Origin of the sequence: Dyella sp. C11, assembly GCF_003121485.1 — a bacterium.
Taxonomy (GTDB): Bacteria; Pseudomonadota; Gammaproteobacteria; order Xanthomonadales; family Rhodanobacteraceae; genus Dyella.
Window position 1 is genome coordinate 1 of record NZ_QAVX01000012.1, and the last position, 57,671, is coordinate 57,671.

A 57,671-nucleotide genomic window follows, 5' to 3' on the forward strand; every position below is an offset into this window, starting at 1 on the left:
GTTAAGGGGTTGAGGGGTTGAGGGTTTCGTGGCGCCCGGATGCTTGCGAAAGACTTCCTACCCGTCATTCCCGCGAAGGCGGGAATCCAGTGACTTTCGCACGCCAAATCAAAGGCGCTGGATGACCGGCCCTTCGGCCGTTGAAAAGCGCCTCCCGCCTTCGCGGGAATGACGGCGAGGTAGATCGAAACGCCTTGGACTAGGAGCCCTCACTCGCCGCCCGCTCTTCCACGGCCCTCAGCGGCAAAATCAATCGCGCTGCCAGCAAACCCAGCACACCGCCCAGCAACGTCTGCCAGATGCGCGCACTCAGGAACATCACCGAGTGTTCGCCTGAAGCAGCCAGCGTTACCACCAACGTAAACGCGAACGCCGCGCAGGCGATGTCGTAGCGTTCGGGCAGGGCCATGGCATAGATCACCATCGCCACCGCGGCGAGGGTCCAGATCACCAGCGGTGCATGTTCGGCCAGCGGCAGGCAGGCCAGTCCCAGCGGCACGCCGATCAAGGTGCCGATGATGCGTTGGCGTACGCGCGCGGCCGTGCCGATGGCGCTGCCAGCTACCACGTAGACGCAGGCCGTCACCGCCCATACCGATTCGGGCATGTGGAACCAGGCATTGAGTGACACCACCACCAGCGAGGCGATGGCCGCCTGCATGCCCATGATGAAAGGCGCCGAGAGATTCCAGCGGCCGGGCAGGCCCACGGGCGACAGCGCGGCCAGTTCGGCAGGTTTTTCGGCAGGACCGGACAGGAGTCGCGGCACGATGCAGGCCACCGAGGCGATGCATCCCGCCACCAGAATGGCCGGCCAAGCAGAAGCGTCGATCTTCATGGTCAACGCAAACACCTGGCCGATGTAGAACTGCGAACCCACACCTGCGCCGGTGACGCCATAGCGCTTGAGATAACTGGCGAGAAACGCACCGATAAGCAGCACGAATTCCGGGGCGCCGCGACCTAGCACGAACAGCGATGGCGACAGCAGCGCCTGCACGAGCGCACCCACCGTGGCCGCCGCGCAGAGCAGTGCCAGATCGCGGCTGGATTCCGGACGCGTGTGGCGCGCTTCGGACACGCTGGCCCACAGCGCGAAGCTGGCCGCCAGCACGCCCACCGAGACGCTGGTGCCGAATCGCTGCGTCACGTCGTGTAACGCACCGAGTGCGGCGGCAATGCCATAGGCCGTGACCAGGCGCAGACCCTTGATGCGGCGGTGCGTGCCGGGATCAACGCGTTCAAGCCAGGCGACGAAGGAGCGCATGCGTGCGGGAGGGCAGGGAGACTATCCCGCCATTATGGGACGCAGGTGGGCGCGTGTTTTTCGGGAACGCAGGATGCCTAACGAAAAGCCCCGGTCTTGCGACCGGGGCTTTCGTCGAACACTGGCTCGGTTCGTTTACGCGCCGCGGCGCGGGTCCGAATCGAACGGCTGCATGTGGCCCTGACCACCACCGCCGCCCTGCGGCGAAGGATTGCCGCCGGTCGGTGTATCGGTGGCCGGCTGGCCATGTGCCTGGCGGATCGTGGTGGAAGCCTCGTCCAGCTTGTCGCCGAGCAGGCGACGCACCGTCACGTAGAACACCGGGATCAGCAGCAGACCCAGGAACGTGGCGAAGATCATGCCGCCGATCACGCCCGTACCGATGGAGTGACGGGAGTTCGCACCTGCGCCAGTGGAGATGAACAGCGGGAACACACCCAGGATGAACGCCATGGAGGTCATCAGGATGGGGCGCAGTCGCTGGCGGGAAGCGGTGATCACCGCATCGAACAGCGACTTGCCGTCCTGCTGCTGTTCCACCGCGAATTCCACGATCAGGATCGCGTTCTTCGCCGCCAGGCCGATCACCGTGATCAGGCCGATCTTGAAGTACATGTCGTTCGGCAGGCCGCGCAACATGCAGAACACCACCGTACCCAGCAGGCCCAGCGGCACCACCAGCAGCACGGCCACCGGAATCGACCAGCTTTCGTACAGGGCGGCAAGGCACAGGAACACGATCACGATGGACAGCACCAGCAACAGCGTGGCCGAGTTGCCGGCCAGGATTTCCTGGTACGACTGACCCGTCCAGTCCGCGCCGAAGCCCTTCGGCAGATCGCCATCCACGATGCCCTGCAGGGCACCCATGGCCTGGCCGGTGGAGAAGCCCGGTGCTTCGTTACCCACGATTTCCACCGCGGCGTAGCCGTTGTAGCGGGTGAGGGCAGGCGAGCCCATGTCCCACTTCGTCTGCACCACGCTGGAGATGGGGATCATGTTGTACGGGTTGACCGTATTGGCATACGACGAGGTGGACGAACTACCCGTGCTCGACGTGTTGGTTGCCAGGCTGCTCGGCGTGTAGATGTGCGACAGCGCTTCCGGACCCATGCGATAGGCCTGGTCCGCCTGCAGGTAGACGCGCTTCACGCGGCCGCCATAGACGAAGTCGTTGACGTACACCGGCGCCAGCGTGAGCTGGATGGCGGTGTAGACATCGCTTACCGACAGGCCCATCGACTGTGCCTGCACGCGGTCCACCACCATGTCCCACTGCGGGGCATCAGGCAGCGAGTTGGGACGCACGCCGAACAGCGCGTGGTTGTCCTTCGCCTTGCCAACCACCGTGGCCATCGCCTGCATCAGCTCGCCATGCGTCTGGCCCGCGCGGGCCTGCAGATACATGTCGATACCGCCGAACTGGCTGAGGCCGCGGATGGTGGGCAGGTTCACCACGAAGATCTGCGCATCGCGAATGCCGTGGAACACGCCATTCAACTTCAGGATCAGGTCGTCGGCGGTAATCGACCGCTCGTCCCAGTCCTTGAGCTTGATGAAGGCCATGCCCGTACTTTCACTTTGGCCGATGAAGCTGAAGCCGCTGATCTGGTACATGCCCACCACGTCTTCCTGGAATGGGCTCTTCTTCAGGTTTTCGCGCATCTCGGCCATCACTTCCTGCGTGCGGTGCAGGGTGGCACCGGGCGGCAGGTTCACGATGGCCAGGGCAAAGCCCTGGTCTTCACTGGGCACGAAGCTGGTGGGCAGCCTGGTGTACAGGAAGCCGGCGATCACCACGATGATCACGAACACGATCATCCAGCGCGGCGAGTGACGCGTCGCGCTGCCGATGTGGCCGCTGTAGGTGTGGGTGACCTTGTCGAACAGCTCGTTGAACTTGCGGTAGACGATGTTCTTCTTGTGCTCGTGCGTCGGCTGCAGCAGCGTGGCGCACAGGGCCGGTGTAAACGACAGCGCGAGGAACGCCGAGAAGCCCATCGACACGGCGATGGTCAGCGCGAACTGCTTGTAGATCACGCCCGAGGCACCGGGCTGCAAGGCGGACGGCACGAACACCGCCGCGAGCACCACGGTAATGGCCACCACGGCGCCGGTGATCTGGCCCATCGCCTTGCGCGTGGCCTCCTTCGGCGAGAGGTGTTCCTCCGTCATGATGCGTTCGACGTTTTCGATCACCACGATCGCGTCGTCCACCACGATACCGATGGCCAGCACCATGCCGAACAAGGTCAGCTGGTTGATGGTGAAGCCGAGTGCGACCAGGCCGATGAAGGTACCCAGCAGCGCCACCGGAATCACCAGGGTCGGGATGACCGTGGCGCGGAAGTTCTGCAGGAAGATCAGCATCACCAGGAAGACCAGGATGATGGCCTCCACCAGCGTGTGCACCACTTCCTTGATGGAGATCTTCACGAACGGCGTGGTGTCGTACGGCGCAAACCAGGTGACGCCTTCCGGGAAGTCCTTGGCCAGCTCGGCCATCTTGGCCTTCACGGCATCGGCCACGTCCAGCGCGTTGGCGCCGGGCAGCAGCTGCACACCAAGGCCGCCGACCTGCTGGCCGTTCCACGTGGCGCCCAGGCCGTAGCTCTGCGGACCGAAGTCGATGCGGGCCACGTCATTGAGCTTGATCACCGTGCCGTCGCTGTTGGCGCGCAGGATGATGTTGCCGAACTCCTGCGGCGAGGAGAAACGACCTTCCGCCGACACCGTGGCGGTGAACGCCTGGTCCTTCGGCGACGGATCGGCACCCAGCGAACCGGCAGCGAACTGCACGTTCTGCGCGGCGACCGCGTTGTACACCGAGCTGGCCGAGAGGCCGTAACCCTGCAGCTTGTCCGGGTTGAGCCAGATGCGCACGCCGTATTCGGCACCGATCAGGCGCGTGGCACCGACACCGGGAATGCGGCCCACCTGATCGGCCACCTGCGACGCGATGACGTCGGCCAGGCGGTTGCCGTCGATGTCCGGATTGCTGGACACCAGCGACACGAACATCAGGAAGTCCGGGTTGCTCTTGGCCACCACCACGCCCTGCTGGGTCACGGCGGTAGGCAGGCGCGGCTGGGCCAGCTGCACCTTGTTCTGCACCTGCACCTGGGCGATGTCCGGATCGGTACCGGTTTCAAAGCTCAGCGTGATGGTGGACGTACCGTTGGAGTTGGACGAGGAGCTGAAGTACAGCAGGTGATCGATACCGGTGAGCTGCTGCTCGATCACCTGGGTGACGTTCTTTTCCATCGTGTCGGCGTTGGCGCCGGGATACGTGGCCGACACCACCACCTGGGGAGGTGCGATGTTCGGATACGACTCGATACCCATGTTCAACACGGAGATGGTGCCAACCAGCGTGATCAGGATGGCTACCACCCACGCGAAGATGGGGCGGTCAATAAAGAAACTCGGCATGTGCGTCGACTCCCTTACTGCTTACCGGCAGCAGCGTCGGCGTGACCGGCTGCCGGCTGTCCCTGTGCGCCGGGCTGCGCGTTCGGCTGCCACGGACCGGCCTTGGCCGGCTTGCCCGGCTGCACTGTCTGCACACCCGACACGATCACCTGATCGCCGGAAGCCAGGCCGTTGGTGACGATCCAGTTGCCGCCCGCCATGTCGGTGGTGACCACGTTCTTGCGCACCACGTTGCCGTCCTGGCCAACCACCAGCGCATAGGCGCCCACCACGTCGCGCTGGATGCCCTGCTGCGGGATCACGAAGACGTTGTGCTGTTCGCCCAGGTTGGCGGTGAGGGTGATGTAGGTGCCCGGCAGCAGGCGCTTGTCCGGGTTGGGCAGCAAGGCGCGAAGGTTCACCGCACCCGTGGTCGGATCGACCGTGGCGCCGGAGAAATCCAGCGTGCCGTCCTGGTCGTACTTGCTGCCATCGGGCAGGGTGACCTTGACGGTGGTCTTGGCCTGGTCCGACAGCGACACGTTGCCCTTGGACTGCGCAGCGCGCAGGCGGTCCAGGTCGGCCGAGCTGACGGTGAAGTTCACGTACAGCGGATCGAGCTGGTCGACCGTGGTCAGCAAGGTGGAGCTGGAGCCCGTATCGGCGGCGCCGGCGCCGACGATGGCACCTTCGGTAACCTGCTGCTGGCCGGCGCGGCCGTCGATGGGCGACACCACGCGCGTGTAGCTGAGGCTGATCTTCGCGTTCTCGACGGCGGCTTCAAGCTGCTTTACCGTGGCGGCGCTGCTGCGCTCGTTGGCTTCGGCGGCGTCGAGGTCCGACTGCGAGATGTAGTTCTGCGGACGCAGCTGGCGATAGCGCTCGGCCACCTTGTGATAGTTCACGTAGGTCGCCTGGCCGGCTGCCAGGTTGGCCTTGGCCGAGTCGAGCGCGGCCTGGTACACGGCCGGGTCGACTTCAAACAGCACCTGGCCCTGCTTCACGTCGGTACCTTCCTGGTACACGCGCTTGAGCAGCACGCCCGACACGCGGGCGCGCACGTCGGCACTGCGGTAAGCCGAGACACGGCCCACCAGATCCTTGGTCAGCGGCGTGTTCTGCGGCTGCGCTTTCACCACGCCAACTTCCGGCGGGGGCGGCTGCGCCGCACCTTGGTCCTTGCCTTTGCCACAGGCGGCCAGAGAGAGCAGGCCAAGGCACAGCAGGGATGTGCGCAATGACGTGGACTTCATGTGGGCTCCATTCTTTTTAATGTGGTCGGGGGATGTAGCGCGCCGCCGCCACTCCGGCGACGGCAAATTCAGGCTGCGTCGAGCACACAACAACCCCGCGGGTCCTTGTCCCGGTGAGGGGAGCGAAGGTGAGGCGGGGCCCGGGTAAGTCGAGGCTCGTTCAGGCAGACGGGCTTGGACTATACCGTACAGTTTACAATTTGTAGAGACACCCTTTTTGAGCAGGGCGGGCCGCCAAAGCCGCCACGACGCGTTTCGCGAGCGCGGCCAAGCGGGAAGTCCAGTACCCCATCACAAACCCTGGGGACTAATTTTGGCTGAATTCCGTGAAGGAAGGGTGTCGGCGTCGATGACGCCGCTCGTGGGCGCCGCGGATGGTGCCAGCGCCGCGGGGCAAAAGCGTGTGCCGATGGTTCGGTTGCATCCCAGGCGCACTTGCTGACAACAGCCCAGCGAGCTGCAGGACGTCGCCCGAACGCGCCATCGATCATGCGAAGTTGCTTCATTTGATCTGTTGCGCTGCAACGTTTCCAACATGTCGGCGGCATGACATACGCGCTGGTATTGCCGCCCGTGGCCCATGGCTGGAACACGCGCACCGTGCAGGCAACGCACGAACACTGCACGTGTTTCATGCCGTGAGTGCGCGTGCCGCCACTGCTCGGGCTGTCATGCAAACGTCGCGAAAGCGCACCTGCGGGATCTTTGCTGCACGGGCGTCATGGCCTGCTGCAAGCTGAAGTTCGCCTTTCGCAAAGGTGGATAAGGTTTCACGCGAGGCGTATTCTTTTAAGGCTTTTTTTGCCTCATACCGTCTCCCCAAAACAGTAGATGCCATGAACGCGATTCGTGCGGCCAGCAACAGCTCATTCCCCACTGTTGTCCTCGAAGAACTGAAGCAAAGCGGATTCCCTACCCAGCGCCTTGATGAGGCGCAATTTTTTATCAGCGCTTTCTTCGCGCGCATCGCCGATGGCGATCTTGAACTGCACACCTCCCGCGAATGGGCCGCGTTGATCGCGGACCTGCTCAATTTCATGCAGCAGCGCCAGCCGGGCCATGCCTCGGTACGCGTGGTGAACCCGGAAACGGGCCACGCCGGCCGCAGCTACATCGAAGTCGTCACCGACGACATGCCCTTCCTGGTCGATACCGTGACCATGGTCGCGGCCGAACACCTGCAGATCCACGCCGTGATCCATCCGGTGGTTGAGGTGTCGCGCGACGCCGCCGGCAAGTTGCTCAAGATCGGTGCGGCCGATGGCCAGCCCGAATCGGTGATGCATTTCGAAGTGGATCGCGTCGCCAACGACGAAGAGCTCGCCAAGCTCAAGACCAGGCTCGAAGGCGCGCTGGAAGACGTGCGCGTCGTCGTGGCCGACTGGAAGAAGATGCGCGACCAGGCGCTGGCCATCGCCGGCGACCTGCCGTCGCGCCAGCTGCCGATCGACAGCGCCTCGGTGACGGAAGCCACGGAATTCCTCCGCTGGCTGGCCGACGACAACTTCACCTTCCTCGGTTACCGCGAATACGAAGTGACCGAAGCCGATGGCGAAGAGGTACTGCGCGCGAACGAAGGTTCGGGCATGGGCATCCTGCACAAGAGCGAGCGCTCGCTGGCGCCGCGTTCGCTGCGCTCGCTGGTCGCCAGCGACCTGCCGCAGTCCGGTTCCACCGACGCCATCATCCTCACCAAGACGAACGCGCGCTCGCACGCGCATCGTCCGGGCTACATGGATTACGTGGGCGTGCTGAAGTTCGACGCCAACGGCAAGCCGGTGGCCGAGCAGCGTTTCCTGGGCCTGTTCTCCTCCAACGCCTACATGGCGCGTCCGCAGGACGTGCCGCTGGTGCGCCAGAAGTTCGAATACGTGATGGAGCGCTCGGGCCTCAAGCGCGATTCGCATTCGGGCAAGGCGCTGCGCCACATCCTGGAGACGCTGCCGCGCGACGAGCTGTTCCAGAGCAGCGACGAAGAGCTCTACAACACCGCGATGGGCACGCTGGAGCTGCGCCAGCGCGCTCGTACGCGCCTGTTTGTGCGCCGCGACCGCTACGGCCGTTTCGTCACCTGCATGGTTTACGTGCCGCGCGAACGCTTCAACACCTCGGTGCGCGAACGCATCGAGTCGCTGCTGAAGGACGCCATGCGCGGCGAAAGCCTCGATTCGTCCGTGCTGATGGGCGAAGCGGCGCTGGTGCGCCTGCACGTGGTGATCCGTCCGAAGATCGGCGACCAGGTGCAGTACGACGTTGCTGCGCTGGAGAAGGGCGTGGCCACCATCGTGCGCAACTGGCACGACGACGTCCGCGACGAACTGGTGAACGCCTTGGGCGATCACGATGGCGTGGTGCTGGCCAACCGTTACGCCAAGGCCATGCCCGCCGGCTACATGGAAGACGTCTCTGCCATTGCCGCGGCCCAGGACGTGCACCAGCTGTCACAGCTCAAGGGCGACGATGCGGTGCGCATGTCGTTCTATCACCCGGCTGCACGCCCGGAAGAACTGCGTTTCAAGGTGTACCGCAGCGGTGGTGACATCGCGCTGTCCGAAGTGCTGCCGCAGCTGGAGAACCTCGGCCTGCGCGTGCTCACCGAGCACCTGTACGACATCAACGTCGGTGGCACCACGCTGTACATCCAGGACTTCGAAGTGCAGACCGCCGGCAGCCTCGCTTTCAGCGTGGAACAGGTGGGTACGCTGTTCGAAGATGCCTTCGAGCAGATCTGGCGTGGCAATGCCGAGAACGACGGCTTCAACCGCCTGGTGCTCGGCGCCAAGCTGAGCTGGCGCCAGGTCGCCATGCTGCGCGGCTACTGCAAGTACCTGCTGCAGACAGGCGTCGCCTTCTCGCAGTCGTACATGGAAGATGCGTTCAACCGCTACCCGGCCATCGCCGGCCTGCTGGTGGAACTGTTCCTCGCCAAGTTCGATCCGCGTCGCGAAACGCTCTCGGCCGACGAACTGAAGCGCGCCGGCGATCTGCTGCGTGGCGAAATGCAAGTGCTGATCCCCGAGTCGCTGCGCCATGCGCATCCGGCGCTGGTGGATGGCCTGGTCGCTGCGCTGTCCAAGCCGCGCGACGAACAGATCAATGTGATCGAGGAAGCCATCGGCACGCTGCTGGAAACCGTGTCCAGCCTCGACGACGATCGCATCCTGCGCAGCTTCATCGCGCTGATCCGCGGCACGCTGCGCACCAGCTTCTTCCAGCAGTGGAACGACCAGTACCGCAGCTACATCAGCTTCAAGTTCGATTCGCACAACGTGCCCGATCTTCCGAAGCCGGTGCCGTACCGCGAAATCTTCGTGTGCGCGCCGCGCGTGGAAGGCATCCACCTGCGCTTCGGTTCGGTGGCGCGCGGTGGCCTGCGCTGGTCGGATCGTCGCGAGGACTTCCGCACCGAAGTGCTGGGCCTGGTGAAGGCGCAGATGGTGAAGAACACCGTGATCGTGCCGGTGGGCTCGAAGGGCGGTTTCTACGTGAAGCGTCCGCCCGTCAACGGCGATCGCGACGCGCAGCTGGCCGAGGGCATTGCGTGCTACCGCATGTTCATCAGCGGCCTGCTGGACATCACCGACAACCTGATCGAAGGCAAGGTGGTGCCGCCGCACGACGTGGTGCGCCATGACAACGACGATCCGTACCTGGTTGTTGCTGCCGACAAGGGCACGGCCACGTTCTCCGACATCGCCAACGCCATTTCGGTCGAGCACGGTTTCTGGCTGGGCGACGCGTTCGCGTCGGGCGGCTCGAACGGTTACGACCACAAGGGCATGGGCATCACCGCGAAGGGTGCATGGGAGTCGGTCAAGCGCCACTTCCGCGCGCTGGGCCGTGACAGCCAGTCGCAGGACTTCACCTGTGCCGGCATCGGCGACATGTCCGGCGACGTGTTCGGCAACGGCATGCTGTTGTCGCGTCACATCAAGCTGGTCGCGGCGTTCGACCATCGCCACATCTTCCTCGACCCGACGCCGGACATCGAACGCTCGTTCGTTGAACGCGAACGCATGTTCAAGCTGCCGCGTTCGAGCTGGGACGATTACAACAAGACGCTCATCTCCGCGGGTGGCGGCGTGTATCCGCGTACGCTGAAGTCGATTCCGATTTCGCCGGAAGTGCGCGTGGTGCTCGGCCTCAAGCCGGAAGTGACGCAGCTGACGCCGAACGAACTGCTCAGCGCGATCCTGAAGGCACCGGTCGACCTGCTGTGGAACGGCGGTATTGGCACGTACGTGAAGTCGACGGCTGAAACCCATGCCGACGTGGGCGACCGCGCCAACAACGCGCTGCGCGTCAACGGTGCGGAACTGCGTTGCAAGGTGATCGGCGAGGGCGGCAACCTGGGCTTCACCCAGAAGGGTCGCATCGAGGCTGCGCAGCACGGCGTGCTGCTCAACACCGACTTCATCGACAACTCGGCCGGCGTGGACACCTCCGATCACGAGGTGAACATCAAGATCCTGCTGGGCGATGCCGTGCAGCGCAACGAGCTCACGCTCGACCAGCGCAACACGCTGCTCGCCAGCATGACCGACGAAGTGGGCCAGCTGGTGCTGTGGGACAACTACCGCCAGAACCAGGCCATTACGCTGATGGAGCACCAGTCGGTGCATCGCATCGGTTCGATGGCGCACTTCATCCGCATGCTGGAATCGGAAGGCCTGCTCGACCGCCAGGTGGAAAACCTGCCGACCGAAGCCGAGCTGACCGAGCGCAAGACGCGCGGCATCGGCATGACGCGTCCGGAACTCTCCGTGCTGCTGTCGTACGACAAGATCAAGCTGTACCAGCAGCTGCTCGACTCGGATGTGCCGGAAGATCCGTACCTCTCCAAGGAGCTGGTGCGTTACTTCCCGGAACCGCTGCACGCCAAGTACGCCGAGCACATGCAGCGCCACCGCCTGAAGCGCGACATCATCGCCACGGCCGTCACCAACTCCACCATCAACCGCATGGGCGCCACCTTCATGATGCGCATGCAGGAAGACACGGGGCAGGGCCCGGCGTCCATTGCCAAGGCATATACGGCAGCGCGTGAAATCCTCGATGCGCGTGAGCTGTGGTCGCAGATCGAAGCGCTGGATGGCAAGGTGGCCGAGAACACGCAGATCGACGCGATCCTGCAGATCTGGTCGCTGCTGCGTCACACCACGCGCTGGCTGCTGAACCGTCCGGGCGGCACGCTGGACATCAACGCCAACGTGGAGCGTTACCAGGCCGGCGTCACCGAGCTGCGCGCTGCGTTACCGGTGGTGCTCACCGAGACGGGCAAGCAGGAATTCGCCACCAGCCAGGAGAAGTGGGAAGGCCTTGGCATGCCGGGCGAACTCGCCCTGCGCATGGCACGCATGCCGGAACTTCGCGCGATGCTCGACATCGTTGAAGTGGCCCAGCAGAGCGGCCAGCCCATCGCCAAGGTGGCCGGCGTGTTCTACGAGCTGGGTGAAGCGCTCGACCTGGAATGGCTGCGCAGCCAGATCGAGGCGCTGCCGGTGGAAGGTGCATGGCACGCACAGGCACGTGGTTCGCTGCTGGATGAGCTCAACCACCAGCATCGCGCACTTGCCCTGCAGGTACTCACCATGACCGGCAATGCCAAGGACGTCTCGCCGGTGCAGGCATGGCTGCAGCGTGACGACGCCACGCTGAAGTACACGCGCAACATGCTGGCGGAAATCCTGACGCAGAACGCGGACTACCCGATCGCATCGGTCGCCGTCCGTCGCCTGGCGCAGCTGGCACAGGTGCCGGTGACCCAGTAAGCGGCAGGGTCTGCTCGGTCACGCCGGGCAGACCTCGCGGCTTCCAGCTTTTCCATCGGCCCGTACCCCCCACCGTCATTCCCGCTTTCGCGGGAATGACGGTGGGGCAAATACGTCGTGCTTGTGGGTGACGCTGTCACCAGCGAAGGGCGCAGACCGGCGACGGTCTTGCGCCCTTCGTCCATCTAGGATCAACTGACGCCCTTACCATCGACTGTTGACCGGCCCTATGCGCTTCGCCTTCGTCGCCAGCGAAACCAACGTCGCCCAGCAGGCGCGTCGTAAGCTCATCGATCGCTATGGAGACACGCCGCCCGAAGAGGCGGACGTCATCGTGGCCCTGGGTGGCGACGGCTTCATGCTGCGCACGCTGCATGCTTATCGCGCGCTGCCTGCACCCGTCTATGGCATGAAGCTGGGGCGCGTGGGCTTCCTGATGAACAAGCATCGGCTCGATGAACTCGAGGAGCGCATTTCCCGTGCGCATGCCGCAGTGCTGTATCCCCTGGAAATGCGCACGATCTGCACGAACGGGGAAGTGACACATGCGCTGGCTTTCAACGAAGTCTCGCTGCTGCGCCAGAGCAACCAGGCGGCGCACCTGGAAGTGAAGCTCAACGACACGGTGAAACTGCAGAACCTGGTCTGCGACGGCATCCTGGTGTCCACGCCGGCCGGCTCCACCGCGTACAACCTGTCTGCACACGGGCCGATTCTTCCGCTGGATGCCAACGTGCTCGCGCTGACGCCGATCAGTCCGTTCCGCCCGCGTCGCTGGCGCGGCGCGATCCTGCCGCACCGCACGCTGGTCACGTTGCGCGTGCTCGATCCGGGCAAGCGTCCCGTGAGTGCCACGGCCGATTACCTGGAAGTGCGCGACATTCGCGAAGTGGAAATCCGCCAGTCCGCAGGGCAGGGCGTGCGCTTGTTGTTCGACCCGGAACACAACCTGGAACAGCGCATCCTGGACGAACAGTTCGCGCAGGATTGAGCGCAACAGGCGTCCCATCCGCGTCACGCGACCCATGCTAGATTGCACGCCATGAGCCGCCCCAAGACAGACGCCCACGATCCATCGGCCACCACGGACAACCGCCTTGTGGTGGCCATTTCCTCGCGTGCCCTGTTCGATCTGGGTGACAGCCACGACCTGTTCGAACGCGAAGGCCTTGATGCCTATCGTTCCTTCCAGATCGATCACGAGAACGAGATCCTCAAGCCGGGTGTGGCATTCCCGCTCGTGCAGAAGCTGCTGGGCCTGAACAAGCTCGCGGGCGATGTGCCGCCGGTGGAAGTGATCCTGCTGTCGCGCAATTCCGGCGACACGGGACTGCGCATCTTCAACGCCATCCAGCATTACGGGCTGGAGATCAGCCGTGCGGCGTTCACCAGCGGCGCGCCAACTTCCGACTACATCGCGCCGTTCAAGGCCGACCTGTTCCTCTCCGCCAATGCCGAAGACGTGGGGCGCGCACTCGCCGCCGGCGTGGCTGCTGCCACCATCCTGCCGTCCATCGCGCCACCGCGTGCCACCGAGCAGCTGCGCATTGCCTTCGATGGCGATGCGGTGATCTTCGGCGACGAAGGCGAGCGGGTGTCGCGCGAGGAAGGCCTTGAAGCCTTCCACCGCAGCGAGCACCAGCTGGCCAACGAGCCGCTGTCGGTAGGGCCGTTCCGCGGCTTTCTCAGCGCCGTGCATCGCCTGCAGGCCGCGTTTCCGGCCGAAGATTCACCCATTCGCACCGCACTGGTCACCGCGCGTTCCGCACCCGCGCACAAGCGCGTCATCCTCACCTTGCGCCGCTGGGGCGTGCGTATCGACGAGGCCTTGTTCCTGGGCGGGCGCGACAAGGGGCCGTTCCTGGATGCATTCGGCGCCGACATTTTCTTCGATGATTCACCGGCGAACGTGGAATCCGCGCGCAAGCATGTGGCCACCGGCCATGTGCCGCATGGCGTGTCCAATCGATAGGGCGCCTCACCACTACTGATCGATAGGGCACCCCACCTACTACGGTGGGAGCGCACCCTGTGCGCGACCGCAGCGTCGCGGGTTGCCTCTTTGGACGCTTGTCGTGATGACCCAGCCGCGACGGGGCTTATATGGGACGGTCGCGCACAGGGTGCGCTCCCACACGCAAGCGCCACACGCGGGCGCCGTGCGCCATCAGGGCACGCCATGGCCCTTACTGGCCGTCCAGATGGCGTACCAGTCTTCGGCATCCAGTTGCACATCCAATGCGGCCACGGCTTCGCGCAGACCGTCGATACGACCTGTGCCGGTAATGACATGCGGGCGTGACGGATGGCGCAATGCCCAGGCAAAGGCCAGGGTGGTGAGGCTGATGTTGTAGCGGCCAGCGATGGCTTCCATCTCTGCGCGCACGCGCACAGCCTGTTCGTCATCGCCGGTGAACAGGCGACCACCGCCGAGCGGCGACCAGATCATGGGGCGCAGGCCAAGCTGCTGGGCCTGGTCGAGCGTACCGTCGTCCAGTGCATCCATCTGCAGGGGCGACAGTTCGATCTGGTTGGTGATCAGCGGATGATGCTGGTGCAACAACGCGAACTGGCTGGTCGTGTGGTTGGATACGCCCCAGTGCGCCACCTTGCCTTCGCGTGTGAGCGTGGCGAAGGTGTCGGCGAGTGCGGCGGCATCCATCAGGTAATCCGGTCGATGGATCAGCACCAGATCGAGCTGCTCGGTATGCAGGTTGCGCAGCGATTGTTCCACCTGCGCGCGCACGTAGGCGGCGGAGGTGTCGTAGTAATTGATGCGGTAGGGCTTGTCGGCGGAACGCAGGCGGATGCCGCACTTGCTCACCAGCTGCATGCGCTGGCGCAGCGCAGGCGAGGCCTTCAAGGCTTCACCGAACTGCGCTTCGGCCTGGTAATCACCATAGATGTCGGCGTGATCGAAACTGGTGATGCCCAGCTCCAGCGCCTGCTCGATCCAGCGCACGCGCTCGTCCACGCTGAGCTTCCAGCTGACGATGCGCCACAGGCCGGCGACGATGGGGGAAAGAGTAAGGTTGGTCATGTCACTGAAAGCTCGGTAGATGGGTCGTCACAAGTGCGCCAGCAGCACGGCCGAGAGCGCGGCGATCACCCACATCGCCGGCTTGATGTCCTTGCTGCGCCCGGTGCAGGCCTTGATGATGACGAAGGAAAGAAAGCCGTAGGCCACGCCATCCGTGATGGAGTAGGTCAGCGGGATCAGGATCATGGCGAGGAAGGCGGGAATGGCCTCGTCGAATCGGTGCCATTCAATTTGCGTGACCGATTCCATCATGAACACCCCGACCAGCACGAGCGCAGGCGCGGTGGCGATGGCCGGCACCAGCGACAGCAGCGGCGAGAGAAACAGGAAAGGCAGGAAGCACAGGCCCGCCACCACGGCGACCAGCCCGGTGCGTCCACCCACCGAGATACCGGCGGCGGATTCGATATAGGCATTCGCCGGGCTGGTGCCCAGCGGGGCGGAGATCAGGGCAGCGAAGGCATCCACGCGCATCGACTGTTTGATCTGGCGCGGCTGGCCATGTTCGTCGTACAGCTTGCCGGCTTCGGCGATGGCCAGGAAGGTGGACAGCGCGTCGAAGAATGAAGTGAACAGCATGACGAAAATGAAGGGCCAATAGACCACCTTCAGCGAACCGAGCAGATCCAGTTGGCCCATCGCCGAGAAATCCGGCGCAGCGAAAAAACCGCCCCAATTGACCAGCGTCTTGGTGGCGATGGCTGCTGGCCAGTACGCCGTGCCATCGCCCCACAGCCGACCGATGGGAATGGCGATCAGCGTGGTGAACACGATGCCGAGCATCAGCGCACCGGTGATCCTGCGCGCCACAAATACCGTCGTTGCAGCCAGTCCGATCAGGAAGGTGATGACCACCGGATTGAGCGAGGCCGAACGCACGATGGTCACCGGATCGCCGATGACGAACTTGGCATTGACCAGGCCGATCAGGCTGATGAACAAGCCGATGCCGCAGGACACCGCATGCCGCAGGCTGGCTGGAATCGCCTCGACCACCAGCTTGCGTGCATTGAACGCAGCCAGCACCGCGAAGATCAGGCCGGACCAGAACACGCAGCCCAGCGCGGTCTGCCAGGGCAGTTTGCCGACGTGAACCATGACGAAGGCGAACAGCGCGTTCATGCCCATGCCCGGCGCGATCAATACCGGATTGCGCGCATACAGGCCCATCGCGCAGCTGCCCAGAAAACTCACGATCACGGTGGCCGTAAGCGCCCCCGCGAACGGTACGCCAGCCTGGGCGAGGATGCCGGGATTGACCACGATGATGTACATCGCGGTGAGAAACGTAGTGATGCCGGCGAGCACTTCGGTCTTGATCGAAGAGCCGGCAGCGCGCACGCCGAAGTAGCGCTCGAGTGCGGTGGCGTCGTGCTGGGGCGGGGCGGCGCTGGGCAGGTCGCTCGGGTCCGCGGCAAGGTGTGGGGGCTTATTCTCCCATGTTCACGGGGTGGGCTTGCTATGGGTACGTTCTGACCGTGGCGCCAACACGCGCCCCCATAGCCGTCATTCCGGCGCAGGCCGGAATCCAGTGGCCACGGTCCATGCTTTTCGCGGCGCAATCCATGATTGGCAAAGACCGTCGCGATACGGGTGCGTGCTCGCTACTGGATTCCGGCCTGCGCCGGAATGACGAGCAAAAGAGGCGCACGTTGACGTGTGTGAGTGGACCTTACTTCGCAGTTACCGCCACCGGCGCATGCCCCAGCTCATCCGCCGACCAGCCACCCCCCAGGTCGCCATACAACGACACCGCATCAAGCAGCCGCTGCTGCTGCACGCTCAGCGCGTCCTGCTCCGCGCTCAGTTGCGTGGTCTGTGCCGTGGCCGCGGTGGTGTAGTCGACCGTGCCCGCCTGGTATTCGTTGAAGGCGATCTCCGCGCCACGCGTGGAATCCTTCACGGCGGCGTCGAGCACCTGCGCCTGCTGCGCCAGGATGGTGATGCCGGAAAGATCGTCTTCCACGTTCTGCAGCGCGGTCAGCACGGTGCCGCGGTAGTTGGCCACGGCGGCTTCGTAGTTGGCACGGGCGGCGGCGACATCGCCGTGACGAGCACCGAAGTCGAGCACGGTCTCCGTGGCGTCGGCACCCAGCGACCACACATGGTTTGCCGCGTGCAGCAAACCGGCCAGTGGCGATTGCGAAAAGCCATCCGCGCCGGAAAGCGTAAGCGACGGGTAATAGGCGGCGATGGCCACGCCGACGGAAGCATTCTCCGCGGCCATCTGGCGCTCGGCCACGGCAATGTCCGGGCGACGCTGCAGCAACGTGGAAGGAACGCCCGTGGGTACGCTGGGCAAGGTCGGCAGCTTGGCGTTGTGCGGAACGTCGAGTTCTTCTGGGTTCTTGCCCACCAGCACGGCAATGGCGTGCACGTACTGCGCGCGCGACACGCCCAGTGCGATCAACTTCGATTGCGCGCTTTCCAGCTGCGTTCGTGCGGTGATGACGTCCGAAGGCGCGATCGTGCCAGCCTTGCCTTGGTTGTCGACCACGCGCAGATATTCCTTGTACTCATCGACCGTCTTCTGCAGCAGGTCGATATTCGCATCGGTCACACGCAGGTCGATCACCGCGGTGGCGAGCGCGGTTTGCTCGGTGAGCGTGGCATTGGCCAGCGTGGCCTGGCTGGCCTGCGCGTTGGCCTTGTTTTCCTCGATGGTGCGACGAACCTTGCCCCACAGATCCGGCGCCCAGCTCACATTGCCTTCCAGCGAACCAGACGTGCTGATCGGCCGCAGATGCTCGACGCCGCTGCCGGCATTGCCCGCCGCCGCGCGCTGCTTGCTGCCCGCGCCGGTGATGCCGAGGGTGGGAAACAGCGAAGCGCGCGCCACTTCGACTTCGGCCATGGCGGCCTGATAGTTCGCATAGCTCTGCGCCACTGTCTGGTTGGATACCGCCACCTGCGGCTCCAGTTCGTTGAGCAGCGGATCGTTGAACGACGTCCACCAGTCGCCCTTGGGCGCGTCGTCCGCGGGCGTGGCGGTGGTCCAGCCCGGCAGTTCCTTGTACTGCGTGGGCACCTTTGCGTCGGGACGATGGTAGTCGGGGCCGACCATGCAGCCACCCAGCGTCATCGCGAGGGTGATGGCAAGAACGTTGCGGATTAAGGGACTCGTGTTCATGCGCTTGCGTCCGATCGGTTCCACGGCAGGCTTTCCGACCACCGCGCAAGCCGTGCGCGCAGGCGGTCGAGGTAGAGATAGATCACTGGCGTGGTGTAGAGGGTGAAAACCTGGCTAAGAATCAGGCCGCCCATCACCGTGATGCCCAGGGGCTGACGCAACGATGCGCCCTGGCCGATGCCGATGGCCAGCGGCACCGCGCCGAGCACGGCCGCGGCCGTGGTCATCATGATCGGGCGCAGTCGCACCACGGCGGCATCGTGGATGGCCTTGGTCGGCTCCACGCCTTCATCGCGCTGCAAATGGATGGCCACGTCGATCATCATGATGGCGTTCTTCTTCACGATGCCGATAAGCAGGATGATGCCGATCATCGCGATCACCGAGAACGGCGTGCCGAAGATGAGCAGTGCCAGCGTGGCGCCGATGCCGGCGGAGGGCAGGGTGGAAAGAATGGTGATGGGATGCACGGTGTTCTCGTACAGGATGCCCAGCACGATATAGACGGCTGCCAGCGCGGCAAGAATCAGCAGCGGCATGGTGCCCATGGATTGCGCATAGACCTGCGCCGCGCCCGCCGAGCTGCCGTGGATGGAGGCCGGCATGCCAATTTCCTGTACCGCTTCATTGATGGCGGCCAGTGCATCGCTGAGCGAACCGCCCGGCGGCAGGTTGAACGAGACGGTGCCCGCCACCAGGCCGCCCTGATGGTTCACCTGCGTGGCCGTGTGGTTGCTGATGTACGACGCCAGGGCAGGGAACGGCACCATGGTCTCGGCCGACGTACTGTCCGCGCTGCCGCTGGAGCTGCCGCCCTTGGCGTTGGAAATGGCGTTGGTGAGCTGGTTGGCTTCGGCGTCGGAGTTGCGCGAATTGGTGCTTGTGCCCGTGCTGCTGGTGGTGGAGGTGCCGACCGTGACGCCGGTGACGCCCGTCACCACCGACTTCGACATCTGCGTCTGCGCGGTGCCGGTGGCGTTGCCCGCCGCCGTGCTGAAACGAATGCGGTCGATGGTTTGCGGGTATTGCCAGTACTGCGGCGCCACTTCCATCACCACGTAGTACTGGTTGAGCTGGTTGTAGACGGTAGACACCGTGCGCTGGCCGAACGCGTCGTACAGCACGCTGTCGATCTGGTTCGGTGCGAAGCCGTAGCGCGCCGCCGTGGCGCGGTCGATGTTCACGTACAGCTGCAAGCCGTTCTGCTGCAGGTCGGAGTTCACGTCGACAAGTCGGTCGTGATACTTGCCCAATGCCGTCACCAGTTTCGGTACCCACTCGAACAGCGCATCCGAGTCGTCGCTGGTCAGCGTGTACTGGTATTCCGACGCCGATTGCCGTCCGCCGATGCGCAGATCCTGCGCGGCCTGCAGGAACAGCTTGGCGCCCGACACCGCGTTGAGCTTGGGCCGCAGGCGATCCACCACTTCTGTTGCCGCCACCTTGCGTTCGGCCAGCGGCTTGAGCTCGATGAAGACGTTGGCCGTGTTGAGCGCACGACCGCCGGTGAAGCCGGCGACGGCCGCGACGGCCGGGTCCTTCTGCACGATGGCTTGCAGCTGCGCGAGCTTCTTCTGCATCGCCTGGAAGGAAATGCTCTGGTCGGCAATGATCTGGCCCATCAGGATACCGTTGTCCTGCTCGGGAAAGAACGTGGACGGCACCAGGCGGATCAGCACCACGTTCAGCACGATCAGGCCGATCAGCGTGAGCAGTACGGCGAACGCGTGATCGAGCACCGCGGTCAGCGAGCGTGAATACGCGTTGCGGAAGCGATCGAACTGCCGCTCGTACCACACCGCCCACTTGGCCTTCGAATGCAGCGTCTTGCGGCTGATCACATAGGCCGCCATGGTCGGTGTCACGGTCAGCGAGATCACCAGCGACAGCAGGATGGCGATGGACAGCGTCACCGCGAACTCGTGGAACAGCAGGCCGACGATGCCGGGCATCAGCAGGATGGGCAGGAACACCGCGATCAGCGACAGGCTCATGGAGATCACGGTGAAGCTGACCTCGGCGCTGCCGACCATGGCCGCTTCGTGCACGTCCATGCCTTGTTCCACATGGCGCACGATGTTTTCCAGCACCACCACGGCATCATCCACCACGAAGCCGGTGCCGATGGTCAGCGCCATCAGCGATAGGTTGTCGATGCTGTAGCCCAGCAGGTACATCGGGCCGAACGTGCCCACGATGGACAACGGCAACGCCACGGCCGGCACCAGCACGGCGCGCGGCGATTGCAGGAACACGAACACCACGCCGATCACCAGCAACACGGCAATGAACAGCGTGCGTTCGGTATCGCCCACGGCCGCGTTCACCGATTGCGAGCGATCCACCGCCACGCCGATGTGCACGTTCTGCGGCAATGTGGCCTCGATGTTGGGCAGCGACTTGCGGATCTGCGCCACCGTCTTGACGATATTGCTGCCCGGCAGCGGATACACGATGACCAGCACCGCGTCCTGCCCGTTGTACAGGCCGGCGGTGCGTATGTTCTCGGCGGAGTCGACCACCTGCGCCACGTCGCGCAATTGCACGGGCGAGCCGTTGCGGTAGGCGATTACCAGATCGCGATACGGCGCGGCCTTGCTGATCTGGTCGTTGGATTCCACTTCATAGCGGATGCCGTTCTGGTCGATGTGCCCCTTCACGCTGTCCGCGTTGGCGGCGCTGATCGCCGCTCGCACGTCTTCCAGGCCGATGCCGTAGCTGTTGAGCTGGTCCGGCTGCAACTCCACGCGCACGGAGGGCAGGGCACTGCCTCCCAGGGTGATCTGGCCCACGCCGTCCACCTGCGACAACTGCTGCTGGATCACCGAGTCGGCGGAGTCATACAACTGCGCGCGCGTCAGTGTCTTGGACGTCAGCGCGAGCACCATGATCGGCGAATCTGCCGGATTGAACTCGCGGTACGTCGGGTTGTTGCGCAGCGTGGTGGGCAGGTCGGCGCGGGCTGCCTGGATGGCGGCTTGCACGTCGCGCGCGGCGCCGTTGATGTCGCGATTCAGGCCGAACTGGATCACGATCTGCGCCGCGCCCACGGTGCTGGTCGAGGTCAGCTCGGTGACGTCCGCAATGCTGCCCAGGCGCCGCTCCAGGGGCTCGGCCACGGTGGACGCCATGATGCTGGGACTGGCGCCCGCCATGCTCGCCTGCACCACCACCACCGGAAACGTGATGTTGGGCAGCGGTGCCACCGGCAAGCGAAAATACGCGAGCGCACCCGACAGGAAAATCGCGATGGCCAGCAGCGTGGTCGCTACCGGCCGTCGGATGAATAGCCCGGGGATGTTCACGCGCCGTCCCCGGTCGCCGCCTCAGGCTGTGGCTTGCGCCCGAAACGTTGCGCGAGGCGGTCGAAATACAGGTAGATCACCGGCGTGGTGAACAGCGTAAGCAGCTGGCTGAGCAGCAAGCCACCGATGATCGCCAGGCCCAGCGGGCGGCGCAGCTCCGAACCGGTGCCCGTGCCCAGCAGCATGGGCATGGCGCCCAGCATCGCCGCCAGCGTGGTCATCAGGATCGGGCGGAAGCGCAGCAGCGAGGCTTCGAAGATGGCTTCTTCCGCGGGCTTGTTGTGTTCGCGCTCGGCTTCCAGTGCGAAGTCCACGATCATGATCGCGTTCTTCTTCACGATGCCGATCAACAGCACGATGCCGATGATGCCGATCACGTCCAGGTCGCTGCCGGCGATCATCAAGGCCAGCAGCGCGCCGATACCGGCCGAGGGCAGGGTGGAGAGAATCGTCACCGGGTGGATGAAGCTTTCGTACAGCACGCCCAGCACGATATAGACGGCGATGAGGGCGGCGATGAGCAGGTACACCTCGCTGGACAGCGAATCCTGGAACGCCTGGGCCGCGCCCTGGAAGGTGGAGGTGATCGACGAAGGCAGATGCACGGATTGCTCCGCGTCGTTCACTTCCTTCACCGCCTTGCTGAGCGATGCATCCTGCGCCAGGTTGAACGACACGGTGACGGCCGGGAACTGGGCCAGGTGGCTGATCACCAGCGGGGACTTGGTGATGTGGATGTTGGCGATGCCCTTCAGCGGCACCTGGCCGCTGCTGGCGGTCTGGCTGGGCAGGTACAGGTCACCCAGCGATTCCACCGTGGGAATGCTCTCCGGCTTCGCCACCAGAATGACGCGGTACTGGCTGGCCTGCTCGAAGATGGTGGAAACGATGCGCTGGCCGAGCGAGTCGTACAACGCATTGTCGATGGTCGCCGCGGTAATGCCATAACGCGCAGCCAGCTGGCGATTCACTTCCACGTCGATGGCCAGGCCGTCGTTGTTGAGGTCGCTGGTAACGTCGGTGATGGACTTGATGTCCTTCAACTTCGAAATCAGCTGCGGCACATACTGCTGGAACGCCTGCTGGTTCGGCCCGCGCAACACGAACTGGTACTGGTTGGGCGAGATGGTGGTGTCCAGCGTCAGGTCCTGCTCGGGCTGCATGTACAGCTTGATGCCCGGCACGTTGGCCACTTCCTGCTGGATGCGGCGCGCGATCTCGGCGGCCGTGGAAGAACGATCGTCGCGCGGCTTCAGGTTGATCAGGAAGCGACCGTTGTTCAGCGTGGTGTTGGTGCCGTCGATGCCCACGTACGAGGTAAGGCTGGCCACGTCCTGGTCCTTCAGGATTTCATCGGCCAGCTGCTTCTGCCGATCGACCATGGCCACGTAGGACACCGAGTTGTCCGACACGCTGATGCCTTGCAGCACGCCCACGTCCTGCACCGGGAACAGGCCCTTGGGAATGACGATGTACAGCACGATCGTCAGCACCAGCGTGACGATGAAGGCGAGCAAGGTGGCGGTCTGGTGGGCCATCACGAAGTGCAGGCCACGCTTGTATGCGGCCAGCGTCTTGTCGAACAGGCCCTCGCTGATGCGTTCGAAGCGGCTGGGGTGACGATCCTTCTGTGCCTTCAGGATGCGCGCGCACAGCATCGGTACGAGGGTCAGCGATACCACGGCGGACAGCAGGATGGTCACTGCCAGCGTCACGGCGAACTCGTTGAACAGGCGACCAATCACGCCGCCCATGAACAGCAGCGGGATCAGCACGGCGATCAGCGACACGGTCAGCGACAGGATGGTGAAGCCGATCTGTCCCGCGCCTTCCAGCGCGGCTTCCAGTGGTGTCTTGCCTTCTTCAAGGTAGCGCACGATGTTCTCGATCATCACGATCGAGTCATCCACGACGAAACCGGTGGCGATGATCAACGCCATCAGCGACAGGTTGTCGATGGAGTAATTGAGTTCGTACATCAGCGCCAGCGTGCCGATCAGCGACACCGGCACCGAGATGCTGGGAATGATGGTGGCCGGGATATTGCGCAGGAAGACGAAGATCACCAGCACGACCAGCGCCACGGCAAGGATCAGCTCGAACGCCGCATCGTTCACCGACGACCGGATCACACCGGTGCTGTCCGTCACCACTTCCACCTTCATGCCGGCGGGCAGCGTGGATTCCAGCTGCGGCAGCGTCTTCATGATCTGGTTGACCGTGGCGATGACGTTGGCGCCGGGCTGGCGCTGCACGTTCAGCACGATGGCCTGGGTCTTGTTGAACCACGCACCTTGTTCGGTGTTCTGCGCGGCCTGCGAGACGTTGGCCACGTCGCGCAGATACACCGGCGCGCCGTTCTGGTACGAGATCACCGTATCCAGGTAATCCTGCGGATTCTGGATCTGGTCGTTGCCGTTGATGGTGTAGTCGAGATCCGGGCCGTCGAAGTTGCCCTTGGGCTGGCTTACGTTGACGTTCGCGAGCAGCGAGCGCAGGTCGTCGATGTTGAGGCCGTAGCCGGCGAGTTTCTTGGGATCGGCCTCGATGCGGATGGCGGGTACGTTGCCGCCCGCCGGCGTCACCAGGCCCACACCCTGCACCTGCGAAATCTTGGCGCCCAGGCGGTTGTTCGCCACGTCCTGCAACTGCGGCAGCGACATGGAGTTGGACGTTACCGCCAGGGTCAGGATCGGGCGGTCGGCCGGATTCACCTTGGCATACGTCGGCGGAGCGGGCAGGCCAGTGGGCAGCAGGCTGTTGGCGGCGTTGATCGCCTCCTGCACGTTCTGTTCGGCCACATCGAGATTGAGCGACAGGTCGAACTGCAGCGTGATGATGGACGCCCCCGCCGAACTGTTCGACGTCATCTGCTGCAGGCCGGGGATTTCACCCAGCTGCACTTCCAGCGGCGCCGTCACCGTGGTGGCCATCACGTTGGGGCTGGCGCCGGGATAGAACGTCTGCACCTGGATCGTCGGGTAATCGACGTTCGGCAACGAGGAGACCGGCAGGAACTTCATCGCGACGAGGCCCACCAGCACGAGGGCGATCATCAGCAGCGAAGTGGCTACCGGCCTGATGATAAACAGGCGGGAAATATTCATCGGTTCGCGCGCCTGCGACTCACGAGCTTGCGTTGGCGTGTGCGTGCTTGCCCGAATGCGCCGTGGCAGGCGCGCCCGTGCTGCTGGCGCCGGCCGGATGACCCTGCGACACGCGGATCTTCGCGCCGTCGCTCAGGCGATCCATGCCGTCGGTCACCACCTGTTCGCCGGCATTGAGGCCCGACAGGATGGCGGTGAACTTGCCGTTGCTCGGGCCCGGCGTCACCTTGTGCACCGACACCGTCTGGTCCTGGTTCACCAGGTACACGTAGTTGCCCGGTGCGCCGGTCTGCACGGCAGCGGTGGGCACCAGCACCACCTTCTGCAACGTATCCACCAGCATCTGGATGTTGACGAACTCGTTGGGGAACAGCGCTTCGTCGTCATTGGCGAAGGTGGCACGCAACGTCACCGTGCCGGTGCTCGTGGCCATCTGGTTGCTCAGCGCGTACAGCGTGCCCGCGGCGATCTGCTTGCTGTTGTCGCTGGAGTACGCCGTGACCGGCAGCTTGGCGCCGCCATTCACACGTTGCAGCACTTTGGCCAGCGAGTTCTGCGGCACGGTGAACTGCACCGTGGTCGGCTTCATCTGCGTAATGGTGACGATGCCCGGCGACGTTGACTGCGTGACGTAGTTGCCCGGATCGACCAGCCGCAGGCCCACGCGACCGGCAACCGGGGCGGTGATGTGGCAATAGATGAGGTCAAGCTCGTCCTGCGCGATGGCCGCCTTGTCCGCCTTCACGGCCGCTTCCGACTGCGCCACGGTGAAGCGCTGGTCGGTATAAGTCTGCTCGGCGATGGACTTCTGTTCGTGCAGCTGCGTGTAGCGCGCCAGGTCAGCACGCGCCTGATCCAGCGTCGCCTGGTCCTTGGCGAGCTGCGCCTCGGCCTGCTGCTTGTTGATCTCGTACTGGCGCGGATCGATCTGGGCGAGGAACTGGCCCTTCTCGACGTCCTGGCCTTCCTGATAGCCCACGGAGGTGAGGTAGCCACTCAGCTGCGGCAGCACGTTCACCGTGGCGACGGGCGTGACCGTGCCCAGCGCGGTAAGGATCTCCGGCATCTCACCGGTGGTGGCCGCCGCAGCGCTCACCACCTGGGGCGGTTGGCCCGTCTTGGCCTTCTGGCCCGTGAGGATGTGGATCACCATCAATACAACCAGGAGGACGATGATCACGGCCGCGATCAGTACGCCACGCTTCCTACGAGGATGCCCCGATGTTTGGGCAGTGTCGGCACTCATGCACCATCTCCCAGCAACTCAAATGTGCGAATCACAAAACAAGCAAGGTTGGATCGTCAGCGCGGCAACACATTCGAAACACGGTGTTGCCGGGGGTACGCTGTCGACTGACTTCTAACGATCCGTTGGCCATGCGGTTGACCCGGGCACGAGCAAGCGCGGACGCATGCCTCCTCGCGGCAATGCATGGGCGCGGAGTGGCAAAAACGCCGGAAAAAGGTGATGACACAAGGATTGTCACGGCCAAGTGATGCCTCACGGCATGGCGTGCATTGGCCCGTTACTTCATTAAGAAATGTTCATCTGGCGCAGGTCGACAGTCAGACCATGCGGGCGCGCTTCCACCATCCGGTGACCTTCTCTTCGCGCACCAGCGTGAAGAGGCCCGATCCCAGGATCAGCACGATGCCGATCACCATCGGCCAGTCCAGGTGGTCGCCGAACAGCCAGTAGCCGAAGAAGATGGCCCACAACATCTGGCTGTACTGCGTGGGCGCGATGCGATTGGCCGGAGCGTGATGCGTGGCCAGCATCAGCAGCACGCCGGCCAGTCCCGCCAGAAGGCCGTAACCGGCCAGCAGCATCCATTGGTGAAGATCCGGCCAGATGAAATTCGGCAGCATGAGCAAGCCACCGCTGACAAGCGGGCCGATGACGCCCGCGCCATACAGGCTGATGCGCTTCTCGTGCGGACCGGCCATGCGCAACGCCACCACGGAGACCGCGCCGGAAAGGCCGCAGGCCATCGCCGCGAAATGACCGATGCCCAGCGCGCGAAAGCCGGGACGCAGCACCACCAGTACGCCGATGAAACCCACGATCACCGCCGACCAGCGTCGCCAGCCGACGTGTTCCTTGAGGAAAATCACCGACAGCAAGGTGACGAAGATCGGAAGCAGAAAGATCAGCGCGAATGCCTCGGCCATCGGCAACGCCGTGAAGGCGATGACCGCCGAAATATTGCAGATGGCGCCGGTGATGGCGCGAATCCACCACAGATGCGGCTTGCGTGCGCGGAACACGTCCAGGTAGCGGTCGTCCGGCTTGCGGATGAAAGGCAGCGCGCTGAGCATCAGCACGGCGCCGAAGAACACCGCCTCGTACGCCGGCAACGTGCCATGCAACGACTTCACGAAAGCGTCGCTGATCGCGTAAGCGGCGTAGCAGGCGAAGCCGAGCAGAACACCTTTGAACATGCGGTTTCCGAGAAAAGGCGCGCCCAGACGCTGTGGGGGCGGCCGAAGGGAAGGGGGACGCGTCTATAGTCCCACAGTCGGGGAAGGTCAGAACCCAGGGGGATGGGCGCTTCGATGATCCTTCGCGATCAGGGCTGAGACGGCAGGTGTCACCGGAAAACGGCGCTGGTGTCCCGGAAATAAGCTGAAAATTCCTTGACTGGCACGGGTTTGCGGATGCTGCCCAGCGGCGTGACCGGAGCTGGGGGCATGGCTAGAATGTCTGGCTCCCTGGTCCGTTTCCGGAATTTCTATGGCATCCCGTTTGAACCCGCTGGATCTCTACGACGTTCGTTCCCTGCTGACCGACGAAGAACGCATGGTGCAGGACGCCGTTGGCCGTTTCGTCGACGAACGCGTGCTGCCGATCATCGGGGACTGTTTCGACCAGGGCCGCTTTCCCAAGGAGCTGATTCCCGAGATCGCGGGCCTTGGCCTGCTGGGCGCCACGCTTCCCGAAAAGTACGGCTGCGCCGGCATGAACGGCGTGAGCTACGGCCTGATCTGCCAGGAACTGGAGCGCGGCGATTCAGGCCTGCGCAGCTTTGCTTCCGTGCAGAGCTCGCTGTGCATGTACCCCATCTACGCCTACGGCACGGAAGAGCAGAAGATGCACTACCTGCCGAAGATGGCGGCGGGTGAAATCATCGGCTGCTTCGGCCTCACCGAACCGCACGGCGGCTCGGACCCGGCGAACATGAAGACCCACGCCAAGAAGGATGGCGGCGATTGGGTCATCAATGGCGCCAAGATGTGGATCACCAACGGCAACGTCGCGCACATCGCCATCGTGTGGGCGCAGACCGAGGACGGCATCCAGGGCTTCATCGTGCCGACCGACACCAAGGGCTTCACCGCGCAGGAAGTGCACAAGAAGATGAGCCTGCGCGCGTCGGTAACGTCGGGCCTGTTCTTCGACAACGTGCGCGTGCCCGAAGCCAACCGCCTGCCGAACGTGAAGGGCCTGAAGGGTCCGCTGGGCTGCCTCACGCAGGCACGCTACGGCATCACGTGGGGCCCGATCGGCGCCGCGCAGGCCTGCCTGCAGGAAGTGCTGAACTACACGCAGGAACGCATCCTGTTCGGTCGCCCGCTGGCATCAAACCAGGCCGTACAGATCAAGATGGCCGAGATGGCACGCCGCATCACCATGGCGCAGCTGCTCTCGCTGCAGCTGGGTCGCCTGAAGGACGCCGGCACCATGCAGCCCACGCAGGTGTCGCTGGCGAAGTGGAACAACTGCCGCATGGCCATCGACATTGCGCGCGAGTGTCGCGACATCCTCGGCGGCGCCGGCATCACCACGGAACATGTCGCCATTCGCCATGCGCTGAACCTGGAATCGGTCATCACCTATGAAGGCACCGAGACGGTGCATCAGCTGGTGGTGGGGCGCGAGCTGACGGGTATCAACGCGTTCTAAGTTTTCAACGTGCTCCTGGTTTCCCTGTCCGTCATTCCGGCGAAGGCCGGAATCCAGCGCCTAATCGCTGAACCGAAGCCCCTGGATCCCGGCCTGCGCCGGGATGACGCTGAGGATGAACTAGCACTGAGGTGAAGTGCCTTTATGAGCTGGCAAAACATCCGCATCGAAACCGAACGCCTCATCCTGCGTCCCACGCAGCCGGAGGATTTCGACGGCTGGGCCGCGCTGATGGCTGACGAGGAAAACTCGCGCCACATCGGCGGCCCGGTGCCGCGAGCGGTGGCGTGGCGCGGATTCCTCACGATGGCCGGCGCGTGGGCCATGCAGGGCTTCGCCATGTTCTCGGTGATCGAGAAGCGCACCGGACAGTGGATCGGCCGCATGGGGCCCTGGTATCCCGAAGGCTGGCCCGGTCATGAAATCGGTTGGGGGTTGGCCCGCAGCGCGTGGGGAAAGGGTTACGCGCTGGAAGGCGCCATCGCTTGCATGGATTTCGCGTTCGACGAACTGGGCTGGGACGATGTGATTCACAGCATCGAACCCGCCAATACGCCATCGCAGGCCGTGGCCAGAAAGCTGGGTTCGCAACTGCGTGGCCCCGGCCGCCTGCCAGCACCGTTCGAGAGCGTACCTGTCGAGATCTGGGGACAGACCCGCGACGAATGGAAGCGCCGCGCATGAGCCATGTCACCCCCGCCCTGTATGCCACGTTGGCGGAAATCGTTCCCGAGCTGCATGTGCATTGCATGGAGCCCTGGTGCGTGATCGGCAGCGCGGCGGCCTTGCTCGCAGGTGCGGATGTCGGCGTGGCCGATGTGGATGTGCTGATGTCCCGCGACGATGCTGAGCGCCTGATGGCGTTGTGGGCCGACCGGCGCGAACACGTTTGTGAGCCCGCTGGTGCCGAGCGTTTTCGTTCGCATTTCGCACGGTTTCGTTTTCCCGGTCTGCCCGTCGAGGTGATGGGTGGGCTGGAGCTCAACCAGGGTGACGGATGGAAGCCGGTGAAAGCAGGGCGCTTGACGCTCGCGGGCTTGAACGGGCTGGCCGTGCCGGTGCCTTCGGTGGAAGACCAGATTCGCATTCTTGAAAGTTTTGGGCGTGAGAAAGACTTGCAGCGCGCGAAGACGCTGCGCGCTTTCACTTCCTCTCCCCTTCGGGGAGAGGACTGAGGTGAGGGGCGGGTGCTTGCGATGATGTTGCTACGAAGCGCACTCCGATCAACGCGTGCCGCAAGATTGGCCCCTCACCCCAACCCTCTCCCCAAGGGGGAGAGGGAGCAAAGGCGCGGTTTCATCGCCTTTCCCTCGCTGACATTGCCCCATCTTTTTTCGCTTAGCGCCTCCACGGCCAAACGTTGACGAGACACGCAGCCACCATGACCGCCATTCCGTATTCCCTCACGGCACGCCACAAAGGCTTCAACCGCGCCGAGATCGTCGATCAGAACTTCACCGAGTTCGTGCAGTTGTGGCAGGGCGAGGTGCATGCGCCACACGGCGCGCACTCGCCCGTGCTGCCGGGCAGCACGCTCGATGCCCAGGGCTTTCGCGAGCTGCTGGAATCGCAGCTGATCAGCCGTCATCTTGATCTGATGGCGCGCGTGCTGCGCGTGCAGAACAAGGTGTTCTACACCATCGGCTCCAGTGGTCATGAAGGCAACGCCATGGTGGCGCGCCTGACGCGCCATACCGATCCCGCCTTCCTGCACTACCGTTCCGGCGGCTTCATGGCGGAGCGTTTCCGCAAGCTGCCGGGCATGGACCCGGTGATGGATTCGGCGCTGTCCTTCGCTGCCAGCATGGAAGATCCCGCGTCGGGCGGACGCCACAAGGTGTGGGGCAGCAAGCCGTTGTGGGTGTTGCCGCAGACGTCCACCATCGCGTCGCATCTGCCCAAGGCCCTGGGTACGGCAGTGGCCATCGAGCAGGCGCGCCGCATTGGCCACAAGCTGCCCATTCCCGAGGACAGCATCGCCATCTGCTCGTTCGGCGACGCTTCGTCCAATCACGCTACGGCGCAGACGGCCTTCAATGCCGCCGCGTGGACGGCGTACCAGAAGCTCCCCGCACCCGTGCTCTACGTGTGCGAAGACAATGGCATCGGCATTTCGGTGAAGACCCCGAACGGCTGGGTGGCGAACAACTTCCGTCATCGCGCGGATCTCGATTACTTCTACGCCGACGGCCTGGACCTCGCCAACGGCTACGCGCAGGTGCAGGAAGCGGTGGAGCATTGCCGTCACACGCGCCGCCCGACGTTCCTGCATCTGCGCACCACGCGCGTGATGGGGCACGCCGGTACCGACTTCGAAATCGAATGGCGCAGTGTGGAAGAACTGTTCGCCGTGGAAGCCAGCGATCCGCTGCTGCGTTCGGCGGAAATCGCGTTGTCCTCGGGCCTGTACACGAAGGAGTCGCTGCTGGCGCTGTACGAAGCCACGCGCAAGCGTTGTTTTGAAGCCGCCGAAGATGCCGACCGCCGTCCGCGCCTCACCACGCTCGACGAAGTGATGAAGCCGCTGGCGCCTTACACGCCGGACGTGGTGAAGGCCGAAGCAGAGCGTACGGATTATCAGGACCGGCGTATCGCCGCTTTTGGCAGCGAAGAGAAGCTGCCGGAAAATCAGCCGCCGCGTCATTTGGCCATCCAGATCGGCCAGGCGCTGCACGACATCATGGCGAAGTATCCGGAGTCCCTGCTGTTCGGCGAGGACGTGGCGCAGAAGGGCGGCGTCTACACGGTCACCAAGGGCCTGCAGAAAGCCTTCAAGGGCAGCCGCGTGTTCAACACGCTGCTGGACGAGACGATCATCCTCGGTCTCGCGCAGGGCTACGCCAACATGGGCATGCTGCCGTTGCCGGAAATCCAGTACCTGGCGTATTTCCACAACGCGTGCGACCAGATTCGCGGTGAAGCGGCATCGCTGCAGTTCTTCTCGAACAACCAGTACCGCAACCCGATGGTGATGCGCGTGGCGAGCCTGGGCTACCAGAAGGGCTTCGGCGGTCACTTCCACAACGACAACTCCATTGCGGCGCTGCGTGACATTCCCGGTCTTGTGGTGGGTTGCCCGAGCCGTGGCGACGATGCGGCGACCATGCTGCGCACGATGACGGCGCTGGCCAAGGTGGACGGCCGCGTCTGCGCGTACCTGGAGCCCATCGCGCTCTACATGACCAAGGACCTCTACGAAGCGGCCGATGGCCAGTGGCAATTTGCCTATCCCGCACCCGGCGAAGCCATGACGTTGGGCGAGGGGCGCATCTACAACGAGGATGCGACCGACCTGGTGGTGTTCACGTTCGGCAACGGCGTGACCATGTCGCTGCGCGCCGCCCGCACCATCAAGGCGGAACTGGGCTGGAAGGTCCGCGTGGTGGACCTGCGCTGGCTGGCGCCTCTCAACGATGCCTTCATCGCGGCGCAGGCAAAGTCCGCCAAACGCATCATCGTGCTGGACGAAGGCCGCAAGAGCGCGGGTGTGGGCGAGGGCATCATCACCGCCATTGTCGAGGGCGGTTCCGGCGCGACACCGCTGGAGCGCGTGGTGGGTGCCGATACCTACACACCGCTTGCCGGTGCCGCGCTGCTGGTGCTGCCGGGTGATGCCGACGTGGTCGCCGCGGCGCGCAAGCTGGCCTGAGCGAATCGCGGCGCCGGCTGACCGGCGCCGCATCGGCCTCCAGCGCGGTGGCGCACGCGCATCGCAACGCGAGGAGGCTTCATGGCATACCGATTCGTTGTCGTGCTGGGCATTGCGGCAGCTTGCGTGGCCTGTTCGCAGCAGCAGGAGGGCAGCGCACCGCTGGCAAACGCGCCGCGCGCTGCGGCCACAACCTCGGTTCCTGCGCTGGTCACGACCACCAGCACGCCAAGCAACCTGACCTATCTCTACGACCTGATGCAGCGCCCCGATTTCTCCACGGCGTTCGCCGCGTTGTCAGGCGTCGATCAATTGCCGCCGTGGGCCAGCCAGGGCGGTGTGGCCACGCCGGCGCAGCAGGTGACGGTGAATGGCCGCGTGGAAATGCTCGCCACGGCATGCAAGCCACATGATTGTCCGGCCGAGCGCATCCTCATCCTTTACGACGAAAACACCCATGCCATGTCCGGGCTGTTCGCGCGTCGCAAGCCCAACGCGGCGAACAATGCCGACAGCAACGATCCCGCCAATGACGACCTGATCTGGCTGGGCGCACCGGATGAGATTTCACGGCAGCTGCTGCGACAAAAGCTGTATTCGCCGGATTGATTTGAAACGAAGGCCACCACTGTGGGAGCGGACCCTGTGCGCGACGCTTTTGATGGCAAAGGGTTGGGCAAAGGGCCTCGCGCACAGGGTGCGCTCCCACAGGGTTCGGATGCAGATTCAACGTTGCGCGTGCCTCAATCGCCACGTTTCCGCACCGGCAATGCAGGCCACCAGCCATGCCATGCTGCTGATTTCGCCGCAGCTACCAAGGCAGAAACGGCATTCGCCGGATTGATTTGAAGCGAAGGCCACCACTGTGGGAGCGCACCCTGTGCGCGACGCTTTTGATCGTGATAGGTCGGCATACAAGAGCGTCGCGCACAGGGTGCTCTCCCACAGGGTTCGGATGCGGATTCAACGTTGCGCGTGTCTCAACCGCCACGCTTCCGCGCCGGCGATGCAGACCACCAGCCACGCCATGCCGCTGATGTAGCCGGCCATGACATCGCTGAGGTAATGCACCTGCAGCACGATGCGGCTGAGCCCGATGATGCCGATCATCAGCACGGCGCCGGCAACGATCCAGCGATGCCACTGCGGCGGCAACAGGCGCAGCAGCACATACGCCAGCATGCCGTAGAACACGGTGGCGCCGAACGCATGTCCGCTGGGGAAACTCCAGCCGTGCTCCACGATGAAGCCGTGGCTGTGCAGCGGACGCGGGCGCTGGAATATTGCCTTGAGCCCGCTGTTGATCGGCACCACGCCGACCATGGCGATGGTCCAGCATGCAGCCAGTCGCAGATGACGTCGCCACAACAACACGGCGAGGATCACCGTCGTCGCAGCCGCGACGGAGCCGAGATCGCCCAGGTGCGATACCGCCGCCACCAGTCGCAATACGCCGGGTGACATGTCGGTGCTCAGGTCTTGTGCGAGGGCCTCGTCGAAAGCGGGCAGCCAGCGCGTGGCTTCCTCCTTCAGCGCAATGGCAATGGCGGCGAAGAGCAGGCAGGTGGATACCAGCAGCAACGCGGCCGTGAGCCCGCGGATCGCCATGGGCTGGCCGCCCGCAGCCAGGGTGCGTTCGCCGTGCCGCCGATTCCACTGCCAGGCCAGGTCGCCCATGAGCAAGGCGGCCAGCAGCAGGCCGGCCCAGACGGGCAGGGCGTGGGCGGCAATCCATTCGACGAGATCGTTCATGCAGGTTCCTTGATACAACGGTGCATGATCCGGGCTGTGGCGCAGGCCGTCGAGGGGCCGGCAGGCGTGACTTTCAGTGCTGGATCAGGAACGCCTTTGCCACGATAGTGATGCGCTTTGACGTTGCGGAGTGGCCGAATGTTCCTGCGAACCCTTTCTCCCCGAGTCGTGGGCTGCTGCGCACTGCTGGCGCTGAGTGCACCGGTATGGGCGCAAACCGCGCCATCACCGGAAGCGCCCGCCGCCGCTTCCACGGGTGCGCAGCCGGCATTGCCCGCGCAATTGCAGGACTTCACCGCCTACGTCGACAGCGTGCGCAAGCAGTTCGACGTGCCGGGCATCGCCGTTGCCATCGTCAAGGACGGCCACGTCGTGCTGGAGCAGGGCTACGGCCTGCGCGAGCTGGGCAAGCCCGAACCGGTGGATGCGCGTACGCGTTTTGCCATCGCGTCCAACACCAAGGCGTTCACCGCCGCTGCGCTGCAGATGCTGGCCGAGGAAGGCAAGCTCAACATGGACGATCGCGTGATCGACCATTTGCCGTGGTTCCGCATGTCCGATCCGTACGTGACGAACGAAATGCGTATTCGCGACTTGCTTGCGCATCGCAGCGGGCTTGGTCTGGGCGCGGGTGACCTGCTGTACTGGCCGCCGACGTCGTACACCACCAAGGAAGTGGTGCAGCGACTTCGCGATGTGCCGCTGGCCACCAGCTTCCGTAGTGCGTATGCCTACGACAACATCCTGTTCGCCGTAGCCACGCTGGTGATCGAGCAGGTATCGGGACAGAGCTATACCGACTTCATCACCAACCGCATCTTCAAGCCGGTGGGCATGGATGAATCGCTGGTGGACATGACGCAGCTCAAGCCCGGCATGGACACCGCGATGGGCCACGCCAAGTTCAACTTCACCGAACTGAAGCCGGTGCCGCCGATGGCCTGGTCGAACAACTCGGGTGCGGGCGGCATCTACGCCAGCGTGCATGACATGGCGAAGTGGATGAACGTGCAGCTGGCCGGCGGCAAGCTTCCCGATGGCAAAGCGCTGTTCTCCGTCGACAGCCAGAAGCAGATGTGGTCCATGCTCACGCCGATGAAGATCAACGAGCCGCCAGTGCCGGAACTCCATGCCGTGCGGCCGAATTTCGCCGGCTATGGCGAAGGCTGGTTTCTTTCCGACTATCAGGGCCAGCGCCTTGTCTGGCACACCGGCGGCTGGCCCGGCATGGTGTCGCGCGTGACGCTGGTGCCCGAACTCAAGCTGGGCGTGGTGGTGCTGACCAACCAGGAATCCGGCGCGGCCTTCAACGCGGTGACCTATCGCGTGCTCGATGCCTTCATGGGCAAGGACAAGACCGACTGGGTGGCCGCATACGCCGCGGCGGTGAAGAAATCCGAGGGCGGTGCGGACGACAGCTGGAAGAACCACGAGAACGCGCGCGACAAGGGCGGCAAGCCGTCGTTGCCGTTGTCCGGTTATGCGGGCACGTTCCGCGATCCGTGGTACGGCGACATCGTGGTGAGCCAGCAGAACGGCAAGCTGCGCATGACCTTCTCCAAGACGGCGCAGCTGGTGGGCACCATGACGCCATGGCAGCACGACACCTTCATCGTGCGCTGGGACGACCGTGCGCTGAACGCCGATGCCTTCGTGAGCTATTCACTGGATGCCGATGGCAAGGTGCGTGACGTGCGCATGGAACCGGTGTCACCGCTGACCGATTTCAGTTTCGACTTCCAGGACCTGCGTTTGTCGCCGGTCAAGAGCACCAAGCAGGCCACGGCGCACTGAGCGTCCCATCCAACAGCCGGCTTCCGCAGCGCGGAAGCCGCATGCCGGGGAGAGTAGTCATGCAAATGGTTCGAGTTGCGCCGCTGGTTACCTTGGCGCTGGCCCTGTGCGCGGGTTGCACGCAGCCGCCGGCGTCGTCGTCCACCGCGAATGGTTTCCGCGTGGAAGCTGGCAGTGATGCAACGCCCGCGTCGGGGCGGTTGCTGATCTTCATCGAAGACGCCAAGAGCGCGGAGGGCGTCTCGAAGGACGGCAAGGTCACCGAGGTTGACGCCGACATCATGGCGCCGAACAAGGTGACGGTGGTGGGCAAGGAAGCCAGTCATCTGGTGCCGGGCCAGGGCGTGGATGTCTATGCCGATGCCATCACCTATCCGCAGCCGTTCTCGCAGTTGCCGCCGGGCGATTACTACGTGCAGGCGGTGCTCGATCCCGACCACAGCTACAACTACACCGGGCGCGGCGAGGGTGACGTGGTCAGCGATGTGGTGAAGGTGCACCTGCCTTCCAGCGCAGAGACTTCATTGAAGCTCACCAGCGTGCTGCCCAAGACCGATCGCTGGGCGCTGCCGCCGTCCGCCACGCAGGAGACGCGCGATGCCCTGACCGAGGCGCGCAAGCACGTGGAAGACATCGACTTTGCCAGTCCGTCGCTGGCTGCGTTCTGGGGACGCCCGGTGACTATGCGCGGCTTCGTGCTGTTGCCGCCGGGTTACGACGCGAAGGGCAGCACAACGTATCCGGTGGTGTACTTCACGCATGGTTTTGGTGGTGGCCTGGACCACTTCGCCAATGGCATTGCCCACACGTGGCAGTCCATGTCCAAGGGCGAGATGCCGCCGATGATCTGGGTGTACCTGGACGAATCCTCGCCCACGGGCACGCATGAGTTTGCCGACTCAGTGAACAACGGGCCCTGGGGCAAGGCGCTTACCGAAGAACTGATTCCGCAACTGGAATCCACCTATCGCATGGATGCCAAGCCGTCGGGCCGCTTCCTCAACGGTCACTCGTCCGGCGGCTGGGCCACGCTGTGGCTGCAGACGCGATACCCCAAGGTGTTTGGCGGTACGTGGTCCACGTCGCCCGATCCCAGTGATTTCCATGACTTCACCGGCGTCGATCTCTACGCGCCGCACGCCAACATGTATCGCAAGGCGGATGGTTCGGCGTATCCGCTGGTGCGCGACAAGGGCCAGGTGATTGCCACGGTGCAGCAGTACTCGCAGCTGGAACGCGTGTTCGGCAGTTACGGCGGCCAGATGTCGTCGTTCGACTGGGTGTTCTCGCCGCGTGGCGCCGATGGCCGTCCGCAGCCCATGTACAACCGCGACACCGGCGACGTGAATGCCGAGGTGGTTGACTACTGGCGCGATCACTACGACATCGCCCATCGCCTGCAGGCCGAGTGGCCGCAGCTCGCGCCGGATCTGGACGGGAAGATCCACCTCATCGTGGGCACGGCGGACACGTTCTACCTGGACGGCGCCGCGCATCGCCTGAAGGACGTGCTGGACGGCCTGCACGCGCATTCGGACATCCGCTTCCTGCCCAACAAGACGCACTTCGATCTGTACGTGGTGGGCAACGATCGCACCGCGCTGCTCAAGCAGATCAGCTGGGAAATGTATGCGGTGGCGCGGCCGCAATCGACGCTGAAAAAGGCCGCGGCGCCCTAAGTATTACGCCATAGGCCATTCGACAGAGCGCCACGCCACGCCGTGGCGCTTTGTGAGACGTGGATCACACTGTCTCGATCCAGGCTTGCGCAGGTCTGTCTGGCTGGGTCGATTCCACGCCCAGTCTCACGTAACTCACGCAAATCGCAGCATTTCTGTCCTCGGTAGTGGTCTAAAGGCCATGGTGGTCACGCCGATACCCCAATCGCGGGGGAAGGACACACGACGTTTGCAGCGGTGCCCATGCGAAAACGCGCGGGCAAGCCGTGGCATGCCTCGAATCGTTGAGCAACGCCTTGGGTTACTGCGCGTCGATCGATGCCCAGCGACCAGCGACATCCCCTCCCGCACCGGATTCAACGGGTTTGTCTGCGTTCTTATCAACGAGGGAGAGGGGCCATGGGAAAAGAGACACCAGATATGCAGCTCGAACCGCATGAGCTGCGCGCCGTCAATGAGGCGCTCAACCGTGTGCAGGCAGTGATCGAGTTCGACCTCAAGGGCAAGATCCTCCACGCCAACGACAATTTCCTCAATGCGATGGGTTACACCCTTGAGGACATCCGTGGCCAGCATCACCGCATGTTCTGCGAGCCCGCCTACGCGGCGAGCGCGGAATACAAGAAGTTCTGGGAAAGCCTGGGCAAGGGCGTGCTCGATCGCGGCGAATACAAGCGCATCGGCGGCGACGGCCGCGAGGTGTGGATCAACGCCTCGTACAACCCGGTGTTCGATGAAAACGGCAAGCCGTACAAGGTCATCAAGTTCGCCACCGACGTGACGGCAAGCCGTCAGCAGAAGGCCGAGTTCGAAGGCAAGGTCAACGCCATCGACAAGGCGCAGGCCATGATCGAGTTCGATCTTGGCGGCCACGTGCTGTATGCCAACGACAATTTCCTCAAGGGCATGGGCTACGAGCTGGAGGAAATCCGGGGTCAGCATCACCGCATGTTCTGTGAGGAATCGCACGCGGACAGCCAGGCCTATGCGGACTTCTGGGCCAAGCTCAATCGCGGCGAATTCGATGCCGGCCGCTACAAGCGCGTAGGCAAGGGTGGCCGCACGGTGTGGATCCAGGCCACCTACAACCCGATCTACGACGGCAACGGCCGCCTGTGCAAGGTGGTGAAGTTCGCCACGGATGTCACCGCGCAGGTGGAACTGGAAGAGAGCGTGAAACGTCGCGCGGCGGAGGATCAGCGCAAGGTCGAAGCCCTGCTCAAGACCGTGCGTCTTGCCGCTGAGGGTGACCTTACCGGCGAAGTGCGCGTGGAAGGCAGCGATCCCATCGATCAGCTCGCCGACGGCATCCAGCAGATGATGAGCGACCTGCGCAGCGTCATCGGCAAGGTGGTCGATTCCGCAGGTGGTTTTTCCGGCAGTTCGCAGGAGATCGCCGGCCGCGCCAGCAGCGTGGCCAGCGGTGCACAGCTGCTCGGTGCTACGGTGGAGGAAATGAACGCGTCGATCGAAGAGCTCACCGCCTCGATCAACTCCATCGCCACCAACTCGCGCAGCGCCGACCAGCTGGCCAAGGACACGCACCAGGAAGCCGAGCGTGGCGCCAAGGCCATCACGCGCTCCATCGAAGCGATGGAGCTGATCAACAAGTCGTCCGAAGACATCAGCGAGATCATCAAGGTGATCGGCGAGATCGCCAGCCAGACCAACCTGCTGGCCTTCAACGCCGCCATTGAGGCAGCGCGTGCCGGCGAACACGGCCTGGGCTTCTCCGTGGTGGCCGATGAAGTGCGCAAGCTCGCAGAGCGCTCATCGCAGGCCACCAAGGAAATTTCCAAGCTCATCAACGAGTCGGTAAAGCGCGTGGCGCAGGGCAGCGAGATTTCCAAGCAGGCCGGCGAAGCGTTCGAGAAGATCGTGGCGGGGGTAGGCCGCACCACGCAGGCCATCTCCGAGATCTCCTGCGGCGCGGACGAGCAGCTGGTGGCGGCGCGCGAAGTCAGCGCAGCCATCCAGCAGGTGGCCGAGGAAACCGAGAAGTCGGCTGCCGCGTGCGACACCATCGCCCGTTCCACCACCGTGCTCACGCAGGGCGCGGAAGAGCTGAACGGGACAGTCCAGCGCTTCGTCGTCTGAGGGTGGTGCCATGGAGATCGAGAACGAGATCGACCTGGCCACGCAGCGTGCGCTGCTGGACAAGGTGCGCCGCCATACGGGCATCCATATGGCGGATCGAAAGTGGACCTTGTTGCAGGGGCGTTTGCGTCGCCGCCTTCAGGCATTGGACCTTGGCCGCTACCGCGATTACCTCGCGGTGCTGGATTCCAAGCCCGATGAAGTGGGCAACTTCATCAACCTGGTGACCACCAACGAGACCTCGTTCTTCCGCACGCCGCGCATCTGGGATCACCTCTGGCAGCAGCTGCTGCCGGAGTGGTTCCGGCAGCATCGCGGTGCCACGCTGCAGCTGTGGTCCGCGGCAGCATCCACGGGCGAAGAGGCGTACTCGCTGGCGATGCTGTGCGAGGAATTTCGCGAAAACCACCCGACGTTCAAGTACCAGATCCTGGCCACTGACATCGCCAGCCATGTGCTGGCCGTGGGCAAGGCGGGGCATTACCAGGGCAAGAGCATCGAAGGGTTGAAGCGCACCAAGCCCGAGATGCTTGCCAAGTATTTCCAGGCCAGCGGCGATGGCTACCTGGTGTCACCCACGCTGCGCTCGCACGTGGTGTTTCGCGAGCATCACCTGCACAAGCGACTGGATGGTGCGTCGCGTTTCGATATCACCCTGCTGCGCAACGTCCTCATCTATTTCGACGAAGAAGGGCAGTGCAGCGTGCTGGAGAACGTCCGTCGCGCCATGTCGCCGGGCAGCACGTTGATCATCGGCGAGTCGGAATCGCTGACACGGCTGAACGTAGGTTTTGATTTCGAACAGCCGCTGATCTATCGCAGGCAGGATGGCTTCCATGCCTGACGGGCAGGACATCCAGGTACGCATGTGCGAGGTAAAGGTTGGCAGTGGCACCGACGTGCTTCGCGCCATCCTCGGCTCGTGCGTGGGCATCGGATTGCTGTGGAGAAAGCGCGGCCTCTACGCGATGGCGCATTGCCTGCTGCCTGAGCCACCGCAGGCGCCGGCAGGCGAGGGCGCCAAGTACGTCACCGGCGCCGTGCCGACCTTGCTCTCGATGATGGAGGTGGGGCGCTCGCAGCAGGATGAAGTGGAAGCCGTGATCGCGGGCGGCGCCTGCATGGTGCAGCACGCCACGCCGCCGCGGCACGGTTTGATCGGTGAGCAGAACGCGCGCATGGCGCAGCGGTTGCTGGCCGAGACGAAGATCAAGGTCGTGCATGTCGAGGTAGGCGGCGAGAGTGGCCGCGTGCTGGTGATCGATTGCGCGCAACACCAATTCGCGGTCAAGACCATCGGCCGCACGACGTGAACCGGGGCATGGACATGGCAACTTCAAATGCGTCGACCGTACGACATGAAGGCACGGAACTGTTCGGTTCGTTTCACCTGGGCGATACCGAGCTGGTGCTTCCCGTCGCTACCGTGCAGGAAGTGGTGAACTACCCCGCCGTGGTGACGCAGGTGCCGCTGGCGCCTTCCTACCTGCTGGGTTTGTTCAACCTGCGCGGGCGGCTGATTCCCATCATCCACCTTGGCCAGCTTCTGCAATTGCCCGGCGAGGGTTCGCGGGCCAACGCCAAGATCGCCATCGTCGAATTCCGCCAGGGACGCATCGGCCTGCTGTTCGATGGCACGGGTGAAATTCTCCGCGTGCCCGCCGAGCAGAAGGTCCTGTTCGACGATGGCCAAGGCGAGATGTCGATGATCGGGGGCGCGCTGAAGCTCGATGGCGGCAATCGCATCCTGCAGATTCTCAATGTGGATGCCTTGCATCGCCTACCCGACATGCCGATGCTCAAGGCCGACGCGCAGGCGTCTGAATCCGCACGCCAGCGCGCCGCTCAAGGGCAGCGCCGGCAGGGCGTGTCCTTCCGCGTGAGCGAGACACGCCTGGCACTGCCGATGGGCGCCATCCACGAAATCATCCGCGTGCCGGAGTTGCTGCGCTCCGTGCTCGCCAGCGAGTTGTGCCTGGGCATGCTCAACCTGCGCGGCAACACGGTGCCGGTGATCGACTTTGCACGCTTTCTCGGGCTTCCATGTGCCGTCGCGGAGGGCATGGTTCCGGGTGATTTCGACGATCCGCGGCGCATCGTGGTGATACGCCAGCAAGATATGGATTTCGGCTTGCTGGTCGATGACGTGGAAAGCATCGTCGGCTATCGCGACGAGGAGTTGCTGGCCATTCCGTCGTTCAACGCCGAGCGTCCGCAACTGTTCACGGGCTGCATCAGTCGTGATGGCGCGGCGGACATCATGCTGATCAACGAAGCCGCGTTGCTGGACGACGCCGTGGTCACCGAGCTTACGCAGGGCCACCGCGCGCTGTACCAGGTTGAATCCACGTCGGAACGTGGGCAGGCCAAGCGCCGCAGCGGCGTGCGCGAAACCTATGTCACCTTCAAGCTCGACCAGTTGATGGGCATGCGCATTGACCAGTTGCGCGAAGTGATCGACTTTCCACCCGATGTGATGCAGCCGCCTGGCGCGCCGGATTATGTGCGCGGCATCCTCAATCTTCGTCGCAAGCTGGTCACCATCATCGACCTTCGTGCGCTGTACGGCATGAAAGCCTACGCGGATATCGAAGGCGCCAAGGTACTGGTGGTGGAAAACGACGAGGAGAAGTTCGGGCTGGTGGTGGATGCGATTGAGAACATCGTGACCATCGATGCGGCCGACAAGCTGGTCGTGCCCAGTGTGCTGCGCAACCAGATCGATCACGCGTTGCGCAACGACATGCGCGAAGTGGTGGAACTGCCGGATCAACGCACCCTGCTGTTGCTGGACGCGGCGCCGCTGAAGGAGCGCCTGGGCAACCGCACCGTGCATTGAGCCAGAGAGTACGGATGTCCCCCGGTTTTGCAAAAGCGGAGCAGGGGTTGGCCATGGATGGCTTCTTCCGTGTCGACACACGCATCGAACGCACAAACCCAACGTTCGCTCAACGCAGGAACTTGCGCGTCAGCGGGACGTAATTTTGCGATCGAATTCACCCATCGTGCATCGTTGCGAATCACATCATGGCGCCGCCGTGGAAAAGTGCGCCGGGGGCGCGCCAAGGTCCGCGGCGTTCACCGATGGAGAGTTCGCATGAAGAAGACACTGTTCGCACTGATGTTCGGCGCCGTGATGGCTTCCGGTACGGTCGCCGCCTCGCCGTTTCAGTACGACGACCACCATGATCACTACGACCAGGATCATCATGATCAAGGGCACGACGACCGTGACCATCGCGATGACCGCGACCATCACGACTACGTGATCGTGCACGATCGCGGCAATCACGAGGGTTGGTACCACCGTGGTGGACGTGTGCCCGAGGAGTACTACCACGACCGCCGTTACTACGTGGACTACCACGCCTACCACCTGGCGCCGCCGCCGCCGGAGCACGTGTGGGTGCGCAGCGACACCGGCGATTTCCTGCTGGTTGCGGTAGCTACCGGCGTCATCGCCGACCTGGTGATCAACCACTGATCCCTGCGAACGGCATCGTGGTCGAACCACGATGCCGTTCGGTTCGCACGATTTTGCGAAATGACATCACGCCAGATAAACGCATATTCGGTCAGCGTGACGACGTGTCACGCGACGGGCGCATAGTGCCCGCACAGGCGCGACGCGCTTGGGATGCGCCATCTATCGACCATGAGTTGTCGATGCCGATGACGCGATAGGGGATGCACGTCAGCTCGCCGGGTGTGCTTCCCATGGGCAGGCGAATTCGCACGGGAGGGATCGAAGATGAAATCGTACGGGTTGATCGCAGTGTTGCTCGCGGGTCTTCTGGCCGGGCCGGCCGTTTATGCGCAGCAATCCGCCGCGCCTGCCGGATCCACGGGACAGTGCAAGGACGGAAGCTATACCGACCACGCCACCAAGAAGGGTGCGTGCTCGGGCCACCAAGGTGTGAAGGAGTGGTACACCACTGCTGCAGCAGCACCTGCTGCCGCCGCGCCCGCCGCTGCTCCGGCTGCCGCGCCTGCGGCTGCCAGCAAGAGCACCGCGGCAACACCAGCGTCGAGCACGAAGGCGTCCGGTCCGCAGCCGCCGGCCAACGCCGCGCCGGGCGGTGGTCCGGGCCTGGTGTGGGTGAACGACAGCAGCAAGGTTTATCACTGCCAGGGTGACAAGTGGTACGGCAAGACCAAAGCCGGTTCGTACATGAGCGAAGCCGATGCGAAGGCCAAGGGCTATCACGCGGATCACGGGAAAGCCTGTACGCAGTGACGGGTTGATGGATTGAATGAAAAAGGCCCGCGATTGCGGGCCTTTTTCATGTGTCGCCAGGCGTCTTGCTGCGCGATGCCGAGAGAAGACGCAGTGACTTTGCCGAGCCATGTCAGCCGTTGGGCACCACCGGCAACTGGATGAAGCTGGCGGTGCCGGGCGTGTGCCACACGCGCTGTGTCGCCTTTTGATAATCGGAAGGCTTTGCTTCGAAAATATTCGGCACGAACGTCTGCGGGTTGCGGTCGTACAGTGGAAACAGGCTGGACTGCACCTGCACCATGATGCGATGCCCCGGTTGGAATACGTGGTTCGTGGTGGGCAGGCCGAAGGAGTAAAGCAACGGCTGGTCCGGTGTCAGCGACTGCGGGTGCTCGAAGCTGGTGCGGTAGCGGCCGCGGAAGATATCCAGTGACACCGCGAGCTCGTAGCCACCCATCTCCGGCTGCGAGGGCACGGTGCTGGGGTACACGTCGATCAACTTCACCACCCAGTCGCTGTCGGTGCCGCTGGTGGACGCATAGAGATTCACCTCCGGCACGCCGCCAATGTGCACGGGGGCGGTGAGTGGTTCGCTCACGTAGGTCAGTACGTCTGGACGTCCATCCACGAAGCGCTGGTCGTTGACCAGCCAGCGTGTCCACGCGTCGTGGTCGGCGAAGTGCACGGGCCGTGGCTGATACGGCACCGGCTTCGACGGATCGGAAACGTACTCGTCGTACTTCGCCGCATGGTCGTCCGGCGCGTTGAACGACAATGATCCATGGTCGCCAAGGTAAAGCGCCTTGGGTTTGTTGGCGCAACCCTTGTCGCAGCTCAACGGCCACGACTTGTAGCGATCCCAGTGGTTCTCGCCGGTGTTGTAGATCAGCACCGGCGGCGTATTCGCCTTGGGTGCGCCCGAGACCAGGTACTGGTCGAAGAAGGGCTTGAGCACGTCGCGGCGGAATTGCAGGGCGGTATCGCCGTCCCATTGCAACGGTCCCAGCGAGCGGCCGTCGTAATTGACCTGGCTGTGGCGCCACGGGCCCATCACGAGGAAGTTCTTGTCGTTTGCCTTGTCCTTGGGCTCGGTGGCCATGTAGCTGTGGATGGCGCCCCACATGTCTTCCTGGTCCCACAGGCCCTGCAACCACATGGTGGGCACGGTGAGCGGCTGTTGCGCCATGATCTTGTCCAGCGCCTGGCCCTGCCAGAAGGCGTCATAGGAAGGGTGCTCGTCGAGCTTGCGCCAGAACGGCAACTGTTCGAAGCCGTGCGCGCGGGCGTAGTCGCCGGCCGAACCGGCCTCGAGGAAGTTGGTGTAGTCGTCGAAACCCGCGCGCACCACGCCTTCGCCTTTGCCCTTCTGCGCCGTCTGGCTGGAGATGTAGTCGAAGTTGGTCTGGCGGAACGCGCCGTAGTGGAACCAGTCGTCGCCCATCCAGCCATCCACCATGGGGCTTTCCGGCGCGGCGACCTTGAGCGCGGGGTGCGGATGGATCAACGCCATCACCACCGTGAAGCCCTCGTAGGACGAGCCGATCATGCCTACGCGGCCATTGGACTCGGGGATGTTCTTCACCAGCCAGTCGATGGTGTCGTAGGCGTCGGTGGAATGATCCACCTCGCTGCTGTTGAGCGGCCCACGCAAGGGGCGGGTCATCACGTAGTCGCCTTCCGAGCCGTACTTGCCGCGCACATCCTGGAATACCCGGATGTAGCCGCTGTGCACGAACACTTCATCACTCTGCGGCAGCGTGGCGTCCATGTGCGGCGAGGCGAAGCGCTTGGCGCGACCGCTGGCGTCGTATGGCGTGCGGGTCAGCAGGATCGGCGCACCCTGTGCGCCCTTGGGTATCACGATCACGGTGTGCAGCTTCACGCCGTCACGCATCGGAATCATCACGTCGCGCTTCACGTAATCGTTGGCCGACGTGTCTGCCGCCGGGGCGTGTTGCGGCACATCCGGCGTGAGCGGTGCCGTCTGGGCTTGGGCCAGCGTGGCGGTGAACGCAGCAAGCGTGGCAATGGCGAGCAGGCGACGGCGGTTGGGCATGAATCCTCCAGGCAGGTAGGGCTTGCAGATGAACGTAGGCGCAGAGCCTCGACTGTAAGCGACTGGCCTTGGGGCTCCCACCATGACTTCCTCCCTATGGCCAACGCGAACGCGACGATTGAGCAAGAATGGGAATGCAACCGTCTGCGACGCCAGCCACGCTGGCGCCGTTCTCACCGGGAGCCGGCCATGAAAGCCAATACTCGCGAGGATTACCTGCGCCGCATCGATCGCGTGGTTGCCCTGTTGCAGTCCACGGTGGAGCGAGGCGGCGAGTTGCCCGATCTTGCCGTCATGGCCGCTGCCGCCCATCTGTCCCCGTTTCATTTTCATCGGATCTATCGCGCGCTCTCGGGCGAAACCGTCGGGCAGACGGTGACCCGGCTGCGCCTCATGTGCGCGTTGAGCCTGCTGCAGCGATCCGCTGGGCACGTCACCGAGGTAGCGTTGACGGCTGGCTATGAAACGCCGCAGTCCTTCGCGCGTGCCGTCAGGCAGGTGTTCGACGCCACGCCAAGCGAGCTGCGTGGCGAGCCGGATCGCCTGCACGCGGCGATCGAGCGGCTCCGCCATCCGGCCCTGGGCGATCGGATGTCGCAGACATCGTTCGCCGTCGAGGTGGTATCGGTCCAGCCGTTCCAGGTGGTGGCGACCCGTCATGAGGGTGATCACCGCGGCCTCGACGAATCGTTTGGACGTCTATTTGCATGGGCCGCCGACCATGGCCTGCTGGAACGTGTCCAGGGCATCTATGGCGTGGCACACGATACGGCGTCGGAGACCGTGCCCGATCACGGCGCATTCGACTGCGCACTGGCTTTCGCGGGCGATGACGTGGCAACAGATGCCTTCACGTACCCCTTGTCGTTGGGTGGCGGCTGTTGGGCGCGCTGGCGCCATGTGGGCACCTACGATGGGCTCGGTGCGCTCACCGATCAGCTCATCGCCCACTGGTTGCCTGGCAGCGGCCATGTATTGCGCGACCAGGCTCCGTTCCGGCATTTCCTCGATGATCCCGAGGAAACACCCGTGGACCTGCTGCGTGCCGATGTCTATCTGCCGGTAGAACCTTGTTGAGCCTGGTTCAGGCGCTGTGCTCGTTCCAGGGATCGTAGCTGCCGAACCACCACAGATGGCCCTCCGGGTCGCGGCAACTGTAGCCTGCGCCGCCATAATCCTTTTCTTCGTAAGCGTCGACGATGGCGGCGCCGGCGGCCTTGGCCTGCTCATAGTGCGCCTTGCAGTCCTTCACGATCACGCAGGCGCATTGCGTTTCGCGCCCGCCCACTTCGTCGGGTTGCACCATGCGTTGCCCGAACGCGTTGTCGTTGACGGAGCCAAGCATCAGCATGCCGCTGCCGTAGATGAGTTGTGCGTGCGCTACGCCGCCGTTCTCGTCGTCATAGACCACGTGCTTCTGGAATCCGAAGGCCTTGCATAGCCAGTCGATGGCGGCGTGCGCATCGCGATAGCGCAGGGAGGGAATGATGGTGCTGCCGGAAACGACAGGCTTGCTCATGGCGTTGCTCCGTGGCGGGTTGGCTACAGCCTAACGCGCCCAACGGCGTTGTCTTGTGGATTTTCCGAGTGCGGCGTCAGGCGCGCCGGTCGGTTTCCACGGCACGTGGCCACGGGCGCCGCGCAGGTGTCTCCAGTTCCTCGTCCAGGCGGGCACGATTGCGGCCGGCCAACTTGGCCCGGTACATGGCCAGGTCCGAACGTTCGACCAGCGTGTCGACCGTGTCCTCGGGCACGCGCATGGCGATGCCAATGCTCACGCTCAGTACCAGGCCCTCCTGGTTCACCGGAATATCCAGTCGGTGCACGCGGCGACACAGGCGCGTCGCCACTTGCATCGCCTGGTTTTGCTCGATGCCGAACAGCATGGCTACGAATTCCTCGCCGCCATAGCGCCCCAGCAGATCGTGCGGGCGCAGCTCGTGCTTCAGCGCGTCGGCAACAGCCACCAGGGCGCGATCGCCCGCAGCGTGGCCCTGGCGGTCGTTGAGCAGCTTGAAGTGGTCCAGGTCAAGGAACAGCAGGGCGATGGGATGCGCGTTGCCGCTGCCAAGCACCTTGCGCATGCTTTCCGTCCAGGCGCGGCGGTTGAGCACGTTGGTGAGCGCGTCGGTGTCTGCCAGTTCCTGCACCATGTGGCGGTCGCGCCGCATCATCAGGGCACGATCGGCAAGGCCCAGCGACAACACGATGGCTTCGAATGCACCGGCGGCCAGGCAGGCGTCGCCAAGCCATGCGACGTCTGCCAGCATGCCCGTCATCTGCGAACTGAACAGCGCGGTGAGCGCCAGCAGCGGCGTCCAGCCGGCGAGGAAAAACCAGGCCGGGCGCGAGCCCTGGACAGCCGCCACGATGGCCGCCGACAGCAGCAACAACGTGCCGATGACCAGCAGTGGCGTCACCAGCACCTGCGCCGTCTGCTGCAACACCGCCACCTGGCTGTTGTCCAGCAACACCACCAGCGGCATGCCCACGGCCAGCGCCACCGTGGGCAGGTGAAGTACGGGAGCGTAGCGCGGCAACTCGCAGAAGCGCGAAACGAACATCGCGGCGAACGCCAGCGAAAGCGCCATCGCCGAACTACTGAGCAAGGCCGCATTGCCCGCCAGCCAGGTCAGTTCCAGCGGATGGAACAGATAGCCTGTCTGTGCGCCCTGGATCAGCGCATAACAAAGCACGTAGCCCGCGTACCAGGCGAAGGTGCTGTCGCGCAGCATCATCGCAAGGCACAACGCCATCAGCGACATCGCCACCATGATGGCGAAGCACGCACTGGCAAAGGCGAGCCAGTGTTCGTCCGTCTGCAGGTATTCGTCCCATGGCTGCAGGCGGAAGCTGGCTACCGCGTATCCCGCATCGCCCGGCTCGATCTTCACCAGGATGGGCGTGGACGCCGGCGTGTCCGCCGTGATGCGGAAGGCGAGCCTGCCGTTGCCGTGCGCGCTGGCGACAAAGTCATCCAGCGACATGGTGAGCGACGCGCCATGCGGATCGAACAGGGTCACCGGTGCCGACGGTGGTGGGTAGACGGACAGCACCCGTTCTTCGTTCACCAGGGGCGGCTGCGGTTGCAGGACCACCCAGGTGCCCAGCCCGCGCCGTGAGAAGCGCTGCAGAAGGTAAGGGTCGAAGGTGGCGAATTCGCCACGGTGATAGGCATCCAGCGCCGACTGCGGGGTGTCGCCAGGCATCACCTCGCGCACGGCACCGGTCAACGGTGTACCTGCGTGTGCTGCAAAGGCGAGCAGCACCAGGGCGAGGATGCCAAGCATCCGCCCGTAGCCACGCTTCGCCAACGACGCGACTGGCCAACCCATGATCCGGTTCCCCCTTGTCGCGCACCCCGGTCCTGGGGTCGCGCGCAGTTTCACAACCGTTCCGGTTGTCCCTGTAAGCAGATACCCGCGGTACCGGCGGCGCGGGCAGGGCATCGTCCTTGCTATCGACGAGACATGACGGTGAGGGTCGGTCTCGCTGGATCCATGACGCAGATGACGTCAAGCCGTATGGAAGGCTAAGCGCCTAGCATGCCACAAGGATGTGGATGGTGCGCGAAGTCGCTTATCACGAGGGATTCACTGCCCTTGATGCCATGCTGGGGCCTATCTCTTTTGGCCTATCCAGCACTCGGGAGTTGATGGCATGAGCAAGATTCGCGTGGCCGTTCTCGTCGGCAGCCTGCGCAAGGCTTCCTTCAATCGCCACCTGGCGCGTGCGGTGGAACGCCTGGCGTCCGATGACTTCGTTTTCGAACACATCCGCATCGACAACCTGCCGCTCTACAACCAGGACTTCGACGCGGACTATCCGGCCGAATGCAAGCGCCTCAAGGACGAGATTGCCTCGGCCGACGCGTTGCTGTTCGTCACGGCGGAATACAACCGTTCGATTCCTGGTGTACTCAAGAATGCCATCGATATCGCCTCGCGCCCGTGGGGTACCAATTCCTTCAAGGGCAAACCCGGCGCGGTGATTGGCGTATCCGTGGGAGCGACGGGTACGGCGTTGGCGCAACAACATCTGCGCAACGTGCTTTCCTATCTGGACGTGCTGGTCGAGGGACAGCCGGAAGTGTTCATCCAGAACAAGGAAGGGCTGTTCAGCGAGGACGGCACGATCAACAACGAAGGCACCGAAAAATTCCTGCAGGGATTCGTGGATCGCTACAGCGACTGGGTGAAGCACCTGCTCAGCCGCTGACAGCGCAAATAAAACGGCTGACAGCGCAAATAGAAAAGCCCCGGTCACTGCCGGGGCTTTTGTTGCTTGGGGCTGAGCTCAATGAATGCCCGTCGTACCGGTGGTACCTGTGGTGCCACCCGCGCCGGTGGCGGCGCCGCCCCCGCGCCCGCACTTGCACCTGCGGCACCGTTGCACGGCATGAGGGCGACCAATGGTTTCATGGGAACGCCTGTGGCGGCCCTGTTGGGCTGGATGAATTTCCGCCACATGACGCAGCCGCCTGCGACGGCGAAGCCGGCAAAGGGCGGCTTCACGCCAAGGAGTTTTCAGTCAGTTCTATGGGGGCAAGGGTGGTGCCGTGAAGGTCATGTCTCGGTCGCAGCGCCCGAGCCGCACAGCTTCTCCAATAGCTGCACCTGCACGTTGCGTGCGCCCTGGCTGGTGCTGGGCTTGGTGCGCGTGTAGCGGCCATCTGCGTGCAGCAGCCATGCGCTGGAATTATCGGCGAGGTAAAGCTCCAGTTCCTTCTTCAGGCGCGCGTGGAGCTTCTTGCCTTCCACCGGGAAGCCGGTTTCCACACGGCGATCCAGATTGCGTTCCATCAGGTCGGCGCTGGCAAGGTAGAACTGTTCGTCGCCATGGTTGAGGAACCAGTACACGCGGCTGTGTTCCAGGAAGCGACCCACGATGGAACGCACGCGGATGTTGTGCGACACGCCCGGCACACCAGGGCGCAGGCAGCACATGCCGCGCACGATCATGTCCACCTTCACGCCGGCCATGCTGGCCTTGTAGAGCGCGCGGATCATCTTGGCATCGGTGACGGCGTTGACCTTGATGATGATCTGCGCCGGCTTGCCTGCCGTGGCGTGCGCGGTTTCGCGCGCGATCATCTCCAGCAACGTCTTTTTCAGCGTAAAGGGGGCGTGCAGCAGCTTCTTCATCTGCAGCAGCTTGCCCATGCCGGTGAGCTGGCTGAAGAGCTTGTGCACGTCTTCGCACAGCGCCTGGTCGGACGTGAGCAGGCTGTAGTCGGTGTAGAGGCGTGCGTTGCCGGTGTGGTAGTTGCCGGTGCCCAGGTGCGCGTAACGCACCAGTTCCTCGCCTTCGCGACGCTGGATCAGCATGAGCTTGGCGTGTGTTTTCACGCCGACCACGCCGTAGATCACCATCGCACCGGCCTGCTGCAGGCGCGAGGCGAGCGAGAGATTGGATTCCTCATCGAAGCGGGCGCGCAGTTCGATGACGACGGTGACTTCCTTGCCCGCCCGCGCCGCGTCCACCAGCGCATCGACGATCTCGGAATTGGCGCCGCTGCGATAAAGCGTCTGCTTGATCGCCAGCACATTGGGGTCTTTGGCGGCCTGGTGCAGCAGGTCGACCACCGGGGCAAACGATTCGTACGGATGCAGCAGCAAGACGTCCTGCCGGCCAATGACCTGGAACAGGTCTTCTGCCTTCTTCAGCGCCTTGGGAATCGACGGTGTGAACGGGGGATATTGCAGTTCCGGGCGCTGGATCTTGCTGGCCAGGCCGAACAGGCGCGCCAGGTTCACGGGGCCGTTCACTTCGTACATTTCGGCGGCGGTCAGGCCGAACTGTCGCAGCAGGTAATCGGTGAGCTCGGCAGGGCAGTTGTCGGCCACTTCCAGTCGCACGGCGTCGCCGAAGCGGCGCGAGTACAGTTCGCCACGCAGTGCACGGGCGAGATCCTCGACATCTTCCGGATCAATGGTGAGGTCGGCGTTGCGCGTCAGGCGGAACTGGTAACAACCCCGCACGGACATGCCGGGGAACAGTTCCTCGGCATGCGCATGGATGATCGAGGAGAGCAGCACGAAGTTGTCGCCGCCTTCGCACACTTCATCCGGCAGGCGGATCAGGCGCGGCAGCACGCGCGGTGCCGGAACGATGGCCAGGCCCGAATCGCGACCGAACGCATCCGTGCCTTCCAGCTGCACGATGAAGTTCAGGCTCTTGTTCACCAGCAACGGGAACGGATGCGTGGGATCGAGGCCGATCGGCGTGACCAGCGGACCCACTTCCTGCTTGAAGTAGCGGCGCACCCAGAGCTTCTGCTTGTGCGACCACTCGTTGCGGCGAACGATGCGGATGCCGTGGAGTTTCAGCTCGGGCAGGATCTTGTCGTTGAGGATGGCGTACTGCCGCTCGATCTGCTTGTGCGTGATCTCGCTGATCTCGGCGAGCGCCTTGCGAGGCGGCACACCGTCGGACCCGACGATCTCGTGATCGAACGCGATCTGGCTCTTCAAACCCGCCACGCGGATCTCGAAGAACTCGTCCATGTTGCTGGAAAAGATCAGCAGGAACTTGAGGCGTTCGAGAATGGGTTTGGTTTCATCCAGCGCCTGCTCGAGCACACGGATATTGAATTGCAGCTGCGACAGCTCGCGGTTGATGTAAAGGCTGGGATCGTTGAGATCCGGCACGGTTGGGAGGGAAGGGACCTCGGCCGGCGTGGCGCGCGCAGTGTCTGCGGCTACGGCATCGCGCTCGGCGCTGGTCTGGACGGCATCGTTGCTCATCGTGTCACCGTTCTATGGGCGGCGCGCGAAAGTCGCGCTATCCGCGAATGGAAAGCATGGTAAGCCGCCAATTGCGACCGGGCCATGGCAGTTAGGCGCACATCTGCGCTGTCATATGATCGACATATTGCCCGCGGCATCTGACGACTCCATGACAGTGCCTTCACTAATGTCATGGCGCCGTGATGCAAGGGCAGATCCAGCTGTCGTGTAGGAGCGCGCTTGCGCGCGACCTGGTGTGCGCTGGGGCGTGCGGGTTGGTCGCGCACAAGTGCGCTCCTACAAAGAAGTGCGTGCTCTTTCTTGATGTCACGCCGCAGGTGAAGCGAGATAGCGGGTTGGCGCCATGCCCAGCACGCGCCGAAACGCTGCAGTGAATGCGCTTGGATTGCCGTATCCCAGATCCATCGCCACCTGCGTGATCGCCTCGCCGTTGCCCAGCCGCGTCAGCGCGGACAACAGGCAGGCCTGCTGTCGCCACGCGGTGAAGCTCATGCCCGTTTCCTCGCGGAAAGTGCGAGTGAAATGCCGTCGACTCATGCCGGCACGACGCGCCATGTCGTCGATCTTCACTTCCTGCGAGGGTTCCTCGAGCAAATCACGGCACAGGGCGGCAAGGCGCTTTTCGTGTGGCAGCGGTGCGCTGAGCGGCAGCACCGGCATGCGGCGGATTTCATCCAGAAGCAGCGCCATGACGCGACCATCGCGCCCGTCCAGGTCGTACTCGGCGGGCAAGTCCACCGCTTCCATCAGCAGTTCGTGGAGCAGCGGGGAGACGGCGATCACCACGCAGCGCTCGGACAAGCCTGCAGCCTGCGCGGCTTCCGGGGTCACATAGGCGCTGCGCGTGGCGACCGGGCCGCCCATGTGCACTTCGTGCGCGACGCCAGCAGGTATCCACAGCGCCCGCCGGGGCGGCACGACCCAGCTGCCTTCGTTGGTAATGGTGGTGAACACGCCGGTAGAGGCATACAGGAGCTGGCCGCGCCGGTGCGAGTGCGAAGGCAGCACGTGGTGCGGCGGATACTCGTTGCCCGTGGCGATGACGTCCCGGGGCGTGCGGTCGAACGCTTCAACGCGGGTGTTGCGCATGGGTTTGGCCCATTTTCGACAAATATTGACCCGGCAATGCATGCGGGCCTGAGCTGGTCACTTTAAGGTGGCGATCCCGGGCACGCAACCGCGTCGCCATGCCGCACTTCCGCCCAAGAGTCCCCATGCAAACCCGCGTCGAAGACATGCCATTGGCCGCAGCACCGTCCGCCGTTCCTCCTGCCGCTTCCGTCGAACAAATAGCCAGCGAGCAGGGAACCGAATTTCGTGTGCTGGGGGCGATCAGCTTCTCGCACCTGCTCAACGACATGATCCAGTCGTTGATCCTGGCGATCTATCCCATCCTCAAGAGCGGCTTCAACCTCACTTTCGCGCAGATCGGCCTGATCACGTTGACGTACCAGATCACCGCATCGCTATTGCAGCCGGCGGTGGGTCTGATCACCGACAAGAAGCCGATGCCGTATTCGTTGCCGATTGGCATGGGCTTTACCTTGTGCGGTCTGCTGCTGCTCGCCTTCGCGCCGAACTTCGGCGTGCTGCTGGTGGCTGCCGCGCTGGTGGGTACGGGGTCGTCGGTGTTTCACCCCGAATCCTCGCGCGTGGCGCGCATGGCGTCGGGCGGCCGTCATGGCCTGGCGCAGTCACTGTTCCAGGTGGGTGGCAATGCCGGTGCATCGCTGGGGCCGTTGCTGGCGGCGTGGATCATCGTGCCGCATGGGCAGCACAGCGTGGCGTGGTTCTCGCTGGCGGCGCTGCTGGCCATCGTGGTGCTGCTGCAGGTGAGCCGCTGGTATCGCGACCATCACGCAGTGCGCGGCAAGGCCAAGGCACGCCGTGCATCGCATATCGTGCTGACGAAGGCGCAGGTGGCGTGGTCGCTGCTGATTCTGGGGCTGCTGATCTTCTCCAAGTATTTCTACCTGGCGAGCCTCAGCAGCTATTACACGTTCTATCTGATGCAGAAGTTCGGCGTGTCGGTGCAGAACGCGCAGACGCACCTGTTCGTGTTCCTGTTTGCCGTGGCCGCGGGTTCGCTTATCGGCGGCCCGGTGGGGGATCGCATTGGCCGCAAATGGGTGATCTGGGCATCCATTCTTGGCGTGGCACCGTTCACGCTCATCCTTCCGCACGCCAGCCTGTTCTGGACCGGCGTGCTCACGGTGATCATCGGCCTGATCCTGGCCTCGGCGTTCTCCGCCATCCTGGTCTACGCGCAGGAGCTGATTCCCGGTCGCGTCGGCATGGTGTCAGGCCTGTTCTTCGGCTTCGCGTTCGGCATGGGCGGCATTGGTGCAGCGGTGCTGGGCCACGTCGCCGATGCGCGTGGCATCGAGTACGTCTACGGCCTGTGCGCCTACCTGCCGTTGATCGGCATCATCACGGCCTTCCTGCCCAACGTGGAAGGCAAGAAGGCCTGATGCAGGTCAGAGGGCGTGCGCTGGCACGCCCTCGTTGGTCATCTTCACGGGAACGATTTTCCCGTCCGCATCGAACGTCATGCGGTCGATGCAGATGTTGCGATGGTTGCCGTCGGTATCGCCCAGCGGGTGGCGGTGATACACGATGAACCAGCTGTCGTCGCGGGCGACATGGAACAGCGAGTGGTGCCCCGCACCCGTGCCGATCTTGTCATCCTGCTGCAGGATCTTCCCGATGCGCTTGAACGGCCCCAGCGGTGAGTCGCCGATGGCGTAGGCCACCGAGTAGTCCGGGCCGGTCCAGCCGCCTTCGGACCACATGAAGTAGTACTTGCCGTTGCGCTTGAACATCATCGGGCCTTCCACGTATTCCGGCGAAGGCGTGATCTCGTGCCACGTCTTGCCATCGGCCATGGGCTCCACGCCGGTGAAGTCGGGCTTGAGCTTCACCATGTTGGCGTGCTTCCAGCCACCGTAGATCAGATACCAGCTGCCGTCGTCGTCGTGAAACACGAACGGATCGATGGGCTGCGCGCGGTTATGAAAGGCATCGACCAGCGGATGGCCGAGCAGATCCTTGTACGGCCCCTCGGGGCGATCGGCCACGGCCACGCCGATACCGCCAAGTTCCTTGTCGTTCTGGATGTCATTCGCGGCGAAGAAGAAATAGTACTTGCCGCCGTTCTCGGCCATGGCCGGTGCCCACATGGCCTTCTTCGCCCACGGCACGTCGGCCATGCGCAGCACGCCTTCGTGTTTGGTCCAGTGCGTCAGGTCGTCGGATGAAAACGCATCGAAACGCGTCTGCTCGCCGTAGCGTACCGACGTGGTGGGGTAGATCCAGTACTGGTTCTGGAAAACCTGCGCCTCAGGGTCCGCATACCAGCCGGGGAACACCGGATTGCCTGCCTGTGCGGAAGCGGCGAGTGCCAGCGTGGCAACGAAGGCGGTGCGCACCAGCAGGTGTCGAAGGCGCATGCAGGGATTCCGAGGTGAGTGGAATCCCGAACCTAGCGCATTGACAATTTTTCGGGGGAAAACATCGCGTACATGCGAGTGATCCCGAGGCCGATGGTCAGACGACCACCGGCTCCGGCTCCAGCGTCACGCCGAACCTGGCGCGCACGCCTTCGATCACCTTCTGCGCAAAGCCCCACAGCTCTCCACCCGTGGCGCGACCGTGGTTTACCAGCACCAGGGCATGGCGGTTGGAAATGCCGGCGTCGCCATCGCGCTCGCCCTTGAAGCCGCTCTGTTCGATCAGCCATGCGGCGGAAAGCTTCCAGCGGCCATCGCCACCAACCCACGACACCAGTTCCGCGTGTTCGCGCTTGAGCGCTTCGCCGGTGGATGCATCGACGATGGGGTTCTTGAAGAAACTGCCGGCATTGCCGATCACGGCGGGATCGGGAAGCTTCTTCGTGCGCAGATGGATCACCGCCTCGGCAACATGGAACGGCGCGGGCTTCTGAATACCCATGCGCGCCAGTTCCTCGCGGATGCCGGCGTAGTCGAGTCGCAATACACGCGAGCGGGGCAGGGCGAAGCGAACGGCGGTAACGATGTAGCGTCCCGGCTCATGCTTGAACACCGAATCGCGATAGGCGAAGGCGCAGGCGGCACGATCGAGCACGGCGATGCGGCGCTCCTTCATGTCCCACGCTTCCACGCTCTCGATGAATTCGGCGACTTCCGTGCCGTAAGCGCCAATGTTCTGGATGGGCGCCGCGCCGACAGTGCCCGGAATCAGGATCAGATTCTCCAGACCCGCAAAGCCCTGGCCCAGCGTCCACCGGACGAAGTCGTCCCAGCGTTCACCAGCTGCCACGGCGATGCGTGCCACGTCGCCGTCCTGTTCCACCTGCACGCCACGCGTGGCCATGGCCAGCACGGTGCCGTCGAAGTCGCCGGTAAACAGCATGTTGCTGCCTTCACCCAGCACCAGCAGCTTGCCGTTGCGAACCGCGGGGAATTCCAGCAGTTCGGTGAGCTTCGATGCGTCGTTGATCTCGGCCAGCAACCGCGCACGCGCATCGACACGCAACGTGTTGCGTGATGCCAGCGATGCGTTTTCGATCAACGTGTAGCCACCCATGTCGATGCGTTCAACCGGCATGCGTGGGCTCCTGCTGGCGGCGGATCTCGTTGACGCATTCGGCGATCAACGCCGGGCCGCGGTACACCATGCCCGAATAGAGCTGCACCAGCGATGCGCCAGCACTGATCTTGTCGGCGGCATGGTCGCCTTCCAATATGCCGCCCACGCCAATGATCCCCAGCTGGTTGCCCACGCGCTGGCGCATGCCGCGCAACACGGCTGTGGAGCGCTCGAACAGCGGTCGTCCGGAAAGGCCGCCCATTTCGTTGCCGTGCGGATCGTCGGCGACCGATGAATGATCGATGGTGGTGTTGGTGCAGATCACGCCATCCACCTTGGCTGCGAGCAGCACTTCGGCAATCGCGTCCAGTTCCGTTTCACTCAGGTCGGGCGCGATCTTCAGCAGCATCGGCTTGCGCGCACCGCTCTGCGAACCCAGGCGCTCCTGTGCTTCGCGCAACGTTTCGATGAAGCGGCGAAGCGTGGCTTCTTCCTGCAGGTCACGCAGGCCCTGCGTGTTCGGCGAGGAAATATTCACCGTGATGTAGCTGGCGAGCGCGTAGACGCGCTCCAGGCAGAACAGGTAGTCGTCAACCGCCTTCTCGTTGGGCGTGTCCTTGTTCTTGCCGATGTTGATGCCGAGCACGCCGCGGTAGCTGGATTTCTGCACGTTGCGCACCAGCGCATCGACGCCTGCATTGTTGAAGCCCAGGCGATTGATCACCGCCTGGTGCCTGGGCAGGCGGAACATGCGCGGCTTGTCGTTGCCCGGCTGCGGACGCGGCGTGGTCGTGCCGACTTCGACGAAACCGAAGCCCAGCGCGCCCAGCGCGTCGAGGTGATCGGCGTTCTTGTCCAGGCCGGCAGCCAGGCCGACCGGATTGGGAAAGCGGATGCCGAAGGCCGTGGTGGGCAGATC

General features: G+C 63.8%; 39 protein-coding genes (1 of these 39 running past the window's edge). 19 read left to right on the plus strand and 20 right to left on the minus strand.

Annotated elements, in window-relative coordinates:
* Positions 1-199: 199 nt before the first annotated feature.
* From DK366_RS12375 to DK366_RS21220, 4 genes are all read right to left on the minus strand, one after another.
* The gene (locus DK366_RS12375) at positions 200-1,267 is read right to left on the minus strand and encodes an FUSC family protein (RefSeq protein ID WP_109125867.1); all 1,068 of its coding nucleotides are present in this window, start codon (positions 1,265-1,267) and stop codon (positions 200-202) included.
* A gap of 135 nt (positions 1,268-1,402) precedes the next feature.
* A complete protein-coding gene (locus DK366_RS12380) occupies positions 1,403-4,699 on the minus strand; it encodes an efflux RND transporter permease subunit (protein ID WP_109125868.1) in 3,297 nt (1,098 codons plus the stop codon).
* 14 nt (positions 4,700-4,713) lie between these two features.
* The gene (locus DK366_RS12385; protein WP_109125869.1) at positions 4,714-5,931 is read right to left on the minus strand and encodes an efflux RND transporter periplasmic adaptor subunit; all 1,218 of its coding nucleotides are present in this window, start codon (positions 5,929-5,931) and stop codon (positions 4,714-4,716) included.
* 631 nt (positions 5,932-6,562) lie between these two features.
* Complete coding sequence (locus DK366_RS21220; RefSeq protein ID WP_157956515.1) at positions 6,563-6,769, minus strand: hypothetical protein; 207 nt, start codon at positions 6,767-6,769, stop codon at positions 6,563-6,565.
* On the opposite strand from DK366_RS21220, the gene DK366_RS12390 reads away from it, so the two are divergent.
* From DK366_RS12390 to DK366_RS12400, 3 genes are all read left to right on the plus strand, one after another.
* Positions 6,768-11,702: an NAD-glutamate dehydrogenase domain-containing protein gene (locus tag DK366_RS12390; RefSeq protein WP_109125870.1), complete on the plus strand. Its 4,935-nt coding sequence runs from the start codon at positions 6,768-6,770 to the stop codon at positions 11,700-11,702. The two genes, DK366_RS21220 and DK366_RS12390, sit on opposite strands and share 2 nt — an antisense overlap.
* A 229-nt stretch (positions 11,703-11,931) precedes the next feature.
* A complete protein-coding gene (locus tag DK366_RS12395; protein WP_109125871.1) occupies positions 11,932-12,693 on the plus strand; it encodes an NAD kinase in 762 nt (253 codons plus the stop codon).
* 51 nt (positions 12,694-12,744) lie between these two features.
* Entirely contained in the window at positions 12,745-13,674 is a 930-nt protein-coding gene (locus tag DK366_RS12400; protein ID WP_109125872.1) for a 5'-nucleotidase, read from the plus strand.
* A 195-nt stretch (positions 13,675-13,869) separates the two neighbouring features.
* Here DK366_RS12400 and DK366_RS12405 read toward each other — a convergent pair whose 3' ends face one another.
* The 7 genes from DK366_RS12405 to DK366_RS12435 form a co-directional block, all read right to left on the minus strand.
* The gene (locus tag DK366_RS12405) at positions 13,870-14,742 is read right to left on the minus strand and encodes an aldo/keto reductase (protein WP_109125873.1); all 873 of its coding nucleotides are present in this window, start codon (positions 14,740-14,742) and stop codon (positions 13,870-13,872) included.
* 27 nt (positions 14,743-14,769) lie between these two features.
* Entirely contained in the window at positions 14,770-16,083 is a 1,314-nt protein-coding gene (locus DK366_RS12410) for an NCS2 family permease (RefSeq protein ID WP_198651533.1), read from the minus strand.
* Between the two features lie 331 nt (positions 16,084-16,414).
* Positions 16,415-17,872 (minus strand): efflux transporter outer membrane subunit, encoded by a 1,458-nt coding sequence (locus DK366_RS12415; RefSeq protein WP_109125986.1) that lies wholly within the window; start codon positions 17,870-17,872, stop codon positions 16,415-16,417.
* Positions 17,869-21,177: an efflux RND transporter permease subunit gene (locus DK366_RS12420; protein WP_109125875.1), complete on the minus strand. Its 3,309-nt coding sequence runs from the start codon at positions 21,175-21,177 to the stop codon at positions 17,869-17,871. Before DK366_RS12420 ends, DK366_RS12415 begins: the two co-directional genes overlap by 4 nt.
* Positions 21,174-24,284, minus strand: coding sequence for an efflux RND transporter permease subunit (locus DK366_RS12425; RefSeq protein WP_109125876.1), 3,111 nt, complete (start codon positions 24,282-24,284; stop codon positions 21,174-21,176). The genes DK366_RS12420 and DK366_RS12425 overlap by 4 nt, the downstream gene beginning before the upstream one ends.
* A 19-nt stretch (positions 24,285-24,303) precedes the next feature.
* The gene (locus DK366_RS12430) at positions 24,304-25,464 is read right to left on the minus strand and encodes an efflux RND transporter periplasmic adaptor subunit (protein ID WP_232821027.1); all 1,161 of its coding nucleotides are present in this window, start codon (positions 25,462-25,464) and stop codon (positions 24,304-24,306) included.
* A 386-nt stretch (positions 25,465-25,850) separates the two neighbouring features.
* Positions 25,851-26,726: a DMT family transporter gene (locus DK366_RS12435; RefSeq protein ID WP_109125878.1), complete on the minus strand. Its 876-nt coding sequence runs from the start codon at positions 26,724-26,726 to the stop codon at positions 25,851-25,853.
* A 292-nt stretch (positions 26,727-27,018) separates the two neighbouring features.
* Between DK366_RS12435 and DK366_RS12440 the strand changes: the two genes are divergently transcribed.
* From DK366_RS12440 to DK366_RS12460, 5 genes are all read left to right on the plus strand, one after another.
* Positions 27,019-28,188, plus strand: a complete 1,170-nt coding sequence (locus DK366_RS12440) for an acyl-CoA dehydrogenase family protein (protein ID WP_109125879.1) — start codon at positions 27,019-27,021, stop codon at positions 28,186-28,188.
* 144 nt (positions 28,189-28,332) lie between these two features.
* On the plus strand, positions 28,333-28,872 hold the full coding sequence (locus DK366_RS12445) for a GNAT family N-acetyltransferase (RefSeq protein WP_109125880.1): 540 nt from the start codon (positions 28,333-28,335) through the stop codon (positions 28,870-28,872).
* Complete coding sequence (locus tag DK366_RS12450) at positions 28,869-29,363, plus strand: hypothetical protein (protein ID WP_198651535.1); 495 nt, start codon at positions 28,869-28,871, stop codon at positions 29,361-29,363. Before DK366_RS12445 ends, DK366_RS12450 begins: the two co-directional genes overlap by 4 nt.
* 206 nt (positions 29,364-29,569) lie before the next feature.
* Positions 29,570-31,837, plus strand: coding sequence for a thiamine pyrophosphate-dependent enzyme (locus DK366_RS12455; protein ID WP_109125882.1), 2,268 nt, complete (start codon positions 29,570-29,572; stop codon positions 31,835-31,837).
* An 81-nt stretch (positions 31,838-31,918) separates the two neighbouring features.
* On the plus strand, positions 31,919-32,446 hold the full coding sequence (locus tag DK366_RS12460; protein ID WP_109125883.1) for an Ivy family c-type lysozyme inhibitor: 528 nt from the start codon (positions 31,919-31,921) through the stop codon (positions 32,444-32,446).
* Between the two features lie 354 nt (positions 32,447-32,800).
* On the opposite strand, the gene DK366_RS12465 is transcribed toward DK366_RS12460, so the two are convergent.
* Positions 32,801-33,589 (minus strand): phosphatase PAP2 family protein, encoded by a 789-nt coding sequence (locus DK366_RS12465; RefSeq protein ID WP_109125884.1) that lies wholly within the window; start codon positions 33,587-33,589, stop codon positions 32,801-32,803.
* Between the two features lie 138 nt (positions 33,590-33,727).
* Between DK366_RS12465 and DK366_RS12470 the strand changes: the two genes are divergently transcribed.
* The 8 genes from DK366_RS12470 (at position 33,728) to DK366_RS12505 (ending at position 43,396) form a co-directional block, all read left to right on the plus strand.
* Positions 33,728-35,383 (plus strand): serine hydrolase, encoded by a 1,656-nt coding sequence (locus DK366_RS12470; protein ID WP_198651536.1) that lies wholly within the window; start codon positions 33,728-33,730, stop codon positions 35,381-35,383.
* 59 nt (positions 35,384-35,442) lie between these two features.
* Positions 35,443-37,062, plus strand: a complete 1,620-nt coding sequence (locus tag DK366_RS12475; protein ID WP_109125885.1) for an alpha/beta hydrolase-fold protein — start codon at positions 35,443-35,445, stop codon at positions 37,060-37,062.
* Between the two features lie 420 nt (positions 37,063-37,482).
* Positions 37,483-39,159 carry a methyl-accepting chemotaxis protein gene (locus DK366_RS12480; RefSeq protein WP_109125886.1) on the plus strand — a complete coding sequence of 559 codons (1,677 nt, stop codon included), beginning with the start codon at positions 37,483-37,485 and terminating at the stop codon, positions 39,157-39,159.
* Between the two features lie 10 nt (positions 39,160-39,169).
* Entirely contained in the window at positions 39,170-40,003 is an 834-nt protein-coding gene (locus tag DK366_RS12485) for a protein-glutamate O-methyltransferase CheR (RefSeq protein ID WP_109125887.1), read from the plus strand.
* Positions 39,996-40,472 (plus strand): chemotaxis protein CheD, encoded by a 477-nt coding sequence (locus DK366_RS12490; protein WP_109125888.1) that lies wholly within the window; start codon positions 39,996-39,998, stop codon positions 40,470-40,472. Before DK366_RS12485 ends, DK366_RS12490 begins: the two co-directional genes overlap by 8 nt.
* Positions 40,473-40,486: 14 nt before the next feature.
* Entirely contained in the window at positions 40,487-41,998 is a 1,512-nt protein-coding gene (locus tag DK366_RS12495) for a chemotaxis protein CheW (protein WP_198651537.1), read from the plus strand.
* A 258-nt stretch (positions 41,999-42,256) separates the two neighbouring features.
* Positions 42,257-42,643, plus strand: coding sequence for an RcnB family protein (locus DK366_RS12500; RefSeq protein ID WP_157956516.1), 387 nt, complete (start codon positions 42,257-42,259; stop codon positions 42,641-42,643).
* A 267-nt stretch (positions 42,644-42,910) separates the two neighbouring features.
* Complete coding sequence (locus tag DK366_RS12505; RefSeq protein WP_109125891.1) at positions 42,911-43,396, plus strand: DUF3761 domain-containing protein; 486 nt, start codon at positions 42,911-42,913, stop codon at positions 43,394-43,396.
* A gap of 112 nt (positions 43,397-43,508) precedes the next feature.
* Here DK366_RS12505 and DK366_RS12510 read toward each other — a convergent pair whose 3' ends face one another.
* On the minus strand, positions 43,509-45,434 hold the full coding sequence (locus DK366_RS12510) for a CocE/NonD family hydrolase (protein ID WP_109125892.1): 1,926 nt from the start codon (positions 45,432-45,434) through the stop codon (positions 43,509-43,511).
* A gap of 189 nt (positions 45,435-45,623) precedes the next feature.
* On the opposite strand from DK366_RS12510, the gene DK366_RS12515 reads away from it, so the two are divergent.
* Positions 45,624-46,511 (plus strand): GyrI-like domain-containing protein, encoded by an 888-nt coding sequence (locus DK366_RS12515; protein ID WP_198651538.1) that lies wholly within the window; start codon positions 45,624-45,626, stop codon positions 46,509-46,511.
* Positions 46,512-46,518: 7 nt separating this feature from the next.
* On the opposite strand, the gene DK366_RS12520 is transcribed toward DK366_RS12515, so the two are convergent.
* Positions 46,519-46,953, minus strand: a complete 435-nt coding sequence (locus tag DK366_RS12520; protein ID WP_109125894.1) for a VOC family protein — start codon at positions 46,951-46,953, stop codon at positions 46,519-46,521.
* 76 nt (positions 46,954-47,029) lie between these two features.
* A complete protein-coding gene (locus tag DK366_RS12525; protein ID WP_232821028.1) occupies positions 47,030-48,769 on the minus strand; it encodes a diguanylate cyclase in 1,740 nt (579 codons plus the stop codon).
* A 325-nt stretch (positions 48,770-49,094) separates the two neighbouring features.
* Here DK366_RS12525 and DK366_RS12530 point away from each other — a divergent pair, with 325 nt between their 5' ends.
* Positions 49,095-49,652, plus strand: a complete 558-nt coding sequence (locus DK366_RS12530; RefSeq protein WP_109125895.1) for an NADPH-dependent FMN reductase — start codon at positions 49,095-49,097, stop codon at positions 49,650-49,652.
* A gap of 347 nt (positions 49,653-49,999) precedes the next feature.
* On the opposite strand, the gene ppk1 is transcribed toward DK366_RS12530, so the two are convergent.
* Entirely contained in the window at positions 50,000-52,180 is a 2,181-nt protein-coding gene (ppk1, locus tag DK366_RS12535; RefSeq protein ID WP_109125896.1) for a polyphosphate kinase 1, read from the minus strand.
* A gap of 309 nt (positions 52,181-52,489) precedes the next feature.
* A complete protein-coding gene (locus DK366_RS12540) occupies positions 52,490-53,272 on the minus strand; it encodes a helix-turn-helix transcriptional regulator (RefSeq protein ID WP_109125897.1) in 783 nt (260 codons plus the stop codon).
* A 125-nt stretch (positions 53,273-53,397) separates the two neighbouring features.
* Between DK366_RS12540 and DK366_RS12545 the strand changes: the two genes are divergently transcribed.
* Positions 53,398-54,654, plus strand: a complete 1,257-nt coding sequence (locus DK366_RS12545) for an MFS transporter (protein ID WP_109125898.1) — start codon at positions 53,398-53,400, stop codon at positions 54,652-54,654.
* A gap of 6 nt (positions 54,655-54,660) precedes the next feature.
* Here the strand turns inward: DK366_RS12545 and DK366_RS12550 are convergent, their stop codons facing one another.
* From DK366_RS12550 to DK366_RS12560, 3 genes are all read right to left on the minus strand, one after another.
* Positions 54,661-55,632, minus strand: a complete 972-nt coding sequence (locus DK366_RS12550) for a glycoside hydrolase family 43 protein (protein WP_109125899.1) — start codon at positions 55,630-55,632, stop codon at positions 54,661-54,663.
* Positions 55,633-55,729: 97 nt separating this feature from the next.
* On the minus strand, positions 55,730-56,749 hold the full coding sequence (gene murB, locus DK366_RS12555) for a UDP-N-acetylmuramate dehydrogenase (RefSeq protein WP_109125989.1): 1,020 nt from the start codon (positions 56,747-56,749) through the stop codon (positions 55,730-55,732).
* Positions 56,750-56,759: 10 nt separating this feature from the next.
* Positions 56,760-57,671: the 3' portion of a quinone-dependent dihydroorotate dehydrogenase gene (locus tag DK366_RS12560; protein ID WP_109125900.1), read on the minus strand. 126 nt of this gene lie beyond the right edge of the window; only the last 912 of its 1,038 coding nucleotides appear in the window; the start codon falls outside the window, past its right edge; the stop codon is at positions 56,760-56,762.

What these genes read in the sequence shown, in the direction of transcription:
- DK366_RS12375 (WP_109125867.1), bottom strand. Translation starts at nt 1,267, where the DNA reads ATGCGCTCCTTCGTCGCCTGGCTTGAACGCGTTGATCCCGGCACGCAC.
- DK366_RS12380 (WP_109125868.1), bottom strand. Translation starts at nt 4,699, where the DNA reads ATGCCGAGTTTCTTTATTGACCGCCCCATCTTCGCGTGGGTGGTAGCC.
- DK366_RS12385 (WP_109125869.1), bottom strand. Translation starts at nt 5,931, where the DNA reads ATGAAGTCCACGTCATTGCGCACATCCCTGCTGTGCCTTGGCCTGCTC.
- DK366_RS12390 (WP_109125870.1), top strand. Translation starts at nt 6,768, where the DNA reads ATGAACGCGATTCGTGCGGCCAGCAACAGCTCATTCCCCACTGTTGTC.
- DK366_RS21220 (WP_157956515.1), bottom strand. Translation starts at nt 6,769, where the DNA reads ATGGCATCTACTGTTTTGGGGAGACGGTATGAGGCAAAAAAAGCCTTA.
- DK366_RS12395 (WP_109125871.1), top strand. Translation starts at nt 11,932, where the DNA reads ATGCGCTTCGCCTTCGTCGCCAGCGAAACCAACGTCGCCCAGCAGGCG.
- DK366_RS12400 (WP_109125872.1), top strand. Translation starts at nt 12,745, where the DNA reads ATGAGCCGCCCCAAGACAGACGCCCACGATCCATCGGCCACCACGGAC.
- DK366_RS12405 (WP_109125873.1), bottom strand. Translation starts at nt 14,742, where the DNA reads ATGACCAACCTTACTCTTTCCCCCATCGTCGCCGGCCTGTGGCGCATC.
- DK366_RS12415 (WP_109125986.1), bottom strand. Translation starts at nt 17,872, where the DNA reads ATGAACACGAGTCCCTTAATCCGCAACGTTCTTGCCATCACCCTCGCG.
- DK366_RS12425 (WP_109125876.1), bottom strand. Translation starts at nt 24,284, where the DNA reads ATGAATATTTCCCGCCTGTTTATCATCAGGCCGGTAGCCACTTCGCTG.
- DK366_RS12435 (WP_109125878.1), bottom strand. Translation starts at nt 26,726, where the DNA reads ATGTTCAAAGGTGTTCTGCTCGGCTTCGCCTGCTACGCCGCTTACGCG.
- DK366_RS12440 (WP_109125879.1), top strand. Translation starts at nt 27,019, where the DNA reads ATGGCATCCCGTTTGAACCCGCTGGATCTCTACGACGTTCGTTCCCTG.
- DK366_RS12445 (WP_109125880.1), top strand. Translation starts at nt 28,333, where the DNA reads ATGAGCTGGCAAAACATCCGCATCGAAACCGAACGCCTCATCCTGCGT.
- DK366_RS12450 (WP_198651535.1), top strand. Translation starts at nt 28,869, where the DNA reads ATGAGCCATGTCACCCCCGCCCTGTATGCCACGTTGGCGGAAATCGTT.
- DK366_RS12455 (WP_109125882.1), top strand. Translation starts at nt 29,570, where the DNA reads ATGACCGCCATTCCGTATTCCCTCACGGCACGCCACAAAGGCTTCAAC.
- DK366_RS12460 (WP_109125883.1), top strand. Translation starts at nt 31,919, where the DNA reads ATGGCATACCGATTCGTTGTCGTGCTGGGCATTGCGGCAGCTTGCGTG.
- DK366_RS12465 (WP_109125884.1), bottom strand. Translation starts at nt 33,589, where the DNA reads ATGAACGATCTCGTCGAATGGATTGCCGCCCACGCCCTGCCCGTCTGG.
- DK366_RS12470 (WP_198651536.1), top strand. Translation starts at nt 33,728, where the DNA reads ATGTTCCTGCGAACCCTTTCTCCCCGAGTCGTGGGCTGCTGCGCACTG.
- DK366_RS12475 (WP_109125885.1), top strand. Translation starts at nt 35,443, where the DNA reads ATGCAAATGGTTCGAGTTGCGCCGCTGGTTACCTTGGCGCTGGCCCTG.
- DK366_RS12480 (WP_109125886.1), top strand. Translation starts at nt 37,483, where the DNA reads ATGCAGCTCGAACCGCATGAGCTGCGCGCCGTCAATGAGGCGCTCAAC.
- DK366_RS12485 (WP_109125887.1), top strand. Translation starts at nt 39,170, where the DNA reads ATGGAGATCGAGAACGAGATCGACCTGGCCACGCAGCGTGCGCTGCTG.
- DK366_RS12490 (WP_109125888.1), top strand. Translation starts at nt 39,996, where the DNA reads ATGCCTGACGGGCAGGACATCCAGGTACGCATGTGCGAGGTAAAGGTT.
- DK366_RS12495 (WP_198651537.1), top strand. Translation starts at nt 40,487, where the DNA reads ATGGCAACTTCAAATGCGTCGACCGTACGACATGAAGGCACGGAACTG.
- DK366_RS12500 (WP_157956516.1), top strand. Translation starts at nt 42,257, where the DNA reads ATGAAGAAGACACTGTTCGCACTGATGTTCGGCGCCGTGATGGCTTCC.
- DK366_RS12505 (WP_109125891.1), top strand. Translation starts at nt 42,911, where the DNA reads ATGAAATCGTACGGGTTGATCGCAGTGTTGCTCGCGGGTCTTCTGGCC.
- DK366_RS12510 (WP_109125892.1), bottom strand. Translation starts at nt 45,434, where the DNA reads ATGCCCAACCGCCGTCGCCTGCTCGCCATTGCCACGCTTGCTGCGTTC.
- DK366_RS12515 (WP_198651538.1), top strand. Translation starts at nt 45,624, where the DNA reads ATGAAAGCCAATACTCGCGAGGATTACCTGCGCCGCATCGATCGCGTG.
- DK366_RS12520 (WP_109125894.1), bottom strand. Translation starts at nt 46,953, where the DNA reads ATGAGCAAGCCTGTCGTTTCCGGCAGCACCATCATTCCCTCCCTGCGC.
- DK366_RS12525 (WP_232821028.1), bottom strand. Translation starts at nt 48,769, where the DNA reads ATGGGTTGGCCAGTCGCGTCGTTGGCGAAGCGTGGCTACGGGCGGATG.
- DK366_RS12530 (WP_109125895.1), top strand. Translation starts at nt 49,095, where the DNA reads ATGAGCAAGATTCGCGTGGCCGTTCTCGTCGGCAGCCTGCGCAAGGCT.
- ppk1 (WP_109125896.1), bottom strand. Translation starts at nt 52,180, where the DNA reads ATGAGCAACGATGCCGTCCAGACCAGCGCCGAGCGCGATGCCGTAGCC.
- DK366_RS12540 (WP_109125897.1), bottom strand. Translation starts at nt 53,272, where the DNA reads ATGCGCAACACCCGCGTTGAAGCGTTCGACCGCACGCCCCGGGACGTC.
- DK366_RS12545 (WP_109125898.1), top strand. Translation starts at nt 53,398, where the DNA reads ATGCAAACCCGCGTCGAAGACATGCCATTGGCCGCAGCACCGTCCGCC.
- DK366_RS12550 (WP_109125899.1), bottom strand. Translation starts at nt 55,632, where the DNA reads ATGCGCCTTCGACACCTGCTGGTGCGCACCGCCTTCGTTGCCACGCTG.
- murB (WP_109125989.1), bottom strand. Translation starts at nt 56,749, where the DNA reads ATGGGTGGCTACACGTTGATCGAAAACGCATCGCTGGCATCACGCAAC.